The 57,671-nt window shown below is 41.5% G+C and carries 47 protein-coding genes (2 of these 47 cut by a window edge); 27 read left to right on the top strand and 20 right to left on the bottom strand.

Annotated elements, in window-relative coordinates; all coding sequences use genetic code 11:
* From LXL81_RS05500 to LXL81_RS05520, 5 genes are all read left to right on the top strand, one after another.
* Nucleotides 1–314, top strand: partial view of a response regulator transcription factor gene (locus LXL81_RS05500; RefSeq protein ID WP_234645709.1) — the 3' portion only. Its footprint begins 46 nt before the window's first position; the window shows 314 of its 360 coding nt (coding positions 47–360); the start codon falls outside the window, past its left edge; it ends in the stop codon at nt 312–314.
* An 8-nt stretch (nt 315–322) separates the two neighbouring features.
* Nucleotides 323–853, top strand: coding sequence for a DUF892 family protein (locus LXL81_RS05505; RefSeq protein ID WP_234645710.1), 531 nt, complete (start codon nt 323–325; stop codon nt 851–853).
* A gap of 203 nt (nt 854–1,056) precedes the next feature.
* Nucleotides 1,057–1,242 (top strand): hypothetical protein, encoded by a 186-nt coding sequence (locus LXL81_RS05510; RefSeq protein WP_234645711.1) that lies wholly within the window; start codon nt 1,057–1,059, stop codon nt 1,240–1,242.
* Nucleotides 1,243–1,756: 514 nt separating this feature from the next.
* The gene (locus LXL81_RS05515; RefSeq protein WP_255713633.1) at nt 1,757–2,548 is read left to right on the top strand and encodes an alpha/beta fold hydrolase; all 792 of its coding nucleotides are present in this window, start codon (nt 1,757–1,759) and stop codon (nt 2,546–2,548) included.
* Between the two features lie 11 nt (nt 2,549–2,559).
* Nucleotides 2,560–3,783 carry an ATP-binding protein gene (locus LXL81_RS05520; protein ID WP_234645712.1) on the top strand — a complete coding sequence of 408 codons (1,224 nt, stop codon included), beginning with the start codon at nt 2,560–2,562 and terminating at the stop codon, nt 3,781–3,783.
* 4 nt (nt 3,784–3,787) lie between these two features.
* Here LXL81_RS05520 and LXL81_RS05525 read toward each other — a convergent pair whose 3' ends face one another.
* The 3 genes from LXL81_RS05525 to LXL81_RS05535 all read right to left on the bottom strand — a co-directional run bounded on the left by LXL81_RS05525 (nt 3,788) and on the right by LXL81_RS05535 (nt 7,676).
* On the bottom strand, nt 3,788–4,201 hold the full coding sequence (locus tag LXL81_RS05525) for a response regulator (protein WP_234645713.1): 414 nt from the start codon (nt 4,199–4,201) through the stop codon (nt 3,788–3,790).
* Between the two features lie 809 nt (nt 4,202–5,010).
* Nucleotides 5,011–6,507 (bottom strand): PQQ-dependent sugar dehydrogenase, encoded by a 1,497-nt coding sequence (locus tag LXL81_RS05530; protein WP_234645714.1) that lies wholly within the window; start codon nt 6,505–6,507, stop codon nt 5,011–5,013.
* Between the two features lie 107 nt (nt 6,508–6,614).
* A complete protein-coding gene (locus LXL81_RS05535) occupies nt 6,615–7,676 on the bottom strand; it encodes an AraC family transcriptional regulator (RefSeq protein WP_234645715.1) in 1,062 nt (353 codons plus the stop codon).
* 1,237 nt (nt 7,677–8,913) lie between these two features.
* On the opposite strand from LXL81_RS05535, the gene LXL81_RS05540 reads away from it, so the two are divergent.
* From LXL81_RS05540 to LXL81_RS05550, 3 genes are all read left to right on the top strand, one after another.
* The gene (locus LXL81_RS05540) at nt 8,914–9,240 is read left to right on the top strand and encodes a PadR family transcriptional regulator (RefSeq protein ID WP_234645716.1); all 327 of its coding nucleotides are present in this window, start codon (nt 8,914–8,916) and stop codon (nt 9,238–9,240) included.
* Nucleotides 9,237–11,867 carry an ABC transporter permease gene (locus LXL81_RS05545; RefSeq protein ID WP_234645717.1) on the top strand — a complete coding sequence of 877 codons (2,631 nt, stop codon included), beginning with the start codon at nt 9,237–9,239 and terminating at the stop codon, nt 11,865–11,867. The genes LXL81_RS05540 and LXL81_RS05545 overlap by 4 nt, the downstream gene beginning before the upstream one ends.
* A gap of 355 nt (nt 11,868–12,222) precedes the next feature.
* Nucleotides 12,223–12,723: a hypothetical protein gene (locus LXL81_RS05550; protein ID WP_234645718.1), complete on the top strand. Its 501-nt coding sequence runs from the start codon at nt 12,223–12,225 to the stop codon at nt 12,721–12,723.
* A gap of 412 nt (nt 12,724–13,135) precedes the next feature.
* On the opposite strand, the gene LXL81_RS05555 is transcribed toward LXL81_RS05550, so the two are convergent.
* Nucleotides 13,136–14,353 carry a serine hydrolase gene (locus LXL81_RS05555; protein WP_234645719.1) on the bottom strand — a complete coding sequence of 406 codons (1,218 nt, stop codon included), beginning with the start codon at nt 14,351–14,353 and terminating at the stop codon, nt 13,136–13,138.
* A gap of 272 nt (nt 14,354–14,625) precedes the next feature.
* On the opposite strand from LXL81_RS05555, the gene LXL81_RS05560 reads away from it, so the two are divergent.
* The 4 genes from LXL81_RS05560 (at nt 14,626) to bla (ending at nt 18,296) form a co-directional block, all read left to right on the top strand.
* A complete protein-coding gene (locus LXL81_RS05560) occupies nt 14,626–15,699 on the top strand; it encodes a sensor histidine kinase (RefSeq protein ID WP_234645720.1) in 1,074 nt (357 codons plus the stop codon).
* 16 nt (nt 15,700–15,715) lie between these two features.
* The gene (locus tag LXL81_RS05565) at nt 15,716–16,426 is read left to right on the top strand and encodes a LytTR family DNA-binding domain-containing protein (RefSeq protein WP_234645721.1); all 711 of its coding nucleotides are present in this window, start codon (nt 15,716–15,718) and stop codon (nt 16,424–16,426) included.
* 128 nt (nt 16,427–16,554) lie between these two features.
* Nucleotides 16,555–17,187, top strand: coding sequence for a hypothetical protein (locus tag LXL81_RS05570; protein WP_234645722.1), 633 nt, complete (start codon nt 16,555–16,557; stop codon nt 17,185–17,187).
* A 239-nt stretch (nt 17,188–17,426) separates the two neighbouring features.
* Nucleotides 17,427–18,296: a subclass B3 metallo-beta-lactamase gene (bla, locus tag LXL81_RS05575; RefSeq protein ID WP_234645723.1), complete on the top strand. Its 870-nt coding sequence runs from the start codon at nt 17,427–17,429 to the stop codon at nt 18,294–18,296.
* Nucleotides 18,297–19,086: 790 nt separating this feature from the next.
* Here the strand turns inward: bla and LXL81_RS05580 are convergent.
* The 4 genes from LXL81_RS05580 to LXL81_RS05595 form a co-directional block, all read right to left on the bottom strand.
* The gene (locus LXL81_RS05580; protein WP_234645724.1) at nt 19,087–19,497 is read right to left on the bottom strand and encodes an SDR family NAD(P)-dependent oxidoreductase; all 411 of its coding nucleotides are present in this window, start codon (nt 19,495–19,497) and stop codon (nt 19,087–19,089) included.
* A gap of 644 nt (nt 19,498–20,141) precedes the next feature.
* Nucleotides 20,142–20,945 (bottom strand): helix-turn-helix domain-containing protein, encoded by an 804-nt coding sequence (locus tag LXL81_RS05585; protein WP_234645725.1) that lies wholly within the window; start codon nt 20,943–20,945, stop codon nt 20,142–20,144.
* 74 nt (nt 20,946–21,019) lie between these two features.
* The gene (locus LXL81_RS05590) at nt 21,020–21,748 is read right to left on the bottom strand and encodes an SDR family NAD(P)-dependent oxidoreductase (RefSeq protein ID WP_234645726.1); all 729 of its coding nucleotides are present in this window, start codon (nt 21,746–21,748) and stop codon (nt 21,020–21,022) included.
* A gap of 21 nt (nt 21,749–21,769) precedes the next feature.
* Entirely contained in the window at nt 21,770–22,765 is a 996-nt protein-coding gene (locus tag LXL81_RS05595; RefSeq protein WP_234645727.1) for an SDR family NAD(P)-dependent oxidoreductase, read from the bottom strand.
* A gap of 1,101 nt (nt 22,766–23,866) precedes the next feature.
* Here LXL81_RS05595 and LXL81_RS05600 point away from each other — a divergent pair.
* From LXL81_RS05600 to LXL81_RS05610, 3 genes are all read left to right on the top strand, one after another.
* Nucleotides 23,867–24,460, top strand: a complete 594-nt coding sequence (locus LXL81_RS05600) for a Crp/Fnr family transcriptional regulator (protein ID WP_234645728.1) — start codon at nt 23,867–23,869, stop codon at nt 24,458–24,460.
* Nucleotides 24,461–24,564: 104 nt separating this feature from the next.
* The gene (locus LXL81_RS05605; RefSeq protein WP_234645729.1) at nt 24,565–25,314 is read left to right on the top strand and encodes an SDR family oxidoreductase; all 750 of its coding nucleotides are present in this window, start codon (nt 24,565–24,567) and stop codon (nt 25,312–25,314) included.
* A 142-nt stretch (nt 25,315–25,456) separates the two neighbouring features.
* Nucleotides 25,457–26,104: a hypothetical protein gene (locus LXL81_RS05610; protein ID WP_234645730.1), complete on the top strand. Its 648-nt coding sequence runs from the start codon at nt 25,457–25,459 to the stop codon at nt 26,102–26,104.
* Nucleotides 26,105–26,680: 576 nt separating this feature from the next.
* Here the strand turns inward: LXL81_RS05610 and LXL81_RS05615 are convergent.
* Nucleotides 26,681–27,910 (bottom strand): retroviral-like aspartic protease family protein, encoded by a 1,230-nt coding sequence (locus tag LXL81_RS05615; protein ID WP_234645731.1) that lies wholly within the window; start codon nt 27,908–27,910, stop codon nt 26,681–26,683.
* Between the two features lie 100 nt (nt 27,911–28,010).
* The gene (locus tag LXL81_RS05620) at nt 28,011–28,550 is read right to left on the bottom strand and encodes a helix-turn-helix domain-containing protein (RefSeq protein WP_234645732.1); all 540 of its coding nucleotides are present in this window, start codon (nt 28,548–28,550) and stop codon (nt 28,011–28,013) included.
* A gap of 303 nt (nt 28,551–28,853) precedes the next feature.
* On the opposite strand from LXL81_RS05620, the gene LXL81_RS05625 reads away from it, so the two are divergent.
* The gene (locus LXL81_RS05625) at nt 28,854–31,232 is read left to right on the top strand and encodes an ABC transporter permease (protein ID WP_234645733.1); all 2,379 of its coding nucleotides are present in this window, start codon (nt 28,854–28,856) and stop codon (nt 31,230–31,232) included.
* Nucleotides 31,233–32,316: 1,084 nt separating this feature from the next.
* On the opposite strand, the gene LXL81_RS05630 is transcribed toward LXL81_RS05625, so the two are convergent.
* From LXL81_RS05630 to LXL81_RS05640, 3 genes are read right to left on the bottom strand one after another with little or no spacing between them, the layout of a single operon-like run.
* Entirely contained in the window at nt 32,317–33,933 is a 1,617-nt protein-coding gene (locus LXL81_RS05630) for a PepSY domain-containing protein (RefSeq protein ID WP_234645734.1), read from the bottom strand.
* Nucleotide 33,934: 1 nt separating this feature from the next.
* Entirely contained in the window at nt 33,935–34,216 is a 282-nt protein-coding gene (locus tag LXL81_RS05635; RefSeq protein ID WP_234645735.1) for a hypothetical protein, read from the bottom strand.
* Entirely contained in the window at nt 34,206–34,517 is a 312-nt protein-coding gene (locus tag LXL81_RS05640) for a hypothetical protein (protein ID WP_234645736.1), read from the bottom strand. The genes LXL81_RS05635 and LXL81_RS05640 overlap by 11 nt, the downstream gene beginning before the upstream one ends.
* Nucleotides 34,518–34,601: 84 nt before the next feature.
* On the opposite strand from LXL81_RS05640, the gene LXL81_RS05645 reads away from it, so the two are divergent.
* Both LXL81_RS05645 and LXL81_RS05650 read left to right on the top strand, forming a co-directional pair.
* Nucleotides 34,602–36,929, top strand: coding sequence for a TonB-dependent receptor (locus LXL81_RS05645; RefSeq protein WP_234645737.1), 2,328 nt, complete (start codon nt 34,602–34,604; stop codon nt 36,927–36,929).
* 56 nt (nt 36,930–36,985) lie between these two features.
* A complete protein-coding gene (locus LXL81_RS05650; RefSeq protein WP_234645738.1) occupies nt 36,986–38,296 on the top strand; it encodes a hypothetical protein in 1,311 nt (436 codons plus the stop codon).
* Nucleotides 38,297–38,880: 584 nt separating this feature from the next.
* Here the strand turns inward: LXL81_RS05650 and LXL81_RS05655 are convergent.
* The 5 genes from LXL81_RS05655 to LXL81_RS05675 form a co-directional block, all read right to left on the bottom strand.
* Entirely contained in the window at nt 38,881–40,695 is a 1,815-nt protein-coding gene (locus LXL81_RS05655; protein ID WP_234645739.1) for a RagB/SusD family nutrient uptake outer membrane protein, read from the bottom strand.
* A 27-nt stretch (nt 40,696–40,722) separates the two neighbouring features.
* On the bottom strand, nt 40,723–44,190 hold the full coding sequence (locus LXL81_RS05660; protein WP_234645740.1) for a TonB-dependent receptor: 3,468 nt from the start codon (nt 44,188–44,190) through the stop codon (nt 40,723–40,725).
* Between the two features lie 220 nt (nt 44,191–44,410).
* Nucleotides 44,411–45,421, bottom strand: a complete 1,011-nt coding sequence (locus tag LXL81_RS05665) for a FecR family protein (RefSeq protein ID WP_234645741.1) — start codon at nt 45,419–45,421, stop codon at nt 44,411–44,413.
* A 108-nt stretch (nt 45,422–45,529) separates the two neighbouring features.
* Nucleotides 45,530–46,111, bottom strand: a complete 582-nt coding sequence (locus tag LXL81_RS05670; protein ID WP_234645742.1) for an RNA polymerase sigma factor — start codon at nt 46,109–46,111, stop codon at nt 45,530–45,532.
* A gap of 472 nt (nt 46,112–46,583) precedes the next feature.
* The gene (locus tag LXL81_RS05675; RefSeq protein ID WP_234645743.1) at nt 46,584–46,736 is read right to left on the bottom strand and encodes a hypothetical protein; all 153 of its coding nucleotides are present in this window, start codon (nt 46,734–46,736) and stop codon (nt 46,584–46,586) included.
* A 508-nt stretch (nt 46,737–47,244) separates the two neighbouring features.
* On the opposite strand from LXL81_RS05675, the gene LXL81_RS05680 reads away from it, so the two are divergent.
* From LXL81_RS05680 to LXL81_RS05690, 3 genes are read left to right on the top strand one after another with little or no spacing between them, the layout of a single operon-like run.
* A complete protein-coding gene (locus LXL81_RS05680; RefSeq protein WP_234645744.1) occupies nt 47,245–48,309 on the top strand; it encodes a sensor histidine kinase in 1,065 nt (354 codons plus the stop codon).
* Nucleotides 48,306–48,998, top strand: coding sequence for a LytTR family DNA-binding domain-containing protein (locus LXL81_RS05685; RefSeq protein WP_234645745.1), 693 nt, complete (start codon nt 48,306–48,308; stop codon nt 48,996–48,998). The genes LXL81_RS05680 and LXL81_RS05685 overlap by 4 nt, the downstream gene beginning before the upstream one ends.
* A 47-nt stretch (nt 48,999–49,045) precedes the next feature.
* Nucleotides 49,046–50,761: a CocE/NonD family hydrolase gene (locus LXL81_RS05690; RefSeq protein WP_234645746.1), complete on the top strand. Its 1,716-nt coding sequence runs from the start codon at nt 49,046–49,048 to the stop codon at nt 50,759–50,761.
* A 747-nt stretch (nt 50,762–51,508) separates the two neighbouring features.
* On the opposite strand, the gene LXL81_RS05695 is transcribed toward LXL81_RS05690, so the two are convergent.
* Nucleotides 51,509–53,056: a beta-lactamase family protein gene (locus LXL81_RS05695; RefSeq protein ID WP_234645747.1), complete on the bottom strand. Its 1,548-nt coding sequence runs from the start codon at nt 53,054–53,056 to the stop codon at nt 51,509–51,511.
* A gap of 139 nt (nt 53,057–53,195) precedes the next feature.
* On the opposite strand from LXL81_RS05695, the gene LXL81_RS05700 reads away from it, so the two are divergent.
* The 6 genes from LXL81_RS05700 (at nt 53,196) to LXL81_RS05715 (ending at nt 57,186) form a co-directional block, all read left to right on the top strand.
* Nucleotides 53,196–54,203, top strand: coding sequence for a sensor histidine kinase (locus LXL81_RS05700; protein WP_234645748.1), 1,008 nt, complete (start codon nt 53,196–53,198; stop codon nt 54,201–54,203).
* Complete coding sequence (locus LXL81_RS05705) at nt 54,193–54,888, top strand: LytTR family DNA-binding domain-containing protein (protein ID WP_234645749.1); 696 nt, start codon at nt 54,193–54,195, stop codon at nt 54,886–54,888. Before LXL81_RS05700 ends, LXL81_RS05705 begins: the two co-directional genes overlap by 11 nt.
* Nucleotides 54,889–55,493: 605 nt before the next feature.
* Nucleotides 55,494–55,769, top strand: coding sequence for an SDR family NAD(P)-dependent oxidoreductase (locus LXL81_RS29255; protein WP_409013861.1), 276 nt, complete (start codon nt 55,494–55,496; stop codon nt 55,767–55,769).
* A gap of 581 nt (nt 55,770–56,350) precedes the next feature.
* A complete protein-coding gene (locus tag LXL81_RS05710) occupies nt 56,351–56,668 on the top strand; it encodes a DUF7010 family protein (protein WP_234645750.1) in 318 nt (105 codons plus the stop codon).
* 43 nt (nt 56,669–56,711) lie between these two features.
* Nucleotides 56,712–56,900, top strand: coding sequence for a DUF7010 family protein (locus tag LXL81_RS29260; protein WP_409013852.1), 189 nt, complete (start codon nt 56,712–56,714; stop codon nt 56,898–56,900).
* A gap of 58 nt (nt 56,901–56,958) precedes the next feature.
* Nucleotides 56,959–57,186, top strand: coding sequence for a hypothetical protein (locus LXL81_RS05715; RefSeq protein WP_234645751.1), 228 nt, complete (start codon nt 56,959–56,961; stop codon nt 57,184–57,186).
* A 114-nt stretch (nt 57,187–57,300) separates the two neighbouring features.
* Here LXL81_RS05715 and LXL81_RS05720 read toward each other — a convergent pair whose 3' ends face one another.
* Nucleotides 57,301–57,671, bottom strand: partial view of a DJ-1/PfpI family protein gene (locus LXL81_RS05720; protein ID WP_234645752.1) — the final stretch only. Its footprint extends 496 nt past the window's final position; the window shows 371 of its 867 coding nt (coding positions 497–867); the start codon falls outside the window, past its right edge; it ends in the stop codon at nt 57,301–57,303.

Below are 57,671 nucleotides of genomic sequence, written 5' to 3' on the forward strand. Positions count from 1 at the left end.
TTTTGAAAATTGTTTTTCGTAATTCGGGATATGATGTAGTCTTTTCTAATATATCGCTCGAAAACAAAGAAATACAAGAGCTGTGTCCGGACCTTGCTTTGCTCGATGTAAGATTAAAGGGTTCACCCAAATCGGGAGCGGATATTTGCAGAGAATTAAAAGAAAATACGGATACCACTGGCATACCCACAATTTTAGTCTCGGCAGAGCTTAATATTGCTGAAATTGCCAAACAATGCAATGCCAATACGTATCTGGCTAAACCCTATAACATGCTGAGTCTGCTACTGACGGTAGAGAGATATCTATTATAATAGACCCTATGAAAGAATCAAATGTTATCAATGTTGGCACGGATGATCTTGAAAAGTTCTTCATGCATCATCTGAACCAGATTTATACTGCAAAAACATTGCAACTATCCCAATTACCTCAGCTACTGGAAAATGCACATTTTTCGGATTTAAGAGAAGCTATTGATAAGACCATTCAGGATGTAAAACAGCAGATTGCCAGAATGGATCAGATCTACCAAAGTTTACCCATCATCTTTTCCAAGGTTCCCTTCCGTGGACTAACAGGAATGATTGAAGATTCTTTTAGCGGTATTAAATTACACAGTGGCAATCCACAATTAAGAGACATGTCGGTCTTGTTTTATCTGAATTGTATCGAATGTATTGAAATGGCATCGTTTCAAATACTTGAAATGGTATCTGTCAAGTTAAGTAATCAGACAATAAAATCGCTGATAAGAAGCAATTATGAAGATGCGAAGGCGAACAGAATGCTAATATTGCTTATCAATGCCAAGTATATTTCTACGGCTGCTCCCAATCATCAGAAAAGCTAAATTTCTGCCGGAGGGCATGCTTAAAAATATGGTATGCACTTGCGGTGGTTGCTTCCCAAAATAATACCTCACCCAGGGTTATTACTTAAACTACAACATTTCATAAAGTCATTATTTCAAGTTGCGGCTGCTGTGCATTTGTTAAATTCACCTGAGCGGTGGTACTGGCCGCGGCACTGGGTATCTATACTTCCACTTTAGTTATGCTGTTTCTTTTGTATGCACTGGCTGAAAATGTTTTTCTCCGATGCGAAACGGATACTGCGCACGCTTTAAAAGAGATTATATTTTTCTACACTAACCGTAAATTCAAGATCAGTGAAAAGCTGAATGCGCTGAATGTGGTGTCAGTGGATCGGCGCGGTCGTATGAATCTTCAAATCGGCTGAGAGATATGACCAATTCAATCACTGCCAGCAAGGAAAATTTGCAGCAATTGTCATGTGTATTTAGACCTGGTATGGGCATGCATAACTTTTGCTGTTCATTGGTATTATTGATCTTAATATTGGTGTTAGAATATTTGAAAGATATTACTAATATACTTAAAATGACTCGAAAGCCAGATCAAACTGTGAAGCACTGTGATAAATCTTAATGGAACGCTGACGAATAATACTTGTCACCGTGTAATTGTTTACAGATGGGACTGTTATAAAATCGGTTTATCGTAATATCAAAGGAATCTGCTGCATGACAAACAACCATCAGACAAGTCTCAGAGCAATAACGCCAGTTTATAGCTCTTTCTGATTCTTCCTGCCTGCCATTTTTCAAGGAGAGACGCTGTTTTTAAATTGTAAAAAGATTCAGAGCCATCTTCTCGGTCCAAAGACAAAGAAATACAGCCGTCCCGTAGTCGGCAGTCGTATAATAGGTTTACCTTTGGGTTTTAGTATATTTATGGACATAGTAAAGCGAAATAACGTAAAAGTTTTTGGAGAAGGCTCGCAGCCTATGATCTTTGCCCATGGATTTGGGTGCGGCCAGCACATGTGGCGTTACATTTGGCCTGCATTTGAGAAGGAGTATAAAATTATTCTTTTTGATTATGTTGGAAGTGGAAATTCGGATGTTACAGCTTATAATTCAGAACGTTACAGCAGTTTGAACGGTTATGCCCAGGATGTACTCGATATTTGTCATCAGCTCGATTTAAAAAACAGTGTTTTTGTGGGACATTCTGTTAGTGGTATGGTGGGTTTGCTCGCTTCGATCAAGGAGCCTGAATTTTTTGAGAGTTTGGTGCTGGTCGGACCGTCGGCCAGGTATATTGACGACAAGCAATACACCGGGGGCTTCCAACAGACTGATATTGAAGAGCTTCTGCTGACGATGGAAAGCAATTACATCGGATGGGCCAATTTTCTTGCTCCTGCCATTATGAAAAATGACGAGCGCCCTGAGCTTGGTGCTGAGCTGACCGAGAGTTTCTGCTCGACTGACCCAGTCATTGCCAGACAGTTTGCCAAGGTTACTTTTTTATCAGATAATAGAAAGGATCTGGATAAAGTAAAGCACCCTGCTTTGATCTTACAGTGCTCACAAGATATCATTGCGCCTGTTCAAGTGGGGCAGTTCCTGCACCGCCATATGGCAACCAGCGTTTACAGGTTGATGCAAGCCACTGGGCACTGCCCGCATTTGAGCGCGCCAGAGGAAACTATAAAACTTATTAAAGAGTTTTTGACCTAACCTACTCGTCATTGATCCAGGCAGAAAGTATATTAGAGCAGTTGCCTTGCGGCTGCATCGTTTTCAATGAGAACGGGACCATTACCTATGCAAATCATATGGTATGTACCGTGCTGGGTTACAAGCGTGAAGACCTTTTGGGTCAAAGCGTAGAAATAATGCTGACACTATCAAGCCGGATTTTTTACCAGACCCATTTTTTTCCGCTACTGAAATTAAATGAGCAGGTAAGTGAAATATTTTTAACGTTAAGATCGGAAAGTGGTAGGCCGGTGCCGATGATGGTCAATGCGAAATTAACCTCTGAAAGTGCTCAGCCGGGTTATGTATGTGTTTTCTCACCTATATGGGAAAGACAAAAATATGAACAGCAGCTGCTTGAGATCAACCGGGCACAGCAAAAAGCGCTGCAGGAAAATAAACTGTTAATTCAGCTTAGAGAGCAGCTTGAATTAAATCAATTCGAGCTGGACCGGAAAATATCTATTCTTCAAAGGCGCAGCGAAGAATACCTGCAAATGGGCAAGGTATTCATGCACGATGTGCAGGAGCCCATACGGAAAATCAGCCTCTTTTTTGATAGCTATTTACGTACCTCGGGTAATCCGCAAAATGCAAATGAGATAAGGCATTTAACAGTGATAAGCAAGTCTATCCAGCGGTTGAAATTTTTGATGGGTTCCTTGCTGGATTTTGTGCAGATCAGTAGCGACGAAGGCGCTGTAACCCTGATTAAGACAGCTGATCTTATCAGCCAGGCCAATACCCAGCTAATAAAAGAAAATAAATACGATGGGATTGAACTCATACTGGGTGATATTCCTGAATTTGAAGGAAGGGCCGCACAGATTAAAAGGGTATTCTTTGAACTGTTAAAGAATGCAGCACAGAATAAGGACCCAAACCGTGCTTTACGTATTGCTGTAAGCGCTGTAGTGACTGAGGAGAATGCTTACCAGAATCATTTATCAAAATACCGGTATACCGACCATATTAAAATAGAGTTCAACGACAATGGCACCGGTTTTGACTCAAGGTTCGAAGACTATGTCTTTGGTCTTCTGAACAAACTAAACGCAGGCTCCGGCGGACCAGGGCTTGGACTGGCTTTGTGCAGACAGATTATTTCACACCATTATGGTACCATTAAAGCAAAGTCAATAATAGGAGAGGGGACAACGGTAATCATAGTGCTTCCCCTGAGACAAGCGCCCGAGTTCAATATTTATACGTAGTGTACTAGAAGCCGTAATGGCTGTAATAAAAATCTTTGATATTGCCAACCAGCTGCCCGATCTGATCGAAGCTATGTGGCTTGGTATAATACTGTAAAGCGCCACTTGCAATCACTTTTTCAATCTGTGCTGCATCTTGGGCAGTTGATATTGCCACGACTGGATAAAGTCTGCATTGAGGATCTGACTGCATCGCGCTGATCACTTCAAGCCCGCTCATACGGGGCATGTTTATGTCCATTAATATAAGCGGCTGTTTTAAATGCGGTTGCGCTAAAATGCTATCCAAAAAGTCAATCCCATTATTAAATTCAATTACCCTGACATTATGCATCATCTCAACGATGGCCTCTCCGATAAGCATCCGGTCGTCCTCATCATCGTCTACCAAAAAAATTATTTGCTCGCTATCAGTCATTCTGTTGAAGAAAATTACGAGTAAAGTTAAACAAATCAGACGAGATAAAATGTTCTCAAACCGATATAAACCCTTCAAAGCAACAACCGTTGTCAATGTGAGTAAAAATTAATCATCTTTCTACGGATTGGCCTTTGTGTAAATATGCTACCGAGCCTGACAATAAAAGCATTTTTTTTCTGCTTAATACAAGAGATCCGGGGTAACTTTTCAAACATGTCAGCCTATGTTAAGAGCGGGATGCTCCGTTACACGATTTGAATATATGCTTAAGAGGGGTCAGCATGCTCCGGTACGTTCCGTTTTTAATTTTCACTGGGTTAACATGTTCCGGAAGGGCAGGCGATTGCTGCATATCAGGCCACTTCAACATTCCAAAATTTCCGGCACTTATGGGGAAACATACTATGGTATATTTAGTATGTCATCATTTAAACAATATTTTTCAGCAGGCTCCTTTCAGATAAATGTGAATTTAATAGTTCCCAGATCTTGTGATGCAAATTGTCTTTGGGGTTTAGAAGATCGTAGATGTCCAAATAAAAACCCAGCGCGCTATTTTTTACGGAGCTAAAATCGATGTGTTACTTCTAGATCAACATCAAAATACAAAAAACGGGCAGCAAACCTACGGAATCCTGCTCGTTTTGTAACTTCTGATTTTTAAAAGACTTCTTAGGTACCCTTAGCTTTGGCCTACGGTTTATTTATCCTGAGATCGCACATAAATTATGGAGATTGCCGCAGAAGATGGGCATTCTGTTAAATAAATGCAAGGTGGGCTAGTTACAGAATACCATCCAGACTCTTTAAGAACCTGTATTTTTTACCCTTATTAATTTACCATTCACTTCATCTGAAAGCAGATACAATTTACCCATCGGGCTTTGAATTACTTTGCGTATTCTTAGCCGGTCGTCTGAAAATAGCTCTTCGGCACTTTTGATGGTTTCTCCTTCTATTACCAGCCGCCATACACTGCCCCTGGACAGTCCGCCAACAAGCAAATTTCGGTTCCATGCTGCAAACTCAGTGCCCCAATAAACATGCAGACCGGTCGGTGCCACCGTTTGTAACCACGACCAGACAGGCTCAGTATAACTGTTTCCGGAAATTTCTTTTGGGGTGAACTCGGCGTAACGGTATTTCCCAGTTGTTTTCATAGGCCAGCCGTAATTGGCGCCAGCCTTCAGTAGGTTGATCTCATCGCCCTGGTGCGTACCATGCTCGCTGAACCAGATTTTGCCCGTATGCAAGTCACGCGTCAGACCCTGGGCCGCCCTGATGCCGGTTGCATATAAACCGGGGATTGCCTTATTTCCAAAGTCCGGATTGTCTTTTGGAATGGTGCCATCAGGATTTATGCGGTAAATTTTCCCTCGCTTGTCTTCTACATTCTGCGCTATAGGAATATCAGGTTCGTCTTTTTCTGTAAATATCCTTTCGCCGATTGTGAAATAGAGTTTGCCATCAACACCAAAAAGCATTCCTGCGCCATAATGGACCCGCTGGTCGGTAAAAGGTTCGGCAACAAACAGCACCTTGATTTGTTGCAATGATTCATGCTCCAGAACTGCCCTGACAATTTTTGTGGTTCTTCCAGTAGCCGCTTTTGCAGCATAAGACAAGTAGATATATTTGTTGGATTTAAAATCCGGATCGATTAACACTTCAAATTTGCCGGTATTATCGCCAAAACCATCCAGGCTGTCTTCAAGATCGGTCGGAAAGCCCTTAATGCTGATTCGCTCTTTTTTTGGAAAATTATATTTGATCAAATCGCCTTCTTTTTCTGAGATTAGCACTTCATCCTCAGAAAGAAAAGCCATGCTCCAAGGGCGTTTCAGACCGTCTAAAACGGTTTCTTTTTGAGGCAAAATTCCGGTGGTCTTATGGGGGGTGCGGGTGGAAACTTTGTCGGCAATCACCCAGCCCTCGACGGTTTTCATTACATTGAAGTAATCAGTGAATGTCTCCCGTTCATTGATGATTTCTACCTTTGCGCTGCCCATATTATTGGTGATATCCAAAGCAACAATGTTCGTACGCAAATTTTTGGGCCGCTCGTGAGGTTTGAATAAAGCCAGATACTGACTCTTTGAAAAGCTTGTAAACTTTCCCTCACGGTAATTTTTTAAAAAACATGAAGCGTGCATGGCTTTGCCCAGCTTAGCGGTATCGCCTGTTGCCCAACCGTCAAAATACAGCTCTATGGTGTTTTCTATTAATTGCCTTTCGGTCTGGGCGTTTTGGCAAAATGCCTGAAAACAGGCAAACAAGATTACAAATAATACTGTCCCTTTCATTTAAAGTGATTTTTGATTTTCAAAATGAAACTATTCCATTTCGCTTCTCAAATGTCTCGTATACCTTAAACATCAGGGTGCAGCAATCCTGATTCAGCAGTACTATTTTATAAATCCGTACTGTTTGACGCTCTATAAACACTGGGACTGACGCCCTTGATTTTTTTGAAGGTTGAGAAAAAGGTGGACTTGGCGTTGAACCCTACCTCATCGCCGATAGCATCGATTGTCAAATTGGGGTGTGTCGATAGCATCTTGCAGGCTTCGTTGATCCGGTATTCATTGACAAACAAGTTAAAGCCCTTACCAATATTGTCATTCAAGAGCTGGGACAGCTCGTGTCCGGAAACATTGATCTCTTTGGCAAGATCATTTATTTTTAGATTTGGGTTTTTGAACAGTTCCTTGTTCGCTATAACGCTTTTCAATTTGCTCACAGCAAGCTGAGCCTGCTGCGGATCAAGTTTTTTGTCGATGTATTTCTGTGCGGAAAAGTAAGATAAATCACTTGTTTTCTTCCGGTAAAGCAGGACAGATATGACTATATAGATGATCAGCGAAAAATAGATGGCCCCAATTATATAGCTTCCCTTGTTAAAGTTCAAATATGCCCATACATATGTGATAAACAGAATAAATACACCACCACAAACGACAAGTAGGGAGTATTCAAAAGGTCTCAACCTTTCTTTTCGAACCATCTTTTTCAAAAGAGGCAATAACAAAGCAATCGAAAAGCCGATATAAACACCCCATTGCAGGTAAATGATAGGTACAATGTAGTGTCCCCATAGCCATGGAAAGCGCTCATAAGAATACATGGAACCTCCCAATATGATAATCGCTAACCAAGCTGCCACCTGCCATATCCATTCCTTCGGAAGTTTTCTGATTTGTTTGATTTCAGATTTGATATAATAGTACAAGAACGGGCCAATAAGCAAACAGGCGGTTAATCCTACCTGAAGATATGCTTTTGGCAAATTATAGTCGAAAAAATAGGCAACAGATTTTCCGATCCTGATGCTCAACATCAATAACAGTGCACCCAACAGGTAATTTGAAAGGTGTTTTTTTGCTGGAAAGAAGAAAAAGTTAATGCTAAGCAGTAACCCATTAAATGCACCGAGAGCACTGAAAAAAAATAAAAGTTTATCACCAAAGCTCATGACTATTTCCTTACAAGTAATACGCAACAGATACCTAATGTTCGACCTCTCTGACAATTAGAAGCAGGCAAACCCCATGTTTCGGCAGTAAACACTTACAAATCGTTGCCCTCTTCATCTAACCCCATGCTCATAGGAACCTGTCAGAGCATTCAAGATGGCTATCCAAAGGTAAATTTAATTCATATATGGTCATAAATAATTTCAGACGCTTCTGAATTATCATATCACCTTGTATTTGAATCGTCCCAGATGAAAAGCTGTTTGACCCAAGTCTTCATAAATTAAATATTAGGTCCGGATGCACAGCCATAAAACCCGTTAATAGTATATTGCGGTGTGGATCTGTCTAATACCTTTACTATGACGTTCCCTTACCCAGGTTCACTAGCCGTTGCACGCTGTGTAGCTTCGGAAGGTATAAAAACAATGAGACCAATAATGTATTCTATCCGCTGCCGATCACTGAACACCAACATTGTAATGATCTGATGCATACCAAGATTCACTACGGATTTATTGTGAATTACAGGATCTATTTTTCATTATGCGGAATATCAGACTGCTCCCATAATGAAAAATCAGGGTCTACTGCGAGCTGGTGAACTTTTCCGATAACACCGTGCCTAACGTCCTTGACCCGGCAAAGGACGCGCCCTGCATTATATTGTCATCTGGCAATTGCATTAGCACTAGAAGATTCATGTAAGGCTTGCTGACTTATCCCGTGTTTGTTTTTACGTAGCAATAGGTGTTGAATCTTAGAGCATAAGCGTCAAAAGCATATTTTTAAGTTTATACATAAGCTTTGCCTAAATCTAAACTCCGAATCAAAAACGGTGTTGCCCTCAGTCATAACGTACAACGATCCACGCAACTGGCAAGAATCAGATGGTATCACATTGCTGATTTTTGCGCTTTTTTCAAGGGTCAAACATAGAGGACATTAAAACAAAGTTGCCAACGGCTAACTTTTGCCATTAAAATAACCTTTATTATCATTGATCCTGTGCTTCGGTTTTCTATATACTGAGATCTTTCTGCCAGTTCAGTTTTGAACACAAACGTCCGCTTTCGGACAGTTAAGTTTAGTTTATCCCCTTTAAACTGCGTTTAAATCAATATTTAAACCTTGGCATTCTATTTGTTATACATTTACAGATCTAATAAGCCCACCATTGTTTATTAGGAATAATATTGAAGAAAATTAATCAACCACCCAGTAGTCGGCTGCAAAATGAAAGGGACATATCTTGGTGAATTCGAAGAGATTATACTGTTGGCAGTAGCGATTCTTTCCGGCGATGCGTATGGTGCATCTGTTACAAATGAGATTGAACAGCAGATGGGCCGTGCTGTCAATTTGGGGGCGGTTCATGCAGCGCTGCACCGTTTGGAAGAAAAAGGTTTTATTACTTCGCAAATGGGCGGAGCTACCAATGAACGTGGCGGCAGAAGAAAAAGGATATTTTCGGTAACCGCACTTGGAATCAGGGCTTTGGAGACCATTCGTCAGCTTAGAAATCAAATGTGGGACAATATACCTAAACCTGCCGGAGTATGAACAGCCATCCTGAAACAAAGCCTCCCAAGTGGGCCAATAAACTGCTGCATTTGTTCTGTACATCAGATTTGATAGAAGAGATTGAAGGAGATCTGCACGAATTGTTTGAAGAACGTCTGAAATACAGAGGCGAAAAAACAGCCCGATTCCGCTACATCATCGACGTTCTGAGTTTGATCAGGCCATTTGCAATGAAAAGAAGAAAACTGAGTTATCCCAAGCCAACCTTATTTGGACAAGCCATGTTAAAGATCAACCTAAAGATCGCGTTTAGAAACCTTTGGAAACACAAAGCCTTTTCATTTATTAATGTTATGGGCCTAAGTGTGGGAATGTCTGCCTGTTTCTTAATTGCTATGTATGTTCACTTTGAGCTGACTTACGATGCCTTTCACAAAAAAGCCGATCGCATTTACAGATTGGCAACAGACTTAAAAACGCCATCTGAAACGCTCAACTACAGCATCAGTTCGTGGGCATTTGCTCCCAATATTAAAAGCGAATTCGCGGAAGTCGAAGCTTTCACAAGGCTTGCAACCAGAAATTATCTGGTAAGAAAAGGCGATCTTAAATTCAAGGAAGAAAAAACTGTTTTTGCAGATAGCACCTTTTTCAAGGTTTTTGATTTTCAATTGATCAAAGGAGACCCGCAAACTGCTTTAAAAGATCAAATGAATGTAGTTTTTACCGAGAAAACTGCCAGGAAATATTTTGGTAATGGTGATCCAATCGGCCAGACCGTGCTTTTGGGGGAAGATGGCATTGCTGCCACTGTGACCGGGGTAATGAGAGATATTCCGCAGAATTCTCAAATTAAGGGCGATCTGTTCGTTTCGATGAGCTCTTATACACAACGTTTCAACAAAGGCGTCGATCAGAATTGGGGTGACTTTGGAGCAGTCACATATTTACTGCTTAAACCCGGCATCGATCCGCAGAAGCTTTCAGCGAAATTCCCCACTTTTTTGCAGAATCATGCCGGTAAAATGATGCTTGAACAACAAATGCAGATGTCCTTGATCATGGAACCGCTGCTTGACATTTATCTGGATTCCCCACGTGAGGCTGAAGAATCAGGTAGCATAGAGAATGTAAATATATTTTCAATCGTTGCATTGTTTATCCTTCTTATTGCCTGTATTAATTTTGTTAATCTCACCACTGCGCGCTCAGTCGAAAGGGCAAGGGAAGTAGGTGTCAGAAAAGCAGTTGGTGCGCCGCGGTCGGTGTTGACCAGGCAGTTTATCTGCGAGTCTGTGCTTTTATGTATGATTGCTTTTATAATCGCTGTGCTACTTTCGGCGCTCACCATTCCATTTTTCAATGATCTTTCAGGTAAAATCATAAGCACTGGCATTTTGGATAGCATGCCATTTGTAGGCGGACTTTTTGCATGTGCTGTGCTTATTGGCTGCATAGCTGGGATTTATCCCGCCTTTGTTCTTTCCTCTTTTGATCCAATTTCGGTTCTAAAAGGACGGTTTTCGGCAAGTGCAAAGGGTATTTTCATGCGAAAGGGTTTAGTGACTGCTCAGTTTTCCATTTCTATTGCACTGATCATTGCTACGATCATTGTATACAGCCAACTTGATTTTATGCGCAATCGTGATCTTGGCTTTTCAAAAGAACAAATGCTTGTTATTTCTTCCCAAACAAGGCCGGAACGTAACACATTTCAGGAATCATTACTGGGTATAAGCGGCATTAAATCAACAACTGCTTCCAGCCGTGTACCTGGATCGAAGAGTAATCAGGCTTATTCTGAAATCGAAAATGCAAAAGGTAACATGCAAACCGGTAACCTGGAGGTTTACAGTGTGGACTTTGATTTCATTGAGCAGTTCGGTTTGAAAGTTGTGGCAGGCAGAACATTCTCAAAAAATTTTGGCTCAGATAGTTCAAAAGCGTTGGTTATTAACGAGGCTGCTGCAAGGATGCTAGGCTTTCATTCCCCGCAACAGGCACTTGGCAAAAAATACAAACAATGGGGGAGAGAGGGAACTATAATAGGAGTTGTTAAAGACTTTCATTTCAAATCCTTACAGGAAAGTATCACCCCACTTACGTTCCGCTTTCTTGACTGGTGGAACGGCAATCAGTTATCTGTGAAGATTAGTGGTGGTAATTTGAAAAATACACTTACCAGTATCGAAAACCAATGGAAACTTCACAATCCAGACCGTCCGTTCACTTATTTTTTCATGGATGAATTTTTTGACAGGCAATACCGCAGTGACGAGCGTTTTGAAAGGCTATTCTTTTATTTTTCCATTTTGGCCATTTTTATTTCTAGCTTGGGTTTGCTTGGATTGGCTTCATATAGTACCATGCAGCGTACCAAAGAGATCGGTGTTCGAAAAGTTATGGGTGCTTCTACCGGAAGTATAGTCGGGCTTTTGTCGGTCGATTTTCTCAAACTGGTAGTTCTTGCGTTTATCATAGCTTCTCCGCTTGCCTGGTATGCGATGAATAGCTGGCTAAAAAACTTTGCTTATCAGACAGATATCAAATGGTGGGTTTTTGCAATTGCCGCTTTACTCTCCTGTCTGGTTGCTTTCACCACTATCAGTTTTCAAAGTATCAAAGCGGCGCTAATGAACCCAGTCAAAAGTTTGAAGACAGAATAAGTAACATTTTCATTCGAATTGCAAAGAGACAAATGTTTTGAAAGCGGGTAATTATCACCGTTAGCTGCTGAACTGTTTTAGAAATTTTCTAAATGGATATATTCTAAATGACAAACGAAACTTTGCATGACAAACTATAACACCAATTAATTCACCCCATTTATATTCTAAAATGGGCAATTCCGGAATAATGGTTTTGCAACCAAATGATTAACCTATTTTCTTACCGGTTTCAGGTGCTTTGAAGCAGTCGAGATTTGATTGGTTAAAGAAATTGTTGAAGAGGCTGTTACAACGTTTCCGATAGATTGTGTGTCTTCAAAATGACGTCTTTCCACACCTTAATTGCTTGAATATGAGACAAAATATTCCATCTGGGCTCATTTTATTGACAATGCTATTTCTTTATATTTTTACCGGCTGTAAAAAAGCTGAAACAAATCCCTGTGAGGGTCTGCTCAATGAAAGTCCACCGTCGAAAATTATTGTAAAATTCATTGACAAGCAAACCAGTGAGCCCTTGAATGTCGATGCGGCACTTATAAAGATTACCGAACAAAAATCCGGGGACCCATATATAAACTGGGGTGTTTATAATGTAGCTGGCTTTTCCCCTCTGAACGGCGCGGTATCACTTGTATTTTTTAATGAGATACCAGGTCAATATCAGTACAGTATTGAAATGGGAAGCAAAGGCACTGTTACACTTTCTTACCAGGTTAGAAGAGCGGAAACAGATAATCCCTGCCGGCCTAACAGTTACCCGATTAGCGACATAAAGATTACAAATCAACCTTTTGAGCAATTTAATTACGAAGGCGTAACCCATCCCAACATTCTGCAGACAGCATTATAGTGCAGTCTAGGCTACAAGTTCATGCATATCGAATATTCCTGAGCCGGGGTTATGTGTAGCCTTAGCAATTTTTGCCACAGGCAAGTATCTGCGTGCACAGACTTGTAGACCACCCGAATCTGGATCTGATTTTTTTAACCGTAAAATTGGTTTTTGTAATTTTGTCTAATAAGCCGACATTCTCTATCCGCTTGCTATGCGTAAGGGAGATAGAATAGTTGTCAGAAGAGTTTGTGTGTGTCGTCCTGGTTTTACTTTACAGTCCGGGATAAGTGGCTCTCTTTGTTCCGGAATATCCAGTTATAGTAAGTATCAAGAGTATTTTTTATAATAACATTAATTTTATTTTTCAGTTTCAAAGAAGCGGCTGATCTGGTTGTCAAAACTATGACAAAGTTAAACAGCGCAGGATTCATTTGTTTCTTTTGTGATTTTGTTTTGCTGCCTTTAATGCCAGACCGTACGTCCAAAGATCCTGATAGATACCAAAATAGTATTTGAATAAGTCTTTGTCAGTCAGCGTGGTGTTGCTAAACAGGATCACGGCCACATCTTTTGAAAGGTTTGCAAGCATTTCTGTCTTTACGCCAGGGTCGGTCCCCCCATGGCCAATTTGGGTTACGTTCATTTTGGTGGCCCAAAATAACCCTGAGTTCAGCTTTTTAAGTTCAATGTTTTCAGGTTTATTTTCAGGTGTAAACTGAAAGCGCTCCATGGTTTCAACAGAAATTTTTTGAAGCATGCGTTTTCCCTGATAGGATCCATCTCCAAGCATCGAAATAAAGAATTTTGAAAGGTCTGCAACACTGGTGCGCACGCCTCCGTCTGGATATGTCGCGCCGCCGTACAACGGAATTGTTTTTAAAGTGTCTGTCTGCTTATCGTATAGTTTCGAGTGATTGGCAAGGTTGATTTCAGAAAGCAGCCAACCGCTGTTTTTCATATTTAATGGCTTGAAAATCCTCTGTTTGCTGTATTCATTCAACGGCATACCTGCGGCCAGCTCGACAATATAACCTGCAAGTCCTGCTGCAATGTTAGAATACTCGCGGAAGGAGCCCGGTTTTTGGTTTAAAAAATTCTCTTTTGAATAGAACTTACCCTCAGGATCAAAATAGCTTTTTAAGAATTGACCCAGGGGTGTGGGATGGTCGCCTCCGTAAAAGTAGGTGCTGTCATAAATCGGGGTCCGGTCTGTAATTCCTGAGGTGTGGGTAGCCAGATTTTTGAGCGTAATTTTTTCGGCAGGGTAGTATGGATTTATTACTTTGAAAGGCAGGTAGTCGTTGATATCCCGATCCAGCGAAAGTTTTTTATCTTCCACTGCCTTCATCATGCAGACGCCGGTAAAGGTCTTGCTGATCGAGCCGATATTGATGATGGTATTGGGCGTGAAGGGCTTTTTGTTTTTAAGATCAGCATAACCATAACCTTTCGTCCATACGACTTTATTGTCTATGATGATCGCAGCAGCAAGACCGACCATACCGGACTGGCTGCGTTTTTTCTCGATCAGACTGTCCAGAGTATAAGCAGTCCATAGAGTACTTGAAAGCGGGACCTGACATGTCGCGGGCAGACAGAATATGGAAATGAGTAATATAAAAGAGAGCAATAAGGAGAATTTCATGTGACAATTTCAGATTTAAAATAGCTTTTTATTTATGGATATTGGCTTTATGTGACCGGCAAACGAGCGGCTTGTGAAGTCTGCCACAGTCAAAGGAAATAATTAAAATACAACAAGAAACATAGAGATGACGAAACGGAAAGAACCGGTGGCACACTGTCTAAAACGGTACCTTTACCGGATTGATGGGCAGTTTGGGCAGATTTGCCTCCGTTTTTCGGCTGTCGGTCGACAAGGCTGGTTACAAAACATGAATTGTATACTTTTGTTAAATGTCGCTATTTGAAAAAATCATTCAGTTTAGTTCTTCACACCGGCTGATGAGTCATGTGTTATTTTGGCTTGTCGTTGCTGTGATATTTCTCAACCGGTATGATATGGCAGAATTCGCAGAACTTGATAAGGTGCTCTACCGGCATTGTTATTACATCACCATCACGATGGTCGCTTCCTATTTTGTTGCCTACCTGATCATTCCCCTGCTGCTTAAATCAGAACGTTATTATCTTACTGCTGTCATTTTCCTGACAGGAAGCTATCTGATCTCGGTGGTATCAAGAATTTTGGTAATCTATGTGCTGGAACCTTTGATCAGAACGCCGCCTTTCGGTCAGGAATCTATCCTTGATATCTTCACCGATATTCCCAAGCTAATCACCCATTACTTTGCTTTATCGTTTTCGATGGCCTGGCTTTTTGCGTTGGTTAAGCTCATCAAGGATCAGTATATCGTGCAAAAGCATAGTTTACTTTTAGAAAAACAGAAGGCGCAGACCGAGCTTCACGCCTTGAAAGCGCAGCTCAATCCACATTTTTTATTTAACACACTCAATAATATCTATTCTTTATCATTAGTTAATTCACCGGTTACATCACAATCTATCGCTGGCCTGTCACAAATACTGGATCATGTGCTTTACCGGTGCAGTGAGCCCTTTGTGGCTGTTTCAGCAGAAATAGCCCTTATTGAGAACTATCTGGCGTTGGAAAGGTTAAGGTATGATGACAGTCTGGCGGTAAATTTTACCCATAGCACCGATCAGGACGCTCTCATTACTCCGTTAATCCTTTTATCGCTCGTAGAGAATGCGTTTAAACATGGATCAGGTGAAAATATGGGAAGCCCGGTAATCGATATCATGCTTGAAATGGAAAAACAAATATTTAGATTTAAAATTTCCAACGGTTTTGCAGCGCAGCACGGGCAGGTTTACAGTGGTAGAATTGGACTAACCAATATCAAAAAGCAATTGCAGCTGGTTTACGGCGATGCGCATACGCTGCTAGTTTCGGCTGAGCAAAACAAATTTGTTGTCTCGTTAGAGATTGTTTTAAGGGATTATTAGGAAATAAAATAAAGCTATGAAAGTGAAATGTCTTTTAGTAGATGATGAGCCGCTGGCGATCCAGTTGATAAAAAATCATCTGGGGAATCTGGATAGCTTCGAAGTGGTGGCTAGCTGTTCCAATGCAGTCAAGGCTTTGGAAGTACTGCGGTCAACACAGGTAGACCTTTTATTTCTTGATATTAAAATGCCTAAAATTTCAGGCTTGGATTTTCTCAAAGCGCTAAAGAATCCTCCAGCCGTCATCATTACAACGGCGTACAGGGAATATGCCCTTGATGGCTACGAGCTGGATTTGGTTGATTATTTGTTAAAACCGATAACGTTCGACAGATTCTTTAAAGCAATTGACCGGTACCTGAGAAGATCTGCTGTTATCAGCCAGGCTGTTCAGATTACAGACCCACAGTTTTTGCACATCAGGGCATGTGGTAAAATACACAGATTAGCAGTGGAACAGATCATTTACATAGAAAGTATGAAGGATTATCTGGTCTTTCATCTGGCCAATCAAAAGATTATGGGCAAGTATAAAATTGGAGATCTGGAAGCGGAAATACAGGGGAATTCTTTTCTGCGGGTCCACCGTTCTTTTCTGATTAATACAAGCAAAATCAATTCGTATACATCTACAGACGTTCAAATAAAAGGGTGTGAAATTCCTATTGGAGCAAGCTATAAAGAGTACGTTTTTAAATTTTTGGAAAGCAGCAGGCTCAATAAATAATCCAGAATCATCACCGCTCTCGCAGAGGAAGTATTAAATTTTCTTCTTTGTTGCAGAGATCATTGGTCTGTATTTTTATTTGCATCTTATAAATTATCTATTACCCACTACAATAACAGCCAACAAAAATGAAAAGTAAAACAATTTTAATGTCCGTAATGCTGACCAGTTTGTTTTTCGCCTGTAATAAATCCGGCAAAGCGGACACCCTTCGTGAAAAGTCCGAACTTAAAGCAGATACGGGTTCATCTGCTCAGGAAACAATCCAAAAAGTACTTGCGGACTCCATCGATTTGACCAAACTTCCCTTCAGTGAAAAGAAGTTGGCAGCGTTTCCATTTATTAATCCTCCGGCAGATATAGTCCCTCTGAATAAGCCACTTACGCGCGATTTCGATCGGTTGTTTTTTCCGACGAAGCAAGGAATGATTCCTGTGGAAGGGAAGGTTTACAAAGCGTTTTTGACGAGTGTCACTGGAAAAGAATGGTCTTTGCCCTATTTTGAAAAGAGTTATAAAGACCTGATCACTGCTGCGGGCGGAGTGCTGATATTTCAAGGGAAAGTACCGCAGAAAGAACTTGACCGTATCAAAGACGAGACTACCTATTTCGGCGAAGAGGGCTCTATAGATTATACCAACAATGTGGTGAAAGTTTACGCAATTCGTAGGAAGGAAGGAGACCATATATTCTTTCAATTTTCAGGATACAGTGCGGGAGGGGCCATCCAGCTTCTTCAAATGCCCAAAGCAGGCAAGTGAGGCAATGAGATAAATTGTAAAGCGCTCTTCAAAACATCAGAGAGTGGCTTATATGCGCCAGGTGGAAAGTGTTGGGATAATAGTTCATTTGTACATACGCCTGTTGCTGGCTAGCTTCGTTTCTGTTTACGGAAGCTAGCCGGTAATTTTCATGAAAATCATCTAACATTAGATTCAGTAAGGACCTTACTTTGTACTGACAGGTTGTAATTTGTTTTAAAAATTCCATTTTTCCATTAATGAAAAAATTCTTGTTTCTTCTCAGCCTGTTATGCGTTAACTATTTGGCGGGAGCTCAAAAAGTAGCAGAACCGTCGTCAGATACACATCCTGAATGGACCAGGCCTTATCCTGCATTCCGAATTGCGGCAAACCTGTATTACGTCGGTACGGCCGACCTGGCATGTTATCTTATTGTAACGACCAAAGGAAACATCCTGATCAACACCGGGCTGGCATCTTCTGCATCCGGAATTAAAACGAGTATTGAAGCACTCGGCTTCAGGCTTTCTGATACAAAAATACTTTTGAACACCCAAGCGCACTATGATCATATGGGTGCGATGGCTGCTATAAAAAAAATGACCGCAGCCAAACTGATGATCAATGAAGGTGACGCCGGAGCAGCAGCGGACGGCGGACTGTCAGATTATACCTCAAAAGGGAAGGTACGCGATTTTGAGCCGGTAAAAGTAGACAGGGTATTACATGATCGTGATACGATCAGTTTGGGCGGCATGCGGCTGGTCATGCTTCACCATCCGGGGCATACCAAAGGCTCGTGCAGTTATTTATTTGATGTGCAGGATGAAAAACAAAAATACAGAGTACTGATTGCCAACATGCCAACGATCGTTACAGATAATAATTTCTCGGAAATAGCTGCTTACCCCAATATTGCCAGGGATTATGCCTATACCCTCAATGCAATGAAGCATCTAAGCTTTGATATCTGGCTGGCATCACATGCAAGCCAGTTCGATCTGACGGAAAAACATAAACCAGGTGATGCCTATAATCCGGCAGGCTTTTTCGATAAAAAGGGTTATGATCAGCAGATTAGCGAGCTGCAAGGGGATTTTGATGAGAAAATGAAGGGTAATAAATAATAAGCTTCGCATTACAAATGGGAGCATTGAGGATCACTTCTGTCTAAAAATGATGTCAGCATTATCCTTGCTGGCATACCTTTCGGAAATAAGTATAGGGCCCTGATAGGAAGTGATTTCTGTTTTTGTGATGTTACTTCTTATCCGTTTGCCAACACTTCCGGGTATGGAAGCGGTTCTGCTGTATTAAGACGAACCTTAGCATGTAAAAACAATCTATGGAAAAGATTGGAATTTGGCTTTCAATAACCAAGAACGATTCATTGCGGCTCATTACGTTGCCCAGATACAGACCGAACATTTGGAAAAGCTTCGGTGGGATCGAATCGCCTTAAATGAGGCCTGGAATATTGACAATGAATATGTTAAGACAGCGTATCCGTCCTAATATTTTGAATCTCGGTAAATGTTATGAAGACGTGTCCGGTTTTAAAATGACTATAGAGCACTACGAACGATATGTCTCTTTGATGAATACATACCTTTCGCTCAGATTTAGCCTCAGTAGCAGGCCAAGGTCAGTAGGCCATTAAGTTTTTCTCCCATTGTGTTATTATCTCTCATTGAATTATTATCGGTATTGTTAAAATTCAATGTTTTAGTTGTACCCAGGCAAATATTTTAGCAATATAGCTGGCACTTGGCCCATTACTCCAAAGTAATTTAAATCCCTTTTTTTTTCTTCATCCGGGATGAAGTAAATTTGAGTGTTCATAATAATTAGCGAATAGATTTTCCTGACAATGTCAGTGTTTTGTGGTCCATTAGCTTTCTTTATTGAAGGATGGAACTAAAAACCGTACATTCCACTCGAAACAGAAAGTTGCTTCCCTATAATCCTGGCTGCATCATCGGAAGCCAGAAATACGGCAGCTTTTGCAATATCTTCGGGTTGACCTATGCGGCCAAGCGGTGTTTTTTCAATAAACATCTTTTCATACTCACTACCGGCAGTGACACCCGCACTGTCTGCGCCTTCTGTATCTGTAGCTCCTGGCAAAATAGTATTGATACGAACGTTCTTTGCACCCAATTCTTTTGATAACGTAATGGTGAAAGCATCTAGTGCTGCCTTAGTTGACGAGTAAAGTGAAGCATTCGGTAGCGGATATCTACCTGCCACTGAGCTTATATTGATAACATTGCCGCCCTTACCACCAAAAAGTTTTAACGCTGCCTGGATAGTCAAGATTGGGCCCAAAACATCCTAGGTGTTAACTCTTGCAAAACATCATTTTCCTTCAAATATTCTCTTACAAGATGAGCTATACAATCCTTAGTATCCTTTTATTGCCACATTAGTACCCACAGGTTAGTTCGGAGCAAACTTGATTGTGTGATATGGGTCAAGAAGACCATGGTATTTACTGCTATTTTACAGATAAGATCTGGACGATATTTTTACTAACTGTATAACAGAAAAAGCGATGAAAGATATTACACGCTTGATTTTTGTGAAATAGACTTTAAAACCTGCGAAACGGGTATCTGTTACACAGTTTCAGTTGCTATCAATGGTAAGGGTGATGTAATGTTCCTCGGTGCATGGTATACACCATTGAATTTCCGGGAGACTCGCTATGTAAATTCGATTTTGGACCATGCCTGCACAATACGCAAAATGCTCTGGAAAGGTTATTGGTTGGGCTAGTCGGATGTATCCTATGATTGTCAATAGGATTTTAAAAAGTTCAAGGGTGTTCCAGAAAACGATCCAAAATATCTGCTCCACATTGAAATAGCCATGGAATGACTAATCGAAGCCTAAGTTTCACAACAGAGGCTTAAAACGCAGCTTAGTGAACTATGCCGCGTTTTAAGCTTTATATATCAGCGGCTTACTTGTTACCCATTCAAGTCGGTAGGTGTATACCCAAAATGTTTTTTGAATGCATAAGAAAAATGTGACAAGTTTTCAAAACCAACTTCGTAGCAAACGTCAATTGGTTTCTTTTTCTTTTCTACAAATTGATAGTGCGCCAATTCCAGTCGCTTTTGTGTAAGCCAACGTTGCGGCGTCGTGCTGAACACCCTGCTAAAATCACGTTTGAAAGTTGTCAAGCTACGGCCTGTCAGATAGCCAAATTTTTCCAAAGGAAGGTTGAACATAAAATTTCTTTCCATGTAGTCTGCTAAATCAATTTTTCCAGGCTCCTCAAAGTTGGCCAATACGTTGTCTATTTCCTTATCAATTGTCCTGAGGATGCTGATAGCCTCTGTAATTTTCAGCGTCGCAATATTTTCTGGAAGCTCTTTCATTTCAAAGTATGGAACCAATGATGCCAAACAGCTTTCAAGCAAAGGGTGATTGTTGAAAGAATATATTTTCTGTGATTCCAAAGCTTTGGGTTTCACATTAAGGTTAGCGTAAAAATCTCTTAATCTTTCTGTGGACAGATGCATCACAACGGTTTTATGAGGTTGCCCATTGGTGGGATAATTTATAATTGTTGCCAGTTGATTTCTGGGAATTAAAAATATATCGCCTTTTTTAAAAAAATAGGTCGCATCTGCCTGCACAATTTTGGTTTCACCCGAAATGAACCAAATGAGCATATGATGATCGAACATGATATCCGACTTGAAAAACTTGTCCTCATAACAGGAAAGTTTAATATCCTCGGTTATATATTTTGCCTGATATTCCATGAATCATTTTTTGGGTTTTCTTTGTTCAGCTAGGAAATTATGAATACAAAAATAGTAGTAATCCTAGGTTAACGTTACACAGATTGACCACCATCAATCAGGAAATTTGAACCGGTAATAAATGAAGCATCATCGCCGGATAAATAAGCTATCAAATCTGCTACTTCTTTTGCCTTACCCAATCTCGACAAAGGAATGCTATTTATTATTTTAGCTTCAACAGAATCGTCCAATCCAAGTTTATTCATAATTTCCGTAGCAACAGGACCGGGACTAACTGCATTCACTCGAATTTTTCGGGAAGCCAATTCCAGCGCTGCAATTTTCATAACGGCATTGATGGCTGCTTTGCTTGCCGCATATACCGATGCGTTTTGTGGGGAAATGGTAGCAGATGTTGATGATAACAGTATAACCGATGCGTTATCATTTAGAACGGGAATAAATTTGCTTAATGTAAAATAAGCTCCCTTGAAATTGACATTCATTATTTCGTCAAACATATCTTCGGTCGTTGACTCAATGGGTGCAAACTTTGTAATGCCTGCATTGATGAGTAGAATATCCACTTTTCCAAAACCCTCTTTCACTTTTGTGACCAGTACATCAATATCGGATAGGTTGGATTGATCGGCTAACAAACCACTCACGTTGAGCGCTGATGCCGCCTTTTCAATCGCTTCTTTTCTTCTGCCTGTGATGATGACTTTTGCTCTGTTTTCTTTAAGAACTCTTGCCGTAGCATACCCAATGCCGCTGTTGCCGCCCGTAATGACGGCAACCTTATCTTTTAAATTTTTCATTTTCGGTATTTTATATGCTGGTTAGATAATGCTGAATTTTATGTCTGTCATTGCCTCGCTCATTGTCCATAAACGTTTAGCACTATCTTCATCCACTGAGTAACGTTTTACACCATTTGACATTGAAATATCAGAAGCCAATTCTGCAACATCTGCATCTTCGCAGTACACACCTCCGATGTTTTCAAGCAGAGCACTGGTGGCACACCAGACGGTCGTGGCCGCACCTTGTGGAATTGTTTTTAATGATGCGGCTACTTCTGGTAAAATATTGCCCTCAGCATCTGTAAAGCCCATTTTTTGGAATAGTTCTAAAGATGCTTCCCTACCAAGTTCTGTACCTGCAATAGAACCCGGATGCAACGAATAGGCTCGTACATTAAATGCTTTGGCAAGATTATCCAACTCAAGGGCAAATAGATTGCTGGCAGTTTTTGATTGTCCATAAGCTTGCAGCGTTTCATATTCTCTATTGAGAAAATTAGGGTCATCAAAATCGAATGGGGCGAATTGATGCCCGTGTGAGGATACATTAAGCACTCTTGCACCATTGGCTTTTTTGAGTGCTGGCCAAAGCCTTGCGGTTAATTGAAATTGCGCCAAATAATTGGTGGATAATTGTGACTCGATACCACGGCTATCCCTGCGCAAGGGCACCCACATAATACCTGCATTGTTGATAAGTAAATGAAGTGGCCTGCCCGAAGCGAGAAATTTTTCAGCAAATGCATCAATGGAATCAGGATTCATTAAATCCATTGTTTCCAATTCTACGTTGGCAATGCCGTCCAGATTCCTTTTTGCTTTTTCTGTATCTCTCGCAGGCACAATTACCGTTGCCCCAGCGGCTGCCAGTGTTTTTGTCGTTTCCAAGCCAATACCTGTATTGCCTCCCGTTACGATGGCTATTTTGCTGGTAAGGTCAATACCTTTGATTACATCACTTGTTGTAGACGTTGCATGGAAGGCGGAACCTGTTGGTTTCTGTAATGCTCCCTGATAATTGGTTTGTTCCATTTTGTTAAATTTTAAATGTTATTGATAGAACAAAAGTAGAGTGGATGCTCTCAGGCCTCTTTGTTTAAACGTCCGAATGTGTTTTGTTTAAAAGGCCAGTGTTTTAACAGGTGTGGGTAATATTGTTGCTTGGGCAGCACCCACATTTGGAAGGAAAAGCCTAAAAAGGAATTGATGGTGACATGTAAGGTGGGGTATGGGGATTCACTGACGAATACAATTCTGGGATTAATGATATATCATTTTTGGACAAAAGTGACCAGGTCAAATTATTGATTGAAAATATCCTAATGCTTGTGATAGCAAAACATAACTATGTTAAAATTGCCACGGAATCTGTGGTGTTATGAGCCGAATTTTCCAGCAGAATCAACCCATAAGCTAAGATTAGTGCCATGCAGAAAGATATCCGGATCTAGACCGATAAGGGAGCAATCCGTTTTATTACCCAGTTCATCGCAGAAAGTCGTTGTCGTTGACAGGCAGGATGCTGCAGGCACCTGCCTACGAGCTTATGCATTGTCAGTGATCAGAAACGGCTCCAGTCTGGCGACGTTTTTGCCAGTTTATCCAGAAAATCTGGGGATTTTATATCTTTCTGATCCGTAAGAGACGATGGGAGGTAGCTTTAACAGAGATATGCCTTATTTTAGGGGTTTGGATACCGTAAGACGGATTGATGAAGAGTTTTGAAATAACGGATCTGCTTATATCTTTGAAAGATCTGTTAGGAGAAGGCACCGAAATAAAGTAAGAAGATGATATTAGTTGTTCTTCAGCGGGAAGCTGAAGATCTTTCCTGGAACTGTCAAAAATTTACAAAAGCAGATCAAAAAGCACTTTTAGAGTGTGGGTTCGGTGGAAATAATCCAGGAAGTTGATACCTGGGTTGACCATACATAGGAATTATGAGAACGGACCCGATTTTCCAGTTGGCTGTCCAAGAATTGAAGACCCTCACAATACCTAAGACCAAGCCAACTTTGCTATGCGAAACCCGTGTCGCTTTTTGCGGTGGGCTGACATCCCGGCTGCATGGCCGGCCACGCCGCTGCCGTAGTGACTTTTATTTAACCCATAGTATTTAATTTTTACATTAAAATGACAAACCAAGAAAAAATAGCTTCTTACTTAGAGAAATTTGTTCATTTGACCGAGAATGAAATAATTGAATTTACAAGCAGATTCAAAGAAATTAGAGTAAAAAAAAGACAGTTTATCGTCCAGCCTGACTTTGTTCCAAAGTCCAGATATTTTGTAATTAAAGGTGCTTTGAGAGCTTATGTTGTCGGAGACGAAGGGAAGGATCACACTATTCAATTTGCTATCGAAGATTGGTGGATTTCAGATTACGATAGCTACATACATCAACAACCTGCAAGTATGTTTGTTGTTGCCCTAGAGGATTGCATTCTTATGCAAATTAGTTTTGAGGATGAACAAACATTAAAGGCACTAAATCATAAGTTCGAAACATTCTTCAGATATAAGTCTGAACTTTCAACAGCGTTTTTACAGAGAAGAATTATTACAAATCTGACCAAGTCAGCAAAAGAGCGCTATGATATTTTTACTGAAAGCTTCCCAAAATTGGTACAACGTGTTCCACAGTACGCATTAGCTTCCTATTTGGGCATTACGACGCAATTCCTGTCAAAAATAAGGAATCTAAAACCTGTTCCTAATAAAAGTTAATCTAGTTTCACTTCTTTTCTTCTTCTAGTTGATTTTTAAATTCTAAGAATCAACTGTGCTTTGCATTGTCAGTTTTGACAAATAACAATGGATAAAGAATTAGAATGGAAAAATTAAAAAACAAAGTAGCTGTTATTACGGGTGGTAACAGTGGCATGGGTTTAGCAACAGCAAAATTATTTGCTACCCAAGGAGCCAAAGTAGCAATTACTGGTCGTAATGAAGCAACCATAAGTAAAGCCGTGTCAGAAATAGCACATGATGCAATAGGCGTTAAAGCCGATGTATTGGACTTAAAAAGTATAGATAATGCTTATGCTGAAATTGCTGCCAAACATGGTAAATTTGATGTATTAATTATTAATGCAGGAGTTTACAAAGGTCTTCCGTTAGCTGATTTTACCGAAGAACTATTTGACGAACTGGTTGGTATTAATTTTAAAGGAGCTTTCTTCTCAGTTCAAAAGGCCTTACCGTTTTTAAATGATGGTGCATCTGTTGTAATGACATCTTCGGTTTCAAGTGACAGTGGGGCGGCAACAGCTTCTGTCTATAGTGCAACAAAAGCTGCTATACGTTCTTTAGCGCGTGGTTTTTCTGCAGACTTGTTAGAGAGAAAAATACGAGTTAATGTTCTTTCTCCGGGACCTATTGAAACACCTATTTTTGACAGATTGGGAATGGCTCAGGAAAATGTAAATGGAATCAAACAATATCTTGCCAGCGGAGTGCCTTTAAAACGGTTGGGTACTATTGATGAAATGGCAAAAGGCTTTTTATACCTGGCAAGTGACGATTCATCTTTTATGTTGGCAGCAGAAATTGTACTGGACGGAGGAATTGGGCAGATATAAATTTTGGTACTAGCTCAATCCAAGGTTGGTTTGGAAAACGAACTGAGCCTAATCAAAGGCATTGAAGGCTTGAAAAACAATGGGATTTGTAACTGGTGTTTTAAAGAAAATGATCGTGTAACAAATGGGAGCGTTAAAATAAATGCATCAAACCATAGTTTCTAAACTGAATTTACCACTTTCAACATACTTTTGCGATGTATTTATGTCTATCTTTTTCCCGTTGCATAATCAGGAAAATGGGCATTATAATTTTAAGATTCATGAGATGACTTCACTGAATGAGCTTGGAAAAAGAATATGCATTATCGGCCCAAGCAGTAGCGGCAAATCAACGCTGGCTACTAAACTTGGAGAAAAATTAAATATTTCTGAGTGCCACCTCGATCAGCTTGCCCATACTGCCGGAACAAATTGGCAACTACGAGATGAAAAAGAATTTGCAGCTGATCAGGATGTTATTCTTGAAAAGGATTCATGGATTATTGAAGGTAACCATAGTTGGTGCATGCCTCAACGTTTTGCTAAAGCAACGTCTTTAATTTGGTTAGACCCGAATTTTTTGGGTTGCTGCTTTCGATATATTGCAAGGTCCGTTAAAAATGATCATAACAGGCCAGGGCGTTTAAAAGATGCAACGAATGAATTTAGTTTTGAAGTGATCAATTCCATTGTTTTTAAATACCCTAGAATTCGTCAGAGACATAAAGCGATACTTTTAGGATATACTTTTCTGATCCTGCGCATTCATTCTATGAAAGAGCTTAATCAATTCTATACGAAGTGGTAATTCAAATTTTCTAATATCTCTTTTATTTCAAATACCTAAGCATCAATCTCTAATGAAAATTATTCATTTTATAACAATTTGGCAGGCCTAGTAAACGCAGTCTTTATTAATATTCAATAAGAGTATAATATAGCACTAGCCACACAAAAGTATTCCCTGCAAGTGTCAGAAATATTTAATAACGCACACATTCAGCCCTAGAATAAGGTCATTACGCAAATTTTAGTTTTACTTTCTCGTATAGTGTTTTGATCTGCGTGACAATCTTGGCGCATTCTTGAGCTGACACCTGACCGGCAGTGTTTGACGATCCCACTACTAACCTAGTAGTGTTATGCATCACAAAGATCACCTTTCTTTCATACGGCAGATTGCTTAACGCTGTTAGGAGGCTTCAGCTGCTGAACTGAATCATCTTTTCTGGTAATTTAAAAGGTAAGATCCGGTATTTTATTTTGATAAAATGCTTTTCGGCTAATGGGATTTTACTTCCCGATACAGGCGGAGTTATGAACCATTCGGATCGCCCTTCTGCTTTCTTTCACTGTTTACTTACGAGTGTCTATCATCGTACAATCATTTCTTCTTTATTTTTTCCATCTCTTTAAGGTAGTCATCATAGTTTGAATATGGCTCTTTGGTGCGGCGGTTTGTCTTTAAGTAGATAAAGCCGTTGACATTGTCGAGAATCAGGTTGAAGTGACTCAGGATCTGGTTTCCAAAAAGGCTAGGCCTGCCCCCGGGTTTTTCCGGGTCAGCGGCATTGGTTACGATATCCTTGAAGCAGACGCCGGCTATGGTGGCGTCAAGGCGCACGATTTTTCGTCCGTTGATGATCGTAAGCGGCAGAAGCTGCTTCCAATTATCGTCTTTTGAGGTGAAATCCTCTCCCAGCAGCATGCTTCCGTCCCTACCAGTGTCGAATAGAAACCAAAAGCTGTAATTTTTTTCGTTGTGCGTTATTTTTGCCCTAAACTTTGGCCGGTTTTGCTCGTAGAATATAGGGAGCTTGGTATACCCTGCTATTTTGTCGGGCAATTTTTTGTGTATGATAAATTGCTTGTTGTCATAGTCTATCTCTATGATATGGTTTCTGAAGAAGCTGTTTCCTATAATCAGGTCTTCGTAGGCCTTCATATTTCCAACCTCAGTAAGCGGAACACTGCTCCAACTTATGCTGCCAATGTTTAGCAGGTTGCCCGTACTTGTCCTTTCCTTATTGACTCCTTCTGTGTTGCTAACAATGGTATGAGCAGAGAATTCCAGTGCTAGTTTTTCAGAAGAATTTCTGTTTACTACGCTGGTGCCCGCGCCTAAGTCGAATTGAATCTTTACTTCCTTTCCATTGATCAGACCCTTTAGGAAAACCTTTGAGCCAATCATTTCGAAGGGGATGCTCGTGAGGTATTTGTCAGGGGCTGTCATAGCCGGAAGTTCGGCGGGTAGCCCGGATACAATTCGTACTCTACAGCTGTCTTTTTCATTCAGAAGGACTATAAACGTATAGGTTTTTCCGGGCTTGGTATGGAAAATGAGCTGATCCTGGTCTGTTTTGAAACGCACTGTGCTTTTTTTAAATGGGACATTTACATAATAAATGTCGGGGTTCGACTGAGGATCCAGTTTCCAGTCCATGTGGACATTTTCACCGTCGTCAATTGTTGCTTTTTGGTTTGATGCTTTGATGACCGTTTCTGTCTTCTGCGCAATGGCAGTATGCGCGCACAAAGCGATGAGCACGGAAAATGCAAAGATGGCCTGTCGTATGACGCAGGCTTTTTTTTTACGGGTGATGTTGTTGTTCATATCGGCTGATGTTTAAACAAAGGAAGGGCGTTTTCAAATAAGACCTAAATCTATCGCCCGCCAATCAGGCGCCAATATCCCGCCAAAAAGTCGTCTGTGCTTAAAATATGCGGATACGAGGGTAAATGTGTGATAACTCTCCGTTGCTGATCTTAATGGCATTCGTCAAAATATGGATTGTGTTTCCGATCGGCCAGGCCAGGGCGATAAGCATCGTTTGTTTGCTCTGCACGCCGTACCAGTCATTGAGCATCAGTATGAGCATCAACAAAAGGATGCCTATAAGCGTCCATATGATTTGTATAGAGACCAGCTGCCGGTTAGCCGGGCTATCCTGCTTTTTTGCAAGTATGATGATTAACGGCACAAAAAGATTAAGCGGGGGAAGCATTACAAAGAGAAGGGAAGAAAGGTTAATAATTTTGGTCCATCTCAGGTGCTTGCTGCCTAGATTTTCCGGGGTATCCCGCAATTCGGATTCGCTGACACCGAGCGATTTTGCTAGGGCTTTGAGGGTATATCCCGAAGGAACCTGACCTGCCTCGATACGCTGGATCGTTCTGACTGATACGCCGGATTTTTCGGATAGTTCGTCCTGAGTCAGATTTAGTTTTTCTCTAAGCAGTAGTATATTGGCCATTTTGTCAAACGGTACGTATTTGCGCAACAGGCAAAGATAAAAGTTTTCTTTTTTCTTTGGTTTTTTAAAGTTCACACTTTCATGCTACATAACACTTCTACATAGTTTTGTTAGTTAGTCTAAGACTTTCCATACGCTAATTTCCTGCGGAATGGTAAATAATGATTTTGAAATTGGACAACAATGTTCGATTATGAACAAAATTTATTTAAAATTCTCGTTAACGTGCTGATATTGAGTACGTATTGTAACTTGGTATAGTTTTTTTGCTTACAGTTATACAACCAGGATTTGGGACAAAATATGTTTAAAAACTACGTCAAAATCGCCTTCCGTAACCTTTGGAAACACAAATTGTTTTCTTTGATTAACATTTTAGGACTTGGCCTTGCTATGGCATTTTGTTTTCTGCAACTGATGCAGGTCCAAAGCAGTTTCGAAAAAGACTCTTTTCATCCCTTCGCGGACCGCACCTACCGCATCATCACGGAAGCAACAGGAAAAGACGGTAAGTTATATTCGATGGCGTCCAGCCCGATGCCATTGGGTGAAAAGCTCGCAGATAACCAAAGTGTGATTGAAAAGTCGGCCCGCGTCGTCCGTAATTTCGAGAGCAAATTGAACAACGGTGTGAAGACCCTCGACGTGAGCGGTATGTATGTCGATCCTGCCTATTTTGACATTTTCGGTTTCAAACTTGAAAGTGGTAAGCCTTGTATTGAGCCGGGGACAATTGTTTTGACGAAGGAAACCGCAGAAAGATTCTTTGGTAATGCTAGTCCGATCGGTAAAGTGTTGACAAATCAGGAGCTGGGCAATTTCAGGATAACGGGTGTTTTCTCTTCGCTGAAACCGTACACTACCCATCTTAAATCAGACATGGTGATTTCGATGGCCAGTTTTGCCCAGCTGAATAAAAGCGTTAAAACAGACAACTGGCTCGATTACAATACTTATACATTCGTGCTTTTGACGAAAGGGAGCAAGCCTGAGGCGCTGGACCGCGCCTTAGCAGAAATTGCGCGTGATAACAACAAAAATGTAAATTTTAAAGATCTGAAAAGTCATGCGTACAAAAGTCAGCTATTGAGTGAAATTTCACCAGACTGGAACAATCTGATAAACAATCCATATGTAGAGCCGATCTGGAAAATAGGAGTCAGCCTATTAATTCCGCTGATCATTATTCTGCTTGCAGGCTTCAACTACGTCAACTTAACCCTAACAAGATCCCTGAGCCGCGGGCGTGAGGTAGGCGTTCGCAAGGTTGCTGGTGCAAAGCGCTGGCAGCTCATTTTACAGTTTTTGATAGAAACGACGTTGATAGCTTTCTTTGCCCTATTTGTGGGTTACCTAGGTCTGCTTTTCATGAAATCTTATGTAAATGTCCGTTGGTTGAACTGGGAGGTTCAGCATAACGGCCTTCTATGGGCAGCATTTCTGGTTTTTACTTTATTTACCGGAATTATTGCAGGCATTTTGCCAGCCCGGATATTGTCTGCCTATAAGCCTGCGCAAATATTGAAAGGTGATTTAGGCCCTTCCGGAATAGGGAAAGTCAGTTTTAGGAAGTCACTGGTGGTGATCCAGTTTGTGGTCGCGCTGGTGTTTATGACTTTTACCGGTATTTCTAACAGTCAGTTTGAATACATGGCCACAGACAATGAGAATTTTAACAGAAAAAATATTCTTAATATCCCTCTTTCCTCAAAAGATTACCAGCTCCTTGTCAATGAAATGACCAAACAAGCTGAGGTGGAAAGGGTGGGAGTGACTTCTGCCACGCTTAATGAGAGCTCAGGGAAAGCCAAGATTTCGAGAATTGGCTCCAAGGATCTGCAAGACGCGGCGCAGGACACCTACATTTATGCGGTGGATGCAAACTTTATTGAAAATATGAAATTGAAATTCATTGCCGGATATAATCTTCCAGCCGTGTCTGCAGATTCGACGGTACACTTTGCTGTAATCAATGAAAGAGCGGTCAAAATCCTTGGATTCAAAAATTCAGCAGATGCAATTGGCCAGTTGATCAGGCTGAATGAAACGGACGTCCAGGTATCAGGTGTAATTAAGGACTTTTGTTTTATGAGGTACGAATTGCCCGTGGCCCCGCTTGTACTTGCGTTTGATCCAAGAGAAATTAAGGTTTTATCATTGAAAATTACCGAGGGGGCATCAAAAGATAAGATCGTCGCTTCTTTATCCGCTATTTGGAAAAGATTTCATCCCCATGAGTCTTTCGTTTACTCCTGGTATGAACAGCAATTATACGAGGACTACGCCGAAGGCGGTGATCAACGATTTACGGGAGTCATTGTTATCATCGTTTTTGTAATAGCAGCGATGGGTTTGCTTGGAATGGTTACTTACACTACGGAAAAAAGAACTAAGGAAGTTGGGGTGAGAAAGGTGATGGGTGCAAGCGTTGTACAGATTATGGCTTTGCTATCTACCGGCTTTGTTAAACTCATCTTAATTGCGTCTGTGATTGCCGTGCCGATAGGGTATGGTCTTGGCTTGCTATTTCTAAAGATTTTCACATATCACACGGCAATTGGGCCAAATGTTTTTCTTGCCTGTATTGGTAGTTTATCACTCATCGGTATTTTTACAATTGGCGTTCAGGCCTACCGGACTGCGTTAACCAACCCTGCGGAAACTTTAAGGGCAACAAACTAGCTGCTTAGGCCTGGCTGGGTAAGCATAAAAAAACTGTTCAAAATCACACAACGAACGGTATTTAGTTGGCTCGTTTTAATAAATATGAAGATCAGACATTATTTCAAAATAGCAGTAAGGTATTAACTCAACAGCAGATTTACTACCCTAACGACCGGAACCTGCCTTGCGGTAAGGATTGCAGGGAGAGCTCCTGATCGCGATTTACGTCGGTGATAAGTTGACCATTACCATAAAAGAAAAGACAGCTTATTTCGGATTACTTCAAAGTATCAGCAAGAAGGTTCACGATATGTTTCTGCACAAACAGACAGGATGTTGCAATAACCCTGGCGACTTTGTAATCTTTGAATTTATCAAGGTCCGGATTGCTAGTCTGTGATAAAACGTATTGCCATTCAAAAACAACAAAGAGACAATAAGCAGAAATCGATATTTTCTCATTTGAAGCAATGGATCAAGCATGTCAATCGGGTAGGAGAACAATCGTACCAGCATCATAAATCTATTATACGGTCATAGATTGGCAAGAAAACGTCCGAATCTGAACGGCGCGATTCAGAAACGAATGTGGATAACTTGTGGTTTTTTCTTATAGGCTGTTACAAAGTTCTGCTGGGACTATTGTTTATTTTAGGCAGTTACTTTCGCTATCTACTAATATGGCTGCTAAACTGCACGACAACTGCCCTTTTTTACATAAGAGGTTACCATCAAGGACTCATGTGTAGAACGATTGAGAGTTATAGTCTTGCGGCAAACTGTTCTCTGAGAGCTTTGCTGATCTCTTTCATTGTGAATCTATCATTGTTTTGCGGTGTTTTAACAAAGATATTTTGAACAGTGGGTTGGAATTGCAACCTTCTTGCACACAAGTTGAAACCGACTAGGGCTGTAAAAAATGTGTTATACGTTAAGGTAGACATTGACTTTTCATTTGTTGATTTGGATGCTGTTTAGTAATATTTTAAAAACACCTGTCAAGTATCTCGCAGACATTCGTAGCATATTGAGTTAAGTAAATGAAATGAGCTCTTTTGGATGAAGTAAATTATGAAATATTAACTGCAAATGCTTACCGCTTTCAAGGTGCTATATATTTGTTAATTTCGTGGGATGATTCCTTGCTGTCATCAATATTGACAGGTGCCCAATTGGCGCGGCGGCCAACAGAGCCAGCAAGTATTAAGGTGATTATGCCAGTCGCAGCCCAAAATACATCAGTCAGCGCTGTGTAATGAAGCCCTTTAAGCCATGCAGTAACAATCCAGTCCCCGGTTACAAATCCATTGGCTAGCGGGACAAGGATCGAAAATAATCCTCCAATAAGCAGGTAAAACCAGATTATTTCATATTCTGTTTTTAGCATAAAGCCCGCCGTAGATAGCGCCAGCCACGATACAAAAAACACAGTCCTTACCAGAAAAACGTGGTTCTCAATATTTTGTATAAGAAGTTCAGCGCTGAACAGAATGGCTGTTGCGGGGAAAAGGCTGAAGGAAATCGCCAGATAGCACAGGGTGACCCTATGATGAAACCGCTTTTGTTGGTCAGTGTACCCTTTTTTATTTCTAGCCTCTTTCCAAAGCAGCACCCCGCTTATAATGACAAAGCAGGTAAACAGGGCTAATAAAAAATAGATTATTTTCAATGCAGTTCCTGCGAAAGTTGCAAAGTGCAGTCTTGAGATCCCAAACAACACAGATTCAGTGTACGTTTTTGTGCCTGGTAATCTATTGGAGATCAATTTTCCGTCCTTTAGGCTGATTGCCACTGAACCATTACCTGCAAAAGTTTTGCTGTTTTCCAAAGAAGCCGAAACGATACCATCTTGCCTGTCATAATGTTTGATCTGCAGGTACGGCAAGTCAAGGTCCGGATTTTGACTTTTAACCTTTTCAAGAAGGCCGGTTATACCTAAATTTTTGGAGGTCCATGGTGAATTTTCGCTCACTTTTACCGCGCGTTCGGGGTAGATATCATCGATTGCTTTTTGCTGATCACCCCCGTAAAATATAACGACCACAGGAAGCAAAACCAGAAATGAAAGCATATAGTAGGCTCCGGTAATTGCATACATCAGCTGGAAGGGCAGGCTCAAAAACCCAAAAACGGTGTGCGCATTTGTCCACAGATTTTTCAGTGACCCCTTCATTGAAAAGCCGTGAAACTTACTGAGCATATTTTGCCAATGGATCATCAGGCCGGTAATTACCGCGAAAGCAAAAAAGAGAGCTACAAAGCCTGAAAGATACCTGCCTAAAAACGGTATCTGGTCGAAAAAATGCAGCCGGTATAGGGTCTCACCAACCGTAGTTTTTTCGTCTTTGAGAAATTCACCGGTGGCAGCAGAATAAATCACATTGTAATGCTGCTCAGGTTTGCCTTTCGGTCTAATCAGATGCCCATAAATCTTAACCAGAGGTCTTTGTGCAGATTCAGTCACAATGGTAATATCTTCTGAGAGGTCAAATGCAGCTTCGGACTTTTTGATGCTGGTGAGCACTTGATCATAGTCAACCCGGCCAGGCACTTTTTGCCGCGCTGACGGATTTTCCCATTGGTAAAACTCATCTTTAAAAAGTGTAAAGGCACCAGCGAAAAATATAATGTACAGCGCAAAACTGATCACAATACCTGAGACAGTATGGATATTGAAGGTAATGTTGTACAGCCCGGGTGATAAACCTTTTAATTTCATATTATTTGAGAAAATAGATTGCTGCTGCGCAAAAAATAACCGAAAGAAGATAGGTGGCCCAAACCCACCAGCCGCTGCGCATCAGAAAGGCAGTAATCATCAGTAATGTCCACAGTAAAAAGACCGAAAATGCGCCGGTAAGAATAATTGCCATTCGGAATGGAAGTATTACCGCCAAAAGCATGTGAAGGGCAACAGCCAAAAAATAACCGCCAAAAATTCCTGCGGTGATTTTTAGCGCCCGCTGGCCGGGTGTTGTAAGGTATTGCTTTTTAGCCGGCATCGTAGATAAGTTCTATCAGTAATAAAACATGCACGATTAGGGCCATACCATAGAAATACTTTTTTCCTAGTACGGCAAAAAGCTGGATCATACCCATGGCCAGCATACTGGCGGCCAAGGCGGTCAAAAGCCCGCCGGCCCAGCCACCGATGCGCACGCATAAGATCGATCCGGCTACCGTAAAGAGTAGTCCTATGAGCCTGAGGCGGCCTACCGCAGGGCGAAACAGAAAGTCCGGGAAATATTTTGACTTGCAGTAAAACAAGTACATTCCCAGCATGATCAGATAGAGTTGGGGCATAAGATTATTTTTCACAAATATTAATATTATTTATACTAAATACAAATAAACAATTACATTTGGCAAAATATTAAATGATCTGCTATGAGAATATCTCTCCTTATTTTACTGGTTCTGATTTGTCAAGTCAATACTTATGGCCAGGGTTTTTCCTTGACAGGTACTGTCAGGAGTGAACAAGACGTTGTTTTGCCTTTTGTATCAATATCTTTAAAGGATACCAAATACGAAACAATCTCAGATGCGGATGGCGTTTTCCGGCTTTTAAACATTGCACCAGGTGATTACAAGCTCACCATTAGCCACGTGGGTTTTAAAACTTTTGAAAAAGACATTAAAATCACCAGCGGTAACAGGGTTGAAAACTGTGTGCTGATAAGCAGTATCAAAGAGCTTGATGAGGTCCTGGTGAAAACTGAAAAACAAAGCCACATTCAGCAAACCAAGCCGATTACCATCAGCAGTGTGGAGATTAAAAATGTGGTGAGCCAGAATGTGCTGATCACCGATATCATTGACCGGCTGCCAGGTGTTCGTATCCGGCGTTCGAGTTCACTGGGAGATCCCTCGGATATCTCCATTAATGGTCTTCGTGGAAATGCAGTCCGGGTTTATATTGATGGTCTGCCGATGGAATTTATTTATCCCAACTTTGATATTTCTACTTTGCCTATTGGGAATCTCAAGCGAATCGATGTCTATAAGGGTGTCTTACCGGTCGATGTGGGAACTGATGCGCTGGGCGGGGGGATTAATCTGGTGACTGAGCAGAAAACTTATAATTCGCTTCGAGCATCTTACAATGTTGGCTCTTACAATACGCACTTGGGTGATTTTGCTTTGGGGCTGGCCAATAAAAAAAACTACTTTATCAATTTGACCGGCGCTGTCAATTATTCAGACAACAGTTACCGGATGGATGCAAAAATATTTGAAGACGGAAATCGCACTGAGCGTATTAAGCGCTTCCATGACCAATATAAAATGTTTTTTGGCGGCATTAGCATTGGCACCCACAGTAAGCCCTGGGCTGACGAGCTGAGACTGTCGATGAACCTATCCGGCGGAAGTAAGGAGCTGCAAAACGGGGCCAGAGTAACCGGGACTGCATTCGGTGAGGCCAAGTATAAGGCCGAAAACATGACCGCAGTTTTAAAATACGAAAAGTCATTCTGGAAACAGCGAGCATTGTTTTCAGCAGCTGCAAATTACAGTCGTCAAACCTTGAATTATGTTGACACGACCAAAAATGTATATAGCTGGAGTGGTAAAATAATTGGAAGAAGAGGGGCGGCAGGTGAGTACTACCAGGCAAATTCGGATACGTACATTCATAGCTGGATCAACCGCAGCAGTCTTACTGTAAACCTTCATGCTAATCACAAGCTACTTTTTTCAAATCTATACGCAAAACAAAAACTGACGGGCATCAATCATCTGGAAGAAGATCCGGCCGATGATTACCTGCGCATCGCTCAGTACCTAACCAAAAATGTGGCAGGGGCACAGTATGATGGTCTATTTTTAAACAGGTTAAGCTTTTCGGCGGCCATTAAAAGGTACGACTACATTTTGGATGGAGCCGAAAATAATACATTTGAGCTCGTTAAAAAGAAGGATGGCATCTGGGGTTGGAATTCAGCGCTCAAATATGATATTGCCAGCGGTATTTTCACCAGAGCATCTTTTGAAAAAGGTTACCTGATACCGCAGTTTGCGCAGTTTGTTGGCAACGGGGCAGATATCGTCCGCAACACAGATCTTCTGCCAGAAAGCAGTGATAACCTAAATGTTGGTGCAGTGATCAGCAGGCCCATCAGCAAGAATCTTAACATTTTTACAAGCGTCAACGGTTTTTACAGAAGCCAGCATGATATTATCTTCATAGGAAATGGTGTGATCAGAAGATACGATAATGCAGATCAGGTACGGACGCTGGGTGTGGAGGGTGATTTAACGCTAAGTTATAAAGATGCATTCAACCTGAAAACGAACTTGACTTTACTGAGCAAAACTTTCACTAAAATGAGGCTGCCAGAAAGCCAGTTTCTGGTTGGTACCGACTTTCCCAATAATCCCAGGTTTTATGGCAACGCTGAGTTATCCTGGCAAAAGCCGGGATTACTGAGTGCTGATGATCGTTTCCGGGCTTACCTATTTTACAACTATATCGCCCCGTTTAACCACATCACTGTTGGCAAAGGAAACAGTATCAAAAATACGCCTGAGGCCTACGTGCCCGTTCAACACCGGCTCGATGCGGGTTTCTCCTATAAGTTCTCTAAACAAGGTCTGACGGCTTCGCTAAATGTGATTAATGTTTTGAATGCCAAGCTTTTTGATAACTATATGGTGCCACGTGCGGGGACAAATTTCAATGTTAAACTGATCTACGAGCTTTCAAACTTTTAGTAACATGCCCGTGCCGGTAGTAACCCCCATAACTCTTTAACAAAATCCAATCCAAAATGAAAAAAAACAATTTTTTACTATCCATTCTTTTTGCATCCACACTATTCTCATGCAGCAGCGACAATAAATCCGGTGCTGAACCCGAATCACTTTATCAGCAGGAAGGCTTTTTACTATCCAGTATTTCGCAGTCCACTGCGGGCTATAGTTATTATGCAGGCTTTTTTTCGCAGCAACCTTCCGGTGAGGTGGATCTGACCAAAAATACCGCTTACAGCACCTTAATGGCCAGGACATCTTACCAGAATTTTATTTATGGAATATCGCTGGATGGAGACAACAAATTATCCAAGCAGGCTATTTTAAAATCCTCAGGGGCTGTGGTGGAAGTAGCCAGCATTCCATTGCTTGATTATTTGCAGGCTGTGCTGATCATCAATGAAAACCTGGGTGCCTACGCGACCAGTGGCAATAGGTCATTGTTCTTGTTTAACCCTTCTACCATGGAAAACCTAGGTCAGATTGACATGACAAAAGCTAAGAATTTTCCTGAGAATGAAGGTAATGTTTATGCTCATTTATCCTACCGTCCTAACGATAACAAGTTATTTGCCTCGCTTTTAACAAACAGCAGCAAAACCGGACAGTTTTATGACGCACCTGATGTATACGTTGAGGTAATCGATATGACGACAAGAAAATGGGAGAAAACAGCCGTTTTTAAACAGGCTACCTATCCGGTTTCACGAGGTTTGGAACATAGCGTTGTAGACGAAGCGGGTAACGTTTACATTACTACGCAAGGTCAGTATGGGCTCGACGGACAACTTGGGGCAAATGCAGCCAAAAGATCCCGGCCTCAGATCTTAAAGATTCCTGCTGGTAAAACCGACTTTGATTCAACTTACGCTTTTAACCCGATCAATGCGGTAGGTCAGCAAAATTCTTCGTTTCAGCTGCTTTTAGGGACTACCTATGATGCCAATGGAATCGCTTACGCCTGCATTTCAGCAGAATCGTACCCTGCCAGATTATTGGAGCTGATCGGTAAATTGGCAGTTAATTCTATTACTGCGGCAGAATATGCCGAACTTTCTAATCTTGCATTTTATAGTCCCGTCCAGCGCTGGGTGAAGCTGGATTTGAATGCACAGACTGCGGCAGTCATTGAGGATTTACCATTGACGGCAGCTTATAGTTATCCAAGCACACATAGATACGATGGCAAGTTTTTTCTTCCGATATACAATCCCAGTATGAATCTGAATGGATTCTACAAACATGATCCTGCGACGGGCAAGTCTGAGAAAATGGTAAATGTTTCCGCAGGCGGAATAGTGACAGATCTGGTAAAGCTATCTAAGTAACAGCGGACATACTGCTAGAAGGACTGGCCGGATCATTTGGGCCGGTCCCCGCTTAATGCTGCTTGATTGGCTCATAAAAGTAAGCTGCTACCGGTGTGTAGTGATTTTAAATTATCGGTTCGGTGGGTCATTTGCAAGATTTGTCAGGATTCAAAAACAAAAACCTGCGAAAGTGCTATTGGATGCCAAACAACCACTGCGGTTAAAGATCGATTTACCTGGACTGAAAAAGCATTTGTTTTCCTTTAAACAGCCTATCAAATCATTATGCGCTAGTCTTTTTTGACAAAGACTTGAAGGCAGAACCTTGCACGACCGGCTGTTGCACCATACAATGAGCGCAAAAACTGTGATCTATATCTAAAAAGAAGTACTTTGTGATTGTTAGCATAGTAACAGGCTGTACGCCCAGAAAGTAAAGGCAGCATCGCATTTGAAACCATATTGCAAAGCTTGACAAACTACCTTCTCTAACTTAGCTCCTTGCAAAACTAGTCAATAACAGTTTATGTGAAATTAAATGTAGAATGCTTTACAAATCAGTTTTAAATGATCCGTAAAGCATCCATAAGTTCAATTAAGTCTTACTGATATCCCGGATTTTGGACGATTTCTTTATTCTGATCACGAACCGCCTGCGGAACCGGATTAATGTACATTTTTTTATGGAAAACATGGGGGTGATTTAGTCCTACAATCTCATAGACCCACTTTCCTTTGTTATCTGCCGGAGATGAATTTGTAATTTTCATACCGTGTAAATCCTTATTCATAACATCCTCTGCTATAACCCAGCGGATGATATCATAGAATCTTTTAGCTTCAAAACAAAGCTCAACACGGCGCTCTCTGCGGATGGCAGCACGCATGGTTTCCTGGGTTAATCCTGCCGGAAGTTCAGGTAAATTGGAGCGTTTTCGGATTGCGTTAATCGCCGAATAAACCGATACATCCGGGCCTGTTGCTTCATTTTGTGCTTCTGCATAATTTAGTAAAACCTCGGCGTAACGGTAATAAACGTAGTTTTGTCCACTTGAAGCGCCGCCTCGTGGTTTTAAAGGGTTTATTTTCTTTTTGAAATAATAACCTGTGTTACCTACATCATCCGTACCAAAATCAATCTGGTTTTTGGAAGGCTTTACTTTATCAATTCTGGTGTAAATCGTATCTGTTTTAGCCATCCAGTCCTGTTTGTAAGGTGCGCCGTCATAAACGATAAAATCATAAAAACGTTTTTCACGATTCACATAAGGATTCTGCGGATCATAACCGGAGCTCGGATCTGAAATCGATTTTCCATTTGCCATGCAAAACTGGTCAACAAGTTCCTGTGTAGGATCGTAATTTCCCCAGGTATAATATACACCGTCAATCCAGACCGGGCCGCCATATTGTTCATAATTGGATCCCATGATCACTGCTACAATTTGTCTGTCCCAGATAATCTCTGAATTGTATTCGTTCTTTTCCCACCACAAAGCAGAAACATCCGGAAATAAACCGTAACTACCGCCATAGGTGTCCATAAATTGTTTGTTGGTTGCAGCCGCTTTTTTCCAACGTTCAGGATCATAATTTCCAAAACTTGCCATTTTGTTTGGATCAGAACCCACCGCGGGAGTCGCCGCGTTAAAGGCCGGACTGGCAGCATACAATTCCAGCCATCCTTTCAAAGCCAGTGCCGCACCCAATGTAGCTCTTCCGGCGTTTGCATCACCATTATTGAATTTAACGGGTAAAGCTTTATTGTTGACAATGCCCTCCAGTTCAGAGGTGATGAATTTAAAAGTTTCCTCAAAGGTGCTTCGTTTGGTGTACAATTCATCGGAAGTCATCGTAGCCCTGTCAAGCGTTTTGGTGATAATCGGCAAGCCGCCAATGTGCATCCATAATTCGCTGTAAAAATAAGCTCTCAAAAATTTGACCTCATCCGTACGCTGTTTTAGATAAGTTTCAGAAAAATTCGCTGAGTTTTCAGCTATTTTCTCCAGAAACAAGTTACACTTTCTGATTTTGTAAAAACCAGCACCCCAGGTCGCATAATCAGTTGAATGGTTGGTAGAATTGGTGATCACTGCCGTGTTATATTCATTGTCCATCGGCGATCCCTGATTTACCGAAGGGTCGACAATTCCCTGTTTCCAGCTATATGACCGCCAGTAAAATCCGGCATCATTATCATCGGTGAAATTGTCAAGATTTTCCGGTGAGTTCCATTTATTGGAAAGATCGTGGTAGATATCATTTAGGAAAATGTCCGCGTTTCCCTCTGATGTCCATTGTGTTGCGTCTGTTAACTGGCTCTTGATATCGTTTTCAAGAAAATCCTCGTTACAGGATGTTATGCAAAGGCTAAACCCGACCAGTATCTTAAAAATGATCTTATTTGTATTTTTCATGTTTTGTTTATTTACGGGAAAATAAAATCAGAAAGTGATATTCAAACCAAGTACATATACCTTTTGGTTAGGATAAGCCGTTTCGCGATCGGTATAGCCGACTTCCGGATCCATGAATTTTAACTTGCTTAAAGTGAACAGATTTTGCCCCGAAGCATAAATTCTTACCGACTGAATTCTCAAAGAATGCATCACACTTTTTGGCAGAGTATAACCGATCGTCGCAGTTTTTAAACGGATATGTGCCGTGCTTGCCCACCAAAAATCTGAATCCTGTGTATTGTTGGCATAAGGTGCCTGTGTGGCTCTGGGGTATCGCGCGTCCTGAGTTGTCGGAGTCCAGTGATTGTCGAAATATTCGTAGCTTGAATTACTATTATTATTGTTGAAAGGAATTGTCTGGAATTGACGGATATCAAGACTGGCCATCGAAGAGCCTTGGAAAAACAGACTTAAATCAATACCATTCCAATTCGCTGTTGGCGTTATTCCGTAGCTTAAAAATGGGTAGACAGGTTTCCCGATAACGGTTTGGTCGTTTGCATCAATCTTACCATCGGGTTTTCCGTCCGGACCACTCAAATCTGCATAACTGATATCGCCAGGATGCAACGTACCAAATTGTGCAACATTGTAGCCATCGTTGCTGTCGATTACGCCGTCGTCATTTTTGTCATCTGCCGTTCCGAATATTCCCAATGCGTGATAACCAAACGGCGTTCCGAACGGCCGGCCGGTTCTGCTGCGGTTTGGATTGTTACGGGTGGCAGCCGTTTCAAAAACCTGCACCATTTTGTTTTTGGAATAACTCATGTTTCCGTTGAAGCCAAGTTTCAATCCGTTCGCAAATTTGTGTGTCGTACCAAGACTGAACTCAAATCCGCCGTTAGTCATAATCCCTGCATTTTCGTCTGCCAGTCCTAAACCGTATTCAACAGGTACACTTACGGCCGGCGGCAAAAGCATTCCTGTTCTTTTTTCATGGAAATAGTCAAATTCAACATTAAGTAGACCTCTCCACAACGAAGCTTCAAAGCCTACGTCTGTTTTGGTAGAAATTTCCCAAGTAATATTTTTATTGGCCTCGTTTGGAATGTAAGAGCCCTGAACCATCGACCCTGTGCCAAGCGCATAGGCATTTCCGTACAAATTGTATCCTGTCAGATATTGAAATGCGGTACCGGCAAGATTCCCTGATTTCCCCCAAGAACCTCTCAGTTTCAGATTATCAACCATAGCCAGGTTTTTCTTGATAAAATCTTCTTCTGATAAGACCCAACCCACAGAAAAAGCCGGGAAATAACCGTAACGTTTGCCCGGAGCAAAATAATAATGCCCGTCGTAACGCCCTGACGCCTCAAATAAATATTTGCCGGCAAAGGCATAACCAAGTCTGTAAACGTAACCGATCTGACTTCCTGTTGATGAAGTTCCTGAATTGTCAAAATCGTTTTTGTTAGAGCTTCCCATGTCAAGCTCATCTACATTGATGGCGTAATTATTCCGTCGCGCAGCGAAAATTTCATAGGTATTGTTCCGTGCTTCTGCAACCAGTAAACCTGTGAAATCATGTTTGCCAAAAGCATTGTGGTAGTTCAGATAGGCCTGGTAGCTGAAAGTTTGTGTTTTTCTGTATTCCTGTCTCAAATAAGTAAAAGACGGAGCGCCACCTTCGGAAGTGGAAATTTCTTTGTTGTAGGTGTAAGGCGTTACATTGGTATTCTGAGTGTAATAATAAAAAGGCGTGTGCCATCCTTTTGTTGTGCGCTGATTTGGGTCATAGCTGAATGTACCCTTTGCGCTCAAACCCTTTACAAAAGGGAGTTTTTGCTCAATAGCGATCGTGGTAAGCAATGTGTTGTTGGTATTTTTCAAATAACCTGCATTCAATACACCAACCGGCGAATTCCCTGCAAATTCTCCCCATAAACCATTGCTGTAATACAGGCTTCGGATCGGAATATATTTAAATCCGTTACGGAAAAGATTTGTTGCCGAAACCGCATCATCAACCGATTTTGTATTTTCAATCGAGCCGATCAGTGCAAGCGAAACAGTTGTTGTTTTGGTAGCCTGCGCTTCCAAATTCAGATTATAGTTGTAGCGGGTATATTTTACCGGATCGAACATCCCGTTCTGCTGCAAAAATCCCAGACCGGCATAGTACTTGATCTTATCTGTTCCACCACTTAGCTGCAAATTATAATTCTGCATAGGTGCGTGCATGTTGACCAGATCTTTGGTATTGCTGATTGGATAAAGATCAGGATCTTTTGCGTTCAAACTGGGATAATTTTCGATCAGGTCATTGGCAAAAGGCTGCTGGGTTCCTGTTGGATTTTCGTTCATATATGCCTCGTTTTTTAACCGCATATAATCCTGGGCTGATAGCAATTTAGGATAGTACGTCGGGGTCTGTGTGCCGTAATAGCTGCTCAGCGACAGACTCGGCGCCCCTGTTTTTCCTTTTTTTGTTGTGATCAATACCACACCATTCGCACCACCCAGACCATAGGGCGCAACCGCAGCTGCATCTTTTAAAATGGATATTGTCTCAATGGCCGTCGGGTCGATCTGGTTGATGTTGTCGCGGATAATTCCGTCCACTACGATAAGTGGTTTATTGTTGCCGGTGGTGCCTATACCGCGTATGTGAATGTCGGGAGAATCCGATCCGGGCTGGCCCCCATTGGGCCGCATGCTGACACCGGCCACTTTTCCGGCCATCGAATTGGAAATGTTTGCAACCGGAGTTTCAGCAATTTCTCCTCCTTTTATAGAAGCAACTGAACCTGTCAATGTAGATTTTTTCTGCGTTCCGTAACCGACGACCACTACTTCGTCAAGCGCTTTTGTATCTGCTTTCAAAGATAAATCCAGCGTTGTGCGGTTGCCTACAACAATTTCCTGTGAAATGTATCCTACAAAAGAAAGTATCAGCGTCGCGCTTGCATCCGGAATATCAAGTTGGAATTTTCCGTTGGCATCCGTTGTCGTTCCACGCTGCGTTCCTTTTAAAATAATACTTACGCCTGGAAGCGGTTCATTATTTTCAGCCGCTTTTATGGTTCCGGAAATATTAATTTCAGCCAGACTAGCGGCAAAAAGCGTTTTGTCTGAAGTCGTTTTCTGCGCTTTTGATAATAAAATCTGGTCATTGCTGACGCGGTACATTATGCCTTTTGGAATTAATAACTGATCCAGAATCAGTCCCAGTTTTTGATTTTCAGCAGCCATATTTACCTGCTGGCCCATATCAAGAAGGTCACTGCTGTACGCAAAGCGTATTTTTGCCCTTTGCTCAAGCTTGGTGAGTGCTTGCTGAAGCGTGACATTTTTCAATTGAATTGTAATGCCTGTGTTCAGTAAATCCTGAGCAGGTGAGTTGTGCGCATAAGCCATCGCCGACAGCAGACCGATGCAGATGAGTTGGTAGAAGGTTAACCGCATGATTTTGAATAGCAATCCATGCCTTGGATGAAGATGTTTTTTCATAATTTTACTGAGAATTGATTAGTGTTGGAAACAACGATCCTGTTAGTCGCCGAAAGGCGATGAATCTGAACTGCACGTTCTTGGGAGTTCCTGGTCATTTTACAATCAGGAGTGTTGCAAGCACTCCTGATTTTTTTTGACAAAGAATTTTGATCCTGTTTTGATAGTTTATCTAAGTCATATAAAAACATATTTAAGGTGTATACATTTTAATCAATTCTTAACCCTTACATCCATCTCCTTTAAGCGTAATTCTGCTTCCGTCAATCTCGTAAGTAGTACCCAGCAGAATGTCGATCATGTCCAGTATTTCAGGTAATCGCTGATGATTAAAATCCACTTTTAGCCTGCATTTTTTGATGTTAAGATTGGCAAATTCAATTTTGATTTTAAAAGTCCTCTGCAAGCGGTTTGCCACTGCAATCATGGGCGTTTCGTTGAAAGCCATTGAAACCGATTGCCAGTTTTGCTGATTGGATGCAGCGTTTTTCAAAAGATTCACTTTTACATTTTGTGACGCCTTCTCGTAAATGGCCTGCTGTTTTGGTTGGAGCACTATTTTTTCCAATTTATTTTTTCCTTTGGGTGTACTGACGCAAACGCTGCCGGTAACAACCGAAACCTGAAAAGTGGATTCGTTATTATTTGCCCGTATGTTGAAGGTTGTGCCCAGCACCAGCGTTTTAACACGCCCACAATTCACGATAAAAGGATGTTTTTTGTCATGACTGATATCAAAAAAACCTTCACCGCTAAAGCGGATCTCTCTGTTTTTTTTAAGCTTAAAATCCTTGGGATGAATCAGACTTGCACCCGGCTGAAGCCATACGATACTATGATCGGGGAGGGTGTAATGGATTATTTTTTTCTGGTTATTTGTAAAAGTGACGAATGGGGAATCAGCATTGGTTTTTGCTGTTGTATTATTTTTTGAGTGGATCTGCAAAAAATAAAGCAAACCAAAAGAAAGGATAATGACAGCCGCTGCGGCCCTGATAAACGTCCAGATACGGAATGTGATCCGGGTTTTTTCAAAGAAAGAACTTTCTGATTGTTGTATTTGACTTTGAATACGCTGGTACAATTCAGATTCGTCGGATGCTGAAAATGATTCGGCCGAATCAAGGTTCAGTTTTTGGTACCATGCATCGACAATGGCCCGCTCCTGGCTGGTGCATGAGTTGGTGAGATATTTTTTTAAGATCTGGGAAGAAGGAATGTCGGAATTCATTTTATGTGTAAGTTTTACACTTGTAAAAACAGGTTTACTTATACAGTCTACCAAATCCTTGTGTATCCCTTACTCAAATATGAATTTATTTTTAAAAAATTGAATCGATTAAATAAAAGACGCGCTGATTAGCATTAAAGCGATATAATCTTTCATTTCAACGCGAAGAATTTTAAGTGCTTTGCTAATGTGCGCTTCAACCGTTTTTTCGGAAATTTCAAGTGTGGCGGAGATTTCTTTCAGGCTGTAACCTTTGCGGCTTAATACAAAAACCTGGCGGCATTTTTCAGGAAGTTTTAGAAGTGATTGTTCGTAAAGCTCATTGAGCAGATTGTAGTCCAGGTATTCACGGGTAACATCATCCAAAGGTGACTCCACTTCTTCAATTGAAGAAACGTGCTGACGCTGCTCTTTGTAGTAGTGGGAGACAATGATGTTTTTCAGCATGCCCAGCAGGTATGCCTGTGCGTTCTTTTGTATATCAAATTTATGTCGGCCAAGCCAGAATTTGAAAAATACTTCCTGTACCAGATCTTCTGCAATCGTTTTAGTACCGGTTTTACGGATTGCGGTGTGAACCAAAAGACGCGCATGTCGTCTATACAACGTGCTGAAAGCCAGCTCGTCGTTATTTTGGCAGATCAGTTTTATCAACTCTTCGTCCGAAAGAAAGTTATGCTGCGTTGTCAATTTTGTTACGAGTATGTGTAAAACTTTTATTGTAATAATTGTAATAAATACACTTAATAGGCAAAGCCGATCATGTACAATTTTTACCTAATGATATTGTATAAAATCTTATACGTCTAAAATTCCTATTTTGGAATCATTTGGAAAACCGGCAGGCATATTTGCAATACTTCTGTCATGCTTCTGCAAGACGCTATTTAATTGCTAAGCGAACCCGTTTGATGAAATAAAATTATTTTAAGAAAAAAATGCATATTAGGTTATGTTGAATTTCTCAATATTGAAGTCACCAGACTAAACCTATATGCGGTCAGTTAATAATTACACTCATGCAAAAGCTTTGCCCAATCTACCATTATCTGCTATCGCTACGCTTAACAGTTGTCTACGGCACTTTGCAGGTAAGCCACTTTCATTTTAAAAGAGAGGGTGGGCTGCACTGCTTTCAAGTGATCCGGATATTCATAGGAAATTAACCTAATGAAGTATAGCCTGTCTGGCATTCCTTATCCAAATGCTGCAATGCCTCATGTCCACCAGCCAACCCGGGAATCAGATTATCTGCTAGCGGGTCCATATCCTTGAACTTAATTCTGTCCGCATTAATCCTGTTGTTATCTCGCATTTATATCAGTTGAAGGGTTATCGAGTCAGGGTATACACTGACCGTGCGTATTATCTTTCAACGACTAGGGTGCTTAGCATGTACTGGCAAGGGTATTTTGCAAAAGAAGTCTTTTTGTAGGTATTATAGGGAACATTGATATTCCAGGGCATTAATGGAAATTTTAGAAAATACAATCATTTAACTGATAACAGCCATTTTGACCAATGTTTCCTCTATCCGGTTGGTCTTTCAAATAATGTTATATGTATAGCTACATCCCCTAGATAATCCGTATATCAATCCTTTCATTCATGGCCAGCAGCTGCGTTTGCTATGGGTTATCGGACCGCTGGTCTGCACTGCATGGGAATGGTACTCTGGCTTTATAATCTGATTTTCTGATTATAGAAGCGATTATTGATCTTTCTGATTTGAATCCGCATTTACCTACCAAATTCCTGCGCTGCTGTACTTTATCTTTTTTATTATCCTAAGTCTTTGTTGTTTTGTTTCACACAAAGCAATTTTGGAAAATAAACCTTTCATATCACTTTATTGGAAATGCCAGCTTATAGGCTGGACAGTCTCTTCTTTATACTGGACTGTTCAGGGCTGGACTGGTGAGGGGTTCAGGTGGGATTTGGCATGGATCCATCTGGCATCAGACGTGGTAATGTATATTCTTATCACCCATCTTTACCTCATTTTTGCATTGAAAAACCGCTGGCAGGATCTTTCGCTCAACCATCTGATAGGACGCATGTTGTTGGCAGTACCAGTTATGGGCATTCTCTTTACGATAGTTACGCTTACAAAGCTTTACTTTATCCGGATCCTTTTCCTGGCAAATATCTCACTGCGCTTTACCGAATTTTTCGAAGTGAACGTATTGAGCATTTTCATGGCGGGTATCCGGCTTATGGCAATATGGCTGCTGGCTTATCATTTATATCACTATGCAAAAAGGGAAATCCGGTTATCCATCGAAAACGCAAGACTTGAACTTGTTTTCAAGCAGGCGCAACTGGATAATCTTTCGGCGCAGCTTAATCCTCATTTTTTGTTTAATTCCCTCAATACGATCAAATCGCTCACTTACACCAATCCTGACTCTGCCGGCAGGGGCATTGATTTATTGAGCGAACTGCTCAGAAGCGGGCTTTACCGCGGAACATCAATGCTGATCAGTCTGCAGCAGGAAATGGAACTGGTGAAGGATTACCTCGAATTGGAGCAGCTCCGGATGCAGGATCGGCTGACTTATCAACTGGATGTCGATGCATCTCTTTCAGATCGCATGGTGCCGCGTCTGAGCATGCAGACCCTGGTTGAAAACGCTGTGAAACATGGGGTTGCACTCCTAAAGCAAGGAGGTGAAATCAATATCGCTGTACTGGAAAAAGAGGGCTTTTTATATCTGAGCGTCAACAATCCGGGTAGATTGCAGCTGGGTAACAGCAATAGCCCAAAAGGTGTTGGTCTTTACAATCTAAGTGAAAGGTTGGTCATCAGTTACCAGGGGGATGCTGCATTAAGCCTGGTTCAGGAAGGTGAACAGGTTTGTGCCCAAATCAAGATCCCAATCCAATGAAAAAGATTAAGGTAGTGATCATAGACGATGAGCAGGGCGCCAGAATGGAATTGCGAAGGATGCTGAAGGTATACGCCCAGGTAACGGTTCTGGGCGAGGCAGCCGACGCTGATCAGGCCGAGCTAATGATCAGATCTTTACGGCCCGACCTTATTTTCCTTGACATCCAAATGCCCGGCCGCTCGGGCTTCGATCTGCTGGAAACGCTGGACCATTTGCCGCATGTGATCTTTGTTACCGCTTTTGACCAATATGCAATCAGGGCTTTTGAGGTAAGTGCCATGGATTATCTGATGAAACCGGTGCGCGAAGAGCGCTTTGCAAAGGCGTTGAGCCAGGCCATAGATAGGATATGCGGGCGCGATGAACCTTCGGTGTTTGTCAAGGATAGAGGAAGGTACCATCTGATCAAATGGAAGGATATCCAGCTGATCGAATCGGTGGAAAATTATGCCAGGCTCTGGTTTGGAAACAACCAGGTTCTGGTCAAAACTTCACTTAATAAGCTGGAGCAGAACCCGGATTGCAAGATGTTTTTCAGGGCATCAAGAGGGCAAATGTTCAATATGGATTTTATCAAATCTATATTGAAAGAAGATAATACGATGAGCGTGGAGCTTACCACAGGCGAAATGGTTCATATTTCTGAGCGGCAGGCGACCAAGTTCAGAAACCTGAAAAGACAATAAAACAAAACTTAATGATGAATAGGAAATCGATAAAATTCGGTGCGGCAATGCTATGCCTTTTAATCAGCCTTTCGGGCTTCGGCCAGCAAAAACCCGACTTACCAGATACGACAGGTTATCAGATCCAGGACAGTGTGATGATTAAAACCAATTATGGTATCACGCTCTCAGCGGTGGTGGTTAGAAAAAAAGGGGTAAGGCATAAACTGCCTGCGGCACTTTTATATTTCATTTATTCTAATGCAAACAGGAGTCTGACGGAAGCCAAATATGCAGCAGATCATGGCTATGTCGGTATTGTTGCAGATGCTCGGGGAAAGCGGCTGAGCCCTGATAAGCCCGAGCCTTATGAGCACGAGGTCAAAGATGTGCATGCTGTCATTGATTGGATTACTATGCAGCCATGGAGTGATGGCAGCGTTGGTATGTACGGAGGCAGTTATTCCGGTTTTGCACAGTGGGCTGCGGCCAAAAATCTGCACCCTGCCCTTAAAACGATTGTACCTTATGTGGCAGCGATACCTGGTCTGGGGCTTCCTATGGAGAACAATGTATTTCTTACGGCAAACTATCAGTGGGCGTTTTATGTGACCAATAACAAATACACGGATGAAGCCGTGAACAACGACAATGCCCGCTGGCGCAGGATGAGAAGCAAATGGTGGGAGAGTGGCGCGGCTTACAACCGGATCGATAGTATCGACGGCACGGACAACCCCTGGCTTCAGAAGTGGCTGTCGCATCCGGACTACGACGATTACTGGCAGTCGATGGTGCCTTATAAGAAGGATTTTAAAAACATTAATATACCGGTGCTTACTATCACAGGATATTATGATGACGGACAGGTTTCTGCCTTGGAGTATCTGCGCGAGCACTATAAATTCAATCCGGGCGCTGAGCATTACCTGATCATCGGGCCTTATGATCATTTCGGCGCCCAGCGTGGTGGTTCTGCCGATTTGAGAGGTTATAAAGTGGATTCGCTTGCTTTAATCAATACCAGGCAGATTACCTTTCAGTGGCTGGATTATGTCCTGAAAGGCGGAAAGAAACCGGAATTATTGAAGGATAAGATCAATTTTGAGATCATGGGCGCCAATACCTGGAAGCACGCCCGGTCCCTTGAAAAAATGCAGGGTAACGAAGTCAGGTTTTACCTGGATAGCATTCCGGGCGGAGCTCTCGTACTCTCAGAAAAACGACCTTTGAAGCCAGATTTCGTTTATCAAAAAGTCGACCTGGGTGAAAGAAAATCTTACAATAATGATTACTATCCCGACCCGATCATCAAAAAACAAATCGACAGCAGTAACGGGCTTTTCTTTATGACCAGGCCCTTTGAGAAAGCAGTTTCGGTCAGCGGTGCTTTGCAGGGCCAGCTCAAAGCGGTCATCAATAAAAAAGACATGGACGTCGGGCTTGTACTCTACGAGATTACCCCGGACGGATCTTATTTTCAACTATCGTACTACCTGGGTAGGGCAAGTTATGCGAAGGATATGAGTAAGAGAAAACTGCTTATGCCGGGTAAACTCGAAACGATCCCATTTTACCGGTCAAGGCTGTTCAGTAAGCAATTACAAAAGGGTAGCAAATTGCTTTTAGTGCTTAATATTGATAAAAACCCTTTTGCCCAGATCAATTATGGCACGGGCAAAGACGTAAGCTTTGAAACGGTAAAGGATGCAGGTGACCCGCTGGAAATCAGGTGGTCGACCCACAGCTATATTAAGCTGGGTTTTTCTGATACTGATTTTTAACATGGGATAAATACTTCAATGGTGTCACGATCGAAGTGCATTTGGTTGTTCAATCTGAACCTAAATAAGTGACAGGCTACTTTTCTAATTCCAAGGCGGGGCTTTCTCTTTACTATTAGCTGGGTCAGCAAGCAGTAATGGCCCAAAGGACACTCCAGTCATTAACGTCGATTAGCTTCCTTGCCGGTCGGAATAACAAAATACCACCGGCAAGGGTAAGCTATTGCATAAAGATCATGTATTGTGAATTGACTTTTCTTATTCCGACCTTAGACTTTTAACCGGATCCGTTAACACCTCTTTGAAGGCTTTGTAAATAACAGTTAGCAAGGATCCATAAATAACATGTGCGGATGAAAGTTTTCGCGGGCAACTGACCGATATATAATTGACGCTTTTCATTGCCGCTGATTAAGGTTACCGCCTGAGTTTTTTGAGTTTGCTTTGTTCAGGCGCATGATGATGTGCCCGAGAATCCTGTAATTTTGCTGTTGATGTCAGTTTTGATGTTTATTCATGGGTCGGCAGCAGACAGGAAGATAAAACAGCCTAATTGCGGGTTTCCACCGCAATGATAGGGGTTCGGATCAAAGGGGTTGAGCAGTCTTTTCAACCCCACCGGAGAAATTAATCTGTTATGGTTAATAATTCTGATAAGGCTCAAGCGCGGATCGTCACGGAATATCGTCAACTGAAAACGCTGTTCGATGCCGGGCAATGAAGTTATTCCGTTGCGGCAAAAGAGCCCTATTTACCACCCACTGATTTTAATAGCTGGTTTAGGATTCTTTTCCCATCGTAGTTACCCGGGTTCAATGCTATTGACTTTTTATACATCAGAATAGCATCCTTGGTTTTGCCACTGTCTTTTAGCAATTGCCCGTAGCTGTCGTAAGTATTATAGCTAGCTGGGAAGACAAATGTCGCCAGTTTGAATACTTCGAGTGCCATTTCCCTGTGACCAGCCATGGAAGACATATAAAAAAGATTGTAACCAAGATCGTTCATTTCCCCTTCGTTTAAATAATAGGCCACCGTATCGGCCTTACAGGCATTGAAGACAGCAGCAGCGTGATCTGCGCCTTCCTTCACCAGTGACGTGCCGTAGAGCGTTACCAAAGAACGACTGGTTCTGAATCTCATTGGTGGCTTGCTATTCAGCAGTGATAACGCAGAGGTAATAAATCGGCCGAATTCACTGCCTGCGGTATTATCAAATCCCACGATGGTTTGGTTTTTTGTCAGATTGTGCAAGTAGAAGGTGGCCAGCCCAAATTTAAAGCCGCCATGTCCGACAGATTTGCCGAAACGGTCCTGCTCGAAAATTTCCCAGCCAAGACCGTATGACATCTTTCCTTCACCGTCCATGGTGTCCATTCTGGGCTCATAATGTCGGCTCCCATCATTTAGTTTAACGGGTGTCATAGCTTCGGCCATTGAGTTTGCATTCAGCAGTTTTCCTTTAAAATAAGCCTGGTCAAAACTTAGCACATCAGCCGTTGTACTTATTACATTCCCCTGGCCAAGGGTGCCACTGTTATTGTAGGTAAGGTATCTGAACCGAGCGATCGAATCAACCGCTATAAAAGTGGAATCATATCCCGGGTGCGGTTTCATTTGTGGTTGGGCAATCAAACTGTCCTCTTTTGGATTGGAATGCATGTTGGCCAGGTAAGTGCTCTTCATTCCTGCTGGCCTGAAAATATATTTAAAAAGGTAAGACTCAAAAGTAATGCCTGCCGCCTTCTCAACCAACAGGGCAAGAATATTGTATTCTGTATTACAATAACGGAACTGATCGCCGGGTTTAAAATACAGTCCCTGTTTCCAACTGCGAAGCTCTGGGAATACATTGCTGTTTGTAATAATGGTATCAGGGTAACTTTTTACAAGGTCCTCAAAGAGTTCGAGGTCAGGAAGGCCTGAGGTATGCGTCAATAAATGACGGATTTTGATATCAGTGAAGGGGAAATCGGGGAAATGTTTGGCTACCGCGTCGTCAAGACTGAATCTGCCTTTATCCCTTAGTTGTAAAACAGCCGTTGCTGTAATTACTTTTGATATTGAAGCAAGATTAAAATGTGAGGCCGGTGTATTGATTCGCTGAGTGTGGAAATCTGCATGACCTGAAGAGAAGTTTATGACCGGCCTTCCGCCCACAGCCACTAAAATATTGCCGTTATGCTGTCTGAGCTTACCTAGTTGCTGAAAATATTCATGGATTGAGCTGGGCTGAGCCATCATAAATACAGGGTGTAGCCAAAACAGGCATAAAAAAGAAAAACGTAATTTCATGATCGTTGGTTTTAAATTTCAGCCAAGGTAAGTCGTGCAAATAATAAAAGTAGCCGAACTCGCTGAACGGCCAGAACACCTCGACAAACAGGCATGTGTTCATAGCTCGAGCAGGCAAAAATTGTGATAACTTTGTTTTATGAAAAAAAGAGTCGCTTTATTCTCTTTTACATTTTTGGTTTTTTATAGTCTTGCAATTGTTGTCCGCCAATTACCCGGAATGGTACGCGGTAGGATTTCGTTTGCAGAGGGCAGCCATAGTGGGGCCGAGTGGATGCAGGTTACAGGCGATGTTCTGATCTATTATCTGCTGGCGCTGGGTGTTTACTTGTTGTTATGCAGGTGTCACCCGCGCAGACAATACTTCTCTCTGTTTACAGCTTTACTAATTATTTGCATGGCATCATTTATTTGCGCTTTGTTGTGGACAAGGATTTTCCAGGATGTGCGGATGAGCCGATATTTTCAAATGGTTATTTTTCCAATCAGTGCACAGGCATTATTCGCAACCGTATTTTATCTTGTCCGTTACACCCACTACAAAGACTTGCAGCAGGTTGAGCTCCAGTTGCAGAACCGACAGACTGAACTCTCGCTGCTGCGCTCACAAATCAATCCGCATTTTCTTTTCAATCATCTCAATAACATTTATTCGCTTGTCTACGAGCAAAATGAACTTGCCTTATCAGCCATATCGGGATTGTCTGATTTGTTGCGATACATGTTGTACCAGGGCAGCGAAATGGTCCTGCTGACGACCGAGATTAGCTACCTTGAAAAATACATTGCTTTACAGCAGCTCCGTTTTGAGTACCCGACCTTAATCGAGATAACGCAAGACTGTAAGGATGAAACAGCTCAGATTCCTGTGTTTCTGTTGATCCCTTTTGTTGAAAACGCCTTTAAACACGGGCGGGAAAGCTACAAAGAAAGCTGGCTGAAAATTCACATATCCGCTGATAATGGCCAGTTCAATTTCAGCTGTACAAATTTTATGGGTAGCAATAGAAAAGATACAACCGGAGGTATTGGCTTAAGCAACGTCAAACAGCGGCTGAACCTGCTTTATGCTGGCCTTCACTTTTTGGAAATCACAGATGTTGATAATCTTTTTGTTGTTAAACTGCGGATAAAGTATGGAAATTAACAGATTGATCCGGTGTATTGTAGTCGATGATGAGCATCCGGCGGTTCGGTTACTATCGGTCTACATCAAAAAAACGCCAGGGCTTGAGCTTGTACTCCAGACAACGAGTGCGTCCCAGGCGATGGAGGCCATTAAGGGAGGGGCTGCGGACCTTGTCTTGTTAGATATACTGATGCCGCAGATGACAGGCATTGAAATAATGCAATCTTTAAAGAATAATCAAACCAAAGTAATACTCACAACAGCCTACCCTGAATATGCACTCGATGGATACCAGTATGATGTGATCGATTATCTTTTAAAGCCAATAACTTTCGAACGCTTTCTTGTAGGAATAGCCAAGGCAAGGCAACGCATTGGTCCCTGGCAGCAGTGCGCGGGACATGTACTGCTGAAAACGGAATACAAAATTCAGAAGACTGATTTTTCCACCATTCTTTATATTGAAGGACTTGGGGACTACCTGATTTTCTATCTGAAAACAGGTAAGCTGTTAACACTGGAAAGAATGAAAAATATGGAGCAAATCTTGCCTGACGAATGCTTTGTACGAATCCATAAGTCTTACATAGTTAACATCAGTAAGATTGATTATTTTGAAAAGGGAAAAATTGTAATTGCAGGTCAGTACCTGCCGGTAGGAGAAACGTTCAAAAATGTGGTAAAATTAAAACTTGGGTGGTAATATGACGATACTCCCAGTAATCTGTATCAGGCCCATCAAATAACCCCATCTAACTTCGAAGCCCCAATTTCCTGCACCGTAGGTATTAATCGTGCAGGCTTACGGACGTTCGAAAACGGCAAGCAATTAATTAGCGTTGAGCTTGATCGCGTTGGTAAACAGTTCAATATAAGAATATTCTCATTGCATCCTGGCTCAATACACGGCACCGAACTTGGGACAGAAGCCTCTTTGGAACTTTTCAGCAAATAGGTTTTCTGGATTCAGAAGGTAATCTTCTTCCGCAGCTACGACATCTTTAAAAACAACTCCCCAGTGAGCGGTTATAACGGTTTGGTGCGCTTGCAGCACTATGCTTGACAATACGGTGGTGTTTATTGTGAAGATGCGGATGTGGCTTAGCAAAGCGTGGAAAACGGTAGAGGGCGGCTCGGCGTAAAACCCTATCCACTTGACCAGATTAATGCCCGGAACCTATGGAAGTGGAGTGAGCAAATAACAGGCATTACATTGCGCTCTGTTAACACAGTTTAGCAGCGGTAAATCGCATAAATATCTTTGAAAGAAAATATGGCATTACAAAGTTCCAAGGAAAAGTTACCCTGATCACTGGTGGCAGAGGGATCCTTTACGCAATAGTCAAAGAACTGACAGAAAAAGGGGCCAGAGTCATTATCACCGGTGGAAGAACAGATGCAGTCGAAACGGCGGCACTGGAGTTGGATGCAACCGGTTTCGGGGCTGATCAGTCCAATAAAGCAGATTTTGAAAAACCAGTGGTGGAAGTGACCGGGCGATTTGGCAAAATTGATATTTATGCTGATCCACGCAGGAATTTAAAGGATTTCGTCCATAGATTTGACATCAGAAAGTTTGTTTGACGAGATGATCAATGTCAATTTTAAAGGTGCCTATTTTATACTGAGCAAATTCATCCCGTTTTTAAAGGAAAATGCATTGGTCGTTTTACTATCTTATATTTCTCGTACTAATCAGGCTTTGGAGGATTAGTAATGGCTATATAAATATTAATAGCCTTAATTCATGTTGGTTGTTAGAAAAAAAATACGCCCTGCCATAAATGCGGATTGCCATGTATATACAGGTTTAGCATTGTTTCATCAATTAGTGACTCAACCTTTTCTTTATTTCTGTGCAATTCACATTTTAATTGCATAGAAAGGCTGGGTCTTTCAACGCAAGTGCAGTATGAGCAGCTAAAAGAAGGTCTTATCTAAATGTTTTTTAAAAACGTGGGAGATCGCTGCGATGTGATAAAAGGAAAAGAAATCGGCTGAAGAGATAGCCGAGATCATTGCTATAGGAGGATTGGGTGTTAACCTTTGTATTTTGGGGTAAAAAAAGAATTATGGAATTAAAAGTGATTTGTAAATAGATATATTAAATTGTATTTCAAGTTTATAACGATTTAAGATTGTGATTATTTAGACCGCAATTGTCAATGACACGACTCATCAGGACTCTTGAGCAGCAAAAAGAAGAATTTAAAAGAGCAAAGCTATTGGCCACACCAATTGCCGGATTAATAGCGTGGTTTATAGTTGGTCTGGGAGGAATTTTTTTATCCAATATAGGCAAAGTTTGGGTATTATTCGTTGCAACAGGAAGTATTGTTTATCTGGGAATGCTTGTATCAAAATTTACGGGAGAGAACTTCCTCGATCAAACCAAGCCTAAAAACACTTTTGACAAACTGTTCCTACTTACCGCAGGTCAGGCTATTTTAGTTTATTCAATGCCATTCCATTTTTTTAGCTGATTATTCTTCATTGCCACTTAGCGTAGGAATTTTATCAGGGTTGATGTGGTTACCTCTCACTTGGATAATTGATCATTGGGTTGGTGTTTTCCATGCCGTTGTAAGAACCATTATTGTGCTCATCCTTTGGTATTTATTGCCACAACATCGATTTGTTGCGATACCTTTTGCAATTGTTATCCTATATATTGTGACAATCCTAATCTTAGTAAATAGAAAGGTTAAATACTAAAATATTCTTCGGTAAACGCATTGCCATACTGGGACTGCGCCTTGAAGCAATAAGATGCATGAAACTATCAACTTTTGTTTGTGCTGCAATTACATTGAACACCGGAGTGGGTATTTCCCTATCCGAAAAAATAATGAACCTTGGTGCATGCTGTTTTAATTTTCCCATCGTCAATACTTATTCGTTAGCTAGAATAACAAACGCTGAAAAATTGACAGCATCGTCTGCCGATCAACATTTGCTAGATATCTGTTCCATTGATCCTAATGGGATGGCAGCAGGGTAATATATCGGTGCCCGCTTGTTGCAAAGCAGGGATACCAATTCCAGCGAGAGACTAAGCGCAGCACATTACCATCCATCGTGTCATTGTCAGGATGGATGGTTTTATTGACAATATTTATTTAATTTCTGCTGAATCCTTATCCAATTGCTTCACAATTAGGCCTTCCTCTGGTTTCCACTTGTCATACTCCATATAGCGAGCTGTTTTGGCAGCAGCACCCTGCCCTTTTAATTTCGCTATTACGTGCAGGGCACCGTCAATTCCAGCCGAAACACCGGCAGTTGTGACGATTTGACCGTTGTCTACAAAACGGGTATCGCGCAGAATTAAGGCTTTGGGTGTTGCCTTTTGCAAGGGTTCAATGTAGGAATGAAATGTAGTAGCCTGTTTACCGTCGAGCAACCCCGCTTTGGCCAGCAGACCGGCACCGGTGCAAACCGAAAGCATTACTTCTGCGTGGGTGGCCGAGTTTTTTATCCAGTCAA

Origin of the sequence: Dyadobacter sp. CY356, from assembly GCF_021440195.1 — a bacterium.
Lineage (GTDB): Bacteria > Bacteroidota > Bacteroidia > Cytophagales > Spirosomataceae > Dyadobacter.

Bases quoted from the DNA above. Each gene is read 5' to 3' on its own strand.
- LXL81_RS05545 (WP_234645717.1), top strand. From the start codon at position 9,237: ATGAACAGCCATCCTGAAACAAAGCCTCCCAAGTGGGCCAATAAACTG.
- LXL81_RS05615 (WP_234645731.1), bottom strand. From the start codon at position 27,910: ATGAACAACAACATCACCCGTAAAAAAAAAGCCTGCGTCATACGACAG.
- LXL81_RS05530 (WP_234645714.1), bottom strand. From the start codon at position 6,507: ATGAAAGGGACAGTATTATTTGTAATCTTGTTTGCCTGTTTTCAGGCA.
- bla (WP_234645723.1), top strand. From the start codon at position 17,427: ATGAAAAAATTCTTGTTTCTTCTCAGCCTGTTATGCGTTAACTATTTG.
- LXL81_RS05595 (WP_234645727.1), bottom strand. From the start codon at position 22,765: ATGGAACAAACCAATTATCAGGGAGCATTACAGAAACCAACAGGTTCC.
- LXL81_RS05560 (WP_234645720.1), top strand. From the start codon at position 14,626: ATGTCGCTATTTGAAAAAATCATTCAGTTTAGTTCTTCACACCGGCTG.
- LXL81_RS05640 (WP_234645736.1), bottom strand. From the start codon at position 34,517: ATGCCCCAACTCTATCTGATCATGCTGGGAATGTACTTGTTTTACTGC.
- LXL81_RS05710 (WP_234645750.1), top strand. From the start codon at position 56,351: ATGACACGACTCATCAGGACTCTTGAGCAGCAAAAAGAAGAATTTAAA.
- LXL81_RS05635 (WP_234645735.1), bottom strand. From the start codon at position 34,216: ATGCCGGCTAAAAAGCAATACCTTACAACACCCGGCCAGCGGGCGCTA.
- LXL81_RS05515 (WP_255713633.1), top strand. From the start codon at position 1,757: ATGGACATAGTAAAGCGAAATAACGTAAAAGTTTTTGGAGAAGGCTCG.
- LXL81_RS05610 (WP_234645730.1), top strand. From the start codon at position 25,457: ATGCATCAAACCATAGTTTCTAAACTGAATTTACCACTTTCAACATAC.
- LXL81_RS05655 (WP_234645739.1), bottom strand. From the start codon at position 40,695: ATGAAAAATACAAATAAGATCATTTTTAAGATACTGGTCGGGTTTAGC.
- LXL81_RS05585 (WP_234645725.1), bottom strand. From the start codon at position 20,945: ATGGAATATCAGGCAAAATATATAACCGAGGATATTAAACTTTCCTGT.
- LXL81_RS05690 (WP_234645746.1), top strand. From the start codon at position 49,046: ATGCTATGCCTTTTAATCAGCCTTTCGGGCTTCGGCCAGCAAAAACCC.
- LXL81_RS05685 (WP_234645745.1), top strand. From the start codon at position 48,306: ATGAAAAAGATTAAGGTAGTGATCATAGACGATGAGCAGGGCGCCAGA.
- LXL81_RS05540 (WP_234645716.1), top strand. From the start codon at position 8,914: ATGAAAGGGACATATCTTGGTGAATTCGAAGAGATTATACTGTTGGCA.
- LXL81_RS05505 (WP_234645710.1), top strand. From the start codon at position 323: ATGAAAGAATCAAATGTTATCAATGTTGGCACGGATGATCTTGAAAAG.
- LXL81_RS05510 (WP_234645711.1), top strand. From the start codon at position 1,057: ATGCTGTTTCTTTTGTATGCACTGGCTGAAAATGTTTTTCTCCGATGC.
- LXL81_RS05600 (WP_234645728.1), top strand. From the start codon at position 23,867: ATGACAAACCAAGAAAAAATAGCTTCTTACTTAGAGAAATTTGTTCAT.
- LXL81_RS05650 (WP_234645738.1), top strand. From the start codon at position 36,986: ATGAAAAAAAACAATTTTTTACTATCCATTCTTTTTGCATCCACACTA.
- LXL81_RS05705 (WP_234645749.1), top strand. From the start codon at position 54,193: ATGGAAATTAACAGATTGATCCGGTGTATTGTAGTCGATGATGAGCAT.
- LXL81_RS05525 (WP_234645713.1), bottom strand. From the start codon at position 4,201: ATGACTGATAGCGAGCAAATAATTTTTTTGGTAGACGATGATGAGGAC.
- LXL81_RS05535 (WP_234645715.1), bottom strand. From the start codon at position 7,676: ATGAGCTTTGGTGATAAACTTTTATTTTTTTTCAGTGCTCTCGGTGCA.
- LXL81_RS05620 (WP_234645732.1), bottom strand. From the start codon at position 28,550: ATGGCCAATATACTACTGCTTAGAGAAAAACTAAATCTGACTCAGGAC.
- LXL81_RS05715 (WP_234645751.1), top strand. From the start codon at position 56,959: ATGAAACTATCAACTTTTGTTTGTGCTGCAATTACATTGAACACCGGA.
- LXL81_RS05665 (WP_234645741.1), bottom strand. From the start codon at position 45,421: ATGAATTCCGACATTCCTTCTTCCCAGATCTTAAAAAAATATCTCACC.
- LXL81_RS29260 (WP_409013852.1), top strand. From the start codon at position 56,712: ATGTGGTTACCTCTCACTTGGATAATTGATCATTGGGTTGGTGTTTTC.
- LXL81_RS05550 (WP_234645718.1), top strand. From the start codon at position 12,223: ATGAGACAAAATATTCCATCTGGGCTCATTTTATTGACAATGCTATTT.
- LXL81_RS05605 (WP_234645729.1), top strand. From the start codon at position 24,565: ATGGAAAAATTAAAAAACAAAGTAGCTGTTATTACGGGTGGTAACAGT.
- LXL81_RS05590 (WP_234645726.1), bottom strand. From the start codon at position 21,748: ATGAAAAATTTAAAAGATAAGGTTGCCGTCATTACGGGCGGCAACAGC.
- LXL81_RS05630 (WP_234645734.1), bottom strand. From the start codon at position 33,933: ATGAAATTAAAAGGTTTATCACCCGGGCTGTACAACATTACCTTCAAT.
- LXL81_RS05695 (WP_234645747.1), bottom strand. From the start codon at position 53,056: ATGAAATTACGTTTTTCTTTTTTATGCCTGTTTTGGCTACACCCTGTA.
- LXL81_RS05570 (WP_234645722.1), top strand. From the start codon at position 16,555: ATGAAAAGTAAAACAATTTTAATGTCCGTAATGCTGACCAGTTTGTTT.
- LXL81_RS05660 (WP_234645740.1), bottom strand. From the start codon at position 44,190: ATGAAAAAACATCTTCATCCAAGGCATGGATTGCTATTCAAAATCATG.
- LXL81_RS05625 (WP_234645733.1), top strand. From the start codon at position 28,854: ATGTTTAAAAACTACGTCAAAATCGCCTTCCGTAACCTTTGGAAACAC.
- LXL81_RS05675 (WP_234645743.1), bottom strand. From the start codon at position 46,736: ATGCGAGATAACAACAGGATTAATGCGGACAGAATTAAGTTCAAGGAT.
- LXL81_RS05555 (WP_234645719.1), bottom strand. From the start codon at position 14,353: ATGAAATTCTCCTTATTGCTCTCTTTTATATTACTCATTTCCATATTC.
- LXL81_RS05565 (WP_234645721.1), top strand. From the start codon at position 15,716: ATGAAAGTGAAATGTCTTTTAGTAGATGATGAGCCGCTGGCGATCCAG.
- LXL81_RS05700 (WP_234645748.1), top strand. From the start codon at position 53,196: ATGAAAAAAAGAGTCGCTTTATTCTCTTTTACATTTTTGGTTTTTTAT.
- LXL81_RS05645 (WP_234645737.1), top strand. From the start codon at position 34,602: ATGAGAATATCTCTCCTTATTTTACTGGTTCTGATTTGTCAAGTCAAT.